Here is a 55,463-nt window from a genome sequence, read left to right as displayed (position 1 = left end):
GTGCCGAGCACGTCGACTCGGTCGTAAGGCCCGCGCTGGAGCGCGGCGCGATCGTCATCTCCGACCGCTACATCGACTCGTCGGTCGCCTACCAGGGCGCGGGCCGCGATCTGTCCCCGACCGAGATCGCCCGTATCAACCGGTGGGCCACGGACGGACTCGTACCGCATCTGACGGTGCTGCTCGACGTCTCCCCGGAGGCGGCGAGGGAGCGCTTCACCGAGGCGCCGGACCGGCTGGAGTCGGAGCCGGCGGAGTTCCACCAGCGGGTGCGGGCCGGATTCCTGACACTCGCGGCGGCGGATCCGGGCCGGTATCTGGTGGTGGACGCCGGGCAGGAGCCCGCGTCGGTCACCACGGTCGTACGGCACCGGCTCGACCAGATGCTGCCCCTGTCCGAGGCCGAGGTGAGGGCGCAGGCGGAGGCGCGCAAGGCGGCCGAGGAAGAAGCCAGGCGCAGGGCCGAGGAGGAGGCCGCGCGCAAGGCGGAGGAAGAGCGGATCGAACGCGAGCGGCAGGAACAGCTCGCGAAACTCCGCGCCGAGGAGGAGGAGCGCAAGCGCCGCGAGCTGGAGGAGGCGCGGCAGCGCGAGGCCGAACGGCAGGCGGAGGAGGCCCGGCAGCGGGCCGAGGAAGCACGGCGGCTCGCCGACGAGGAGCGGGCGCGGCGGCTGGCCGAGGAGAAGGCGCGCCGGGAGGAAGAGGAACGGCTTCGCCGGCAGGCGGAGGAGGAGGCCCGGCTGCGGGCGGAGGCGGAGGAACGGCGTCTCGAGAAGCAGCGCAAGGCGGAGGAGGCGCTGCTCAGGGCCGAGGAGGCGCGGAGGCTGGCCGAGGCGGAGGCAGCAGCGGCTGCGCCCTCGCCGTCGGAGGTGACGGTGCCTACGCCGGTGGTCGCGCCGCCGGACGCCGTGACGCAGGAGGTCCAGACGCCGACGCCGGGGCCGGTGGTCGATGAGACGGCCGTACTCCCGAAGGTCCCGGCGGACGCGGACGAGACTGCGGTGCTTCCTCCGGTACGGGACGCGGACGAGACGGCCGTGCTCCCTCCGGTACGGGACGCGGGCGCGGCCCGGGACGAGCGCACGCGTGAGCTCCCCCAGGTCGACCCCAGCTCGGGCCGCCCGCGCCGCCGCTCGGACTGGGCGGAGGAAACGCCACTGGACGACCTCCCGACACTGGCGGACGAACTGCTGGGCCCGCACGAGGACGACGAGAATGGCGGCCGCCGCGGGAGGCGCTGACGAGTGCCCGGCGCGGTGTCGGTTGCGCTTTGGGGTCCGGGCCTTGGGTTGCCCGGCGCCGCAGGGTGACCGTCTGGGGTCCGCTCCGGGGTCGCGTCGGGACCGTAGATTTACGGCGTGGTCCTGGCCTCCTGGCGCGGGGTGCGGGCGTCCGCGCGGGGTGATGCTTGTGGGCCCCGCGCCAGGAGGCCGACGCCGGGGATGCGGGTGCCAGCTCGCGCCGCGAAGCCGGCGCATCGGGGGTGTGGGGGCGCAGCCCCCTTCCCCCTGAGGGCCTGGGGGCTTGCCCCCAGTTTCGGGAAGGGGCGGGGTGGGGGAGACGCCCCCGGCCCTCACCCCGCTGTCAGACCTTGCCCCCACAATGGAGACCCCCACGCAAGAAAGGCGGGTGACGGCCCATGGCCGTATGGGACGACGTCGTCGGCCAGGAGCGCGTCCACGCGCAGCTCTCCGCCGCCGCCCGGGACGCCGACACCCGCGTCACCGCCGAAGCCCGCCGTGAGCGGCCGCCTGACGCGTCCAAGATGACGCACGCCTGGCTGTTCACCGGTCCGCCCGGTTCCGGGCGGTCCACCGCCGCTCGGGCGTTCGCCGCGGCGCTGCAGTGCACGAGTCCCGACCGTGCCCTCGGCGGGGAACCCGGCTGTGGGTTCTGCGACGGCTGCCACACCACCCTTGTCGGTACGCACGCCGACGTCGAGGTGATTCGTACGGACCTGCTCTCCATCGGCGTCAAGGACACCCGCGAGCTCGTCCGCCGCGCGCAGCTCTCCCCGGCCGGCGGGCGCTGGCAGGTGATCATCCTGGAGGACGCCGACCGGCTCACGGAGGGCGCGGGCAATGTCCTGCTGAAGGCCGTCGAGGAGCCCGCCCCCCGCACCGTGTGGCTGCTCTGTGCGCCGTCGATCGAGGATGTGCTGCCGACGATCCGTTCCCGCTGCCGCCATCTCACGCTTCGTACGCCACCCGTCGAGGCTGTGGCCGACGTACTGATCCGGCGTGACGGGATCGAGCCCGATGTCGCCATGTCCGCCGCCCGCGCCACCCAGGGGCACATCGGCCGGGCCCGCCGCCTGGCGACGGACGAGCGGGCCCGGGCCCGTCGGGCGACCGTGCTGAAGATGCCGTTGCGCGTCGAGGACATCGGCGGCTGCCTCAAGGCCGCCCAGGAGCTGATCGACGCCGCCGCCGAGGACGCCAATCAGGTGGCCGAGGAGGTCGACGTCAAGGAGACCGAGGACATGAAGGCGGCTCTCGGCGCGTCGGCCGGGGGGCGGATGCCCCGGGGGACCGCGGGGGCGATGAAGGAGCTCGAGGACAGGCAGAAGCGCCGCAAGACGCGTTCGCAGCGCGACAGCCTGGATCTCGCGCTGACCGATCTGACTGGCTTCTACCGTGATGTGCTCGCCCTCCAAATGGGCTCCGAGGTCGCGCTCGCCAATCTCGACGTACGGGACTCTCTCGACCGGATCGCCCACGCTTCGACCCCCGAGGGCACCCTGCGCCGGATAGAGGCGGTGGTCGCCTGTCGTCAGGCGCTGGACAGCAATGTCTCGCCCCTGCTGGCTGTCGAGGCGATGGCGGTGGCTCTGCGCGCGGGCTGAGCGACCGCGGCGGTGTTGACCGGCTCACCCGTACGGGCACCGGCGGGCATGGCCCGCACCCTGCGGCTACGCTCCGAGGATGGACACCAGGCGCCTGTTTCGCACTTCCGCCCTCGCGCTGGCCACTGCCGGTCTGCTGATCTCCGGCTGTACGGGCGGGAGTTCGTCGTCGGGCGCCTCCGCCTCCGCCGCACCGGGCCGGGCCGCCCCGGCCGCCGCTCTCAAGCCGTACTACGAGCAGCAGTTGAAGTGGCGGCCGTGCGGTGTCGAGGGCTTCGACTGCGCCACGATGAAGGCTCCGCTGGACTACGCCGCGCCCGACGGCGACTCCATCAAGCTGGCCGTCGCCCGCAAGAAGGCCACCGGCCCCGGCAAGCGCCTCGGCACGCTGCAGGTCAACCCGGGTGGCCCAGGCGGCTCGGCGGTCGACTATCTGCAGGGGTACGCGGGCATCGGCTACCCCGCCCCCGTCCGCGCCAGGTACGACATGGTCGCGATCGACCCGCGCGGTGTCGCCCGCAGCGAGCCCGTCGAATGCCTCTCCGGCAAGGAGATGGACGCGTACACCCAGGTCGACCAGACCCCCGACGACGCCGCCGAGACGGCCCGGCTCTCGACCTCGCTGAAGGATTTCGCGGCGGGCTGCAAGCAGCGTTCGGGCGAGGTCCTGCCCCATGTCTCCACCGTCGAGGCGGCGCGCGACATGGACATCCTGCGCGCTGTGCTGGGAGACAAGAAGCTGTCGTACGTCGGGGCTTCGTACGGCACCTTCCTCGGCGCGACGTACGCCGAGCTGTTCCCCGAGCGCGCCGGCCGTCTCGTCCTGGACGGAGCGATGGACCCCTCACTGCCGTCCCGTGAGATGAACCGGGACCAGACCGCGGGCTTCGAGACCGCGTTCCAGTCCTTCGCCGCGGACTGCGTCAAGCAGAAGGACTGCCCGCTCGGCGACACCTCCGCGGCGGACGCCTCGCTCCGGCTCAAGGCCTTCTTCACCGCGCTCGACGCCAAGCCCGCCGAGACCGGTGAGAGCCGCAAGCTCGGTGAGTCGCTGGCCACGACGGGCGTGATCGCCGCGATGTACGACGAGGCCGCCTGGCCTCAGCTCCGCGAGGCTCTCACGACCGCCATGGCCGGGGACGGAGCCGCGCTGCTCTCGCTGGCCGACAGCTACTACGAGCGCGAGAGCGACGGCACGTACGCGAACCTGATGTACGCCAACGCAGCCGTGAACTGCCTCGATTCGCCGCCCGCCTTCACCACCCCCGGGGCCGTGCAGTCGGCGCTCCCAGAGTTCGAGAAGGCCTCGCCGGTCTTCGGCAGGGGCTTTGCCTGGGCCTCGCTGAACTGCGCGTACTGGCCCACCCCCGCGACCGGCGCGCCGCACCGCATCGAGGCGAAGGGCGCGGCCCCGATCGTGGTCGTCGGCACCACCCGGGACCCGGCCACGCCCTACAAGTGGGCGCAGGGGCTGGCCGCGCAGCTGTCCTCGGGGAGCCTGCTGACGTACGAAGGCGACGGCCACACGGCGTACGGGCGGGGCAGCGACTGCATCGACACGGCGATCAACACCTACCTGCTGGAAGGCACGGTTCCGCCGGAGAACAAGCGCTGCAGCTGAGGCGACCGGACGTGGTTCGAGGGAGGTCCGAGGGTGGTCCGGGGCACCCGAAACAACCCTGTAGACTTGGCGCCGCTGCTGATGCGAACGTGTCTTCGTCAGGACGCGTATATCAGCAGCTTGCCGCCTTAGCTCAGTTGGCCAGAGCAACGCACTCGTAATGCGTAGGTCTCGGGTTCGAATCCCGAAGGCGGCTCCATGGGAACCCCAGGTCAAACCTTTGACCTGGGGTTTCTATCTTTCGTTGACCTTGGGATTCGGGCGAATCGGGGGGCGCGAAGTTCCCCAAGGCCGCCAAGAAGATCGCGATGACGAGGACGAGCTGCTGGCGTTCTACGACTTCCCGGCCGAGCACTGGATCCACCTGCGGACAACGAACCCCATCGAGTCGACCTTCGCGACCGTCCGTCTGCGGACCAAGGTCACCAAGGGGGCTGGCTCCCGAGCCGCCGCCCTGGCGATGGTGTTCAAGCTCGTCGAGTCCGCCCAGGCCCGCTGGCGAGCCGTGAACGCACCCCACCTCGTCGCCCTCGTCAGGGCCGGAGCACGCTTCGAACGCGGCCACCTGGTCGAGCGGCCGAAGGCGACGGCAGCGTGATGCACCAAAGACGCCGACGGGGATGGTCAAGGCCGAGAAGCAACTGCGGCTATGTCTGCTCAAAGTGGACACCGTCGAGGACAACGCCTGGATGTCTCAGCCAGAAGCCGCCCATCAGTTGGGCGTCACGCTAGCCCGCCTCGGGATGCTGATCGCCGACGGACACCCTGACACCGGGGCAGAACCCGGCCGGCAGGCCGGAGTCACAATAGCCAGCGTTCAAGCCGAGGAAACCTGGCGAGCGAACGCGACAATCCGCGCACCGACACCAGCCAGTCGAGGTCCCCGGCCGCATCGGCAAGATGACGATCATCTGCAGGCGCCAGCGTGATCGGTCCACTGGTTCCGGCACCGGCCCCACAGCGGAATAAGCGGCAACACCTCAGCCCGCCGTGCCACCAACCTCTCCGGAACACAGCAACCAGAGCCCGTTCCACGACCTGCTGGCGCCCACCCGCTGGCACGTCACCCACTCACAGCGAATGTGCTGTGCGCAGATAGTCCAGGCCGACGCGATCCGTCACGTTGTACGAGCTACTCAGACGGTGGACCACTGTCCAGCGGCCGTCAGGCACGGCGCCAGCGAACATCGATGCCGTGCGTGTCGCGCCGTTGTGCCAGATCAAGGGCAGCGGCCCCGTACGTTGCCATCCGAGGGAGGGTTCCCCGAGCGAACGGTCGAGTACGAGACCAGTCAGCACGCGTGACAGTGTGCGGGGACTTGCCCACAGCCCTCCCGCGGGCAAGATGGCTCCTGTCATGGTCCACGGTTTCATGCTGTGCCCGAACCTCCCGGTCGGCAGCAATCGGCTGCGCTGCGGTGGGTGGGCCTGCATCGCATCGCGCGGCAGGCCAAGGGGGGACAGTACGTGCTTGGCGACGAGGTCGCCGTATTCCTGCCCGGTTGCCGCAGTCAGTGCCGCCCCGAGCACCGCGTAGCCGAAGTTGGAGTACTCCTCGCGCTCTCCGGCGGGGACGCTGTCATTAATTTGCAGGTTGGGGAACGGGGGCATCGACTGGGTTGTCATTATCTGGTGCGCCCTGTTCGGTGGCCATGATGCGGAGGCTCTCGGGATGCTTCTGCGTCCAGCGTTTGCCGATGGTTCGTCCTATCTGACGTGCGCGGGACAGGGCAGAGGAGAGGAAGATGAGGTCACAGGCGATCATCGTGAGGGCGAACGCGGTGAGTCCCATGAACACGCCGATGGAGACATGGAAGGCTATGGAGGCAGCCGCCGTCCACGGGCGCAGGCTGGGCACCAGGATCCCCATCGGGAAGTACACGAGGAACAGGGCGGTGCCGTAGGTGCCGAGAAAGACAAGTATGTCGCTGTTGTAGACGAAGCTGGAAACACCTGGCAGCTCGAACTCGGGGACGCGCATGATGTAGAAGAGCGCGGTGCCGTCCTGCCAAGCTTCTCCCTGCACCTTGTACAGACCACTCACCACGTACACGAGGCACATCTGTACGGCAATCGCGGCCACGCCAAGATTGTGCAGTGGAACACCGAGAGAGCGCACGCTCTCCGGGAGTCGTCCGATGACACGGCGGGCGGATCCGCTCGAGAAGGAGAAATGCTGGTAGCAGTTTGTCAGGAGCAGCATAGGGATCACGAGTTGGGCAAGGTTGTCTCCCCCGTCTATCACAGCCGTCTGCCGCTCGTAGAGCGACCAGAGGAATATTCCGTGCGCGGCAAGGACTGCCCTGCCCCCCACGCCCAATGTCACAGCCAGAGCGGCGAGGAGACCGAGGTGGAAGACCGCTTCGAACCAGGCCTCGGAGGTGCTCCAGGTGTAGAGACTGAAACTGCCCTTCTCCTGGACTTGTTCGACGAAGAGGCGGTGCGGTAGGACGGAATCCGCTCCCGGGCCGAACAGGTAGTGCCGATCGCTGTAGTGACTCAGGTAGTACATGAAGCCGACGAAGCCCAGCAGTGCACGGGTTCCTGACACTCCCAATGCAGCGACGGGGCGACTGGCAGCTGAGTCAATCGATTCCTTGATGCTCACTGCAGTTCAACCGCCTTTTTCCATGGCAAGTCGTAAAGGTCCAGCGAGCTCTTCGCCTTGGAGTTGTTCCGCTGTGACCACGGAGGCAGCGTCTTGACATACATGCGTGCCTGGACAGCGGTCGGCCCCGTGCCATCTGGGCAGACATTGCCCATTTTGGTCAGTGCGAAGCGGGACAAGGATCGCTCAGCATCCTCATGCTGACGCTCCTCAAAGGGCGTCAGAGGGATATCACGCTTACCCTTTCCGTCTTTTGCCTTGGAGTCTTCCGTATTCTTCGACTCCTGCTTCTGACGGAGACGCAGCAACAGGTCATCTGAATCGTTGAGCTGACGGATTCCGGTGCTTACCAGCCTCGGCACACGGGAAGGGAAGAATCGGTCGTCCTGAGTCTCTTTGATCAAGGGGCCGGTCACATCGTAGTAATCCGTGACGGAACCGTCAGCGCACTTTGCACGCGCTACTATCCCCTCATCATTTTTCACCGGCTCAGGAGCGAACAGACTCCAGTTCTGCGTGAAGTACGGGTCCAGATAGCCGCTGATAACTGCATGCAGTTGAATTTTGGCTGGGCTGAGTGGCGCCTGGGAGAACGCCGCGATGAAGAAATGGGCGCCCAGGAGGGCGGCACCAGCCAACAGTGCCGCCCTCTGGATGCGCCGGTGGCGCGCTATCACCTGTCGAAAGCCGTCGCCGCAGCAGAGGAACCCTCGGCCGACACCACCGCAGGCGCGGCGAAAAGGCTGGTGCTGCCGATGAACTCAGCCGCCGAACTGGCAACCGAGCTCGCAGCGGCACGTGCGTGAACGCCAGCCCGTGCGGCAGCCCGGCCGGCGGCCTGGGCAGCCCGGGCGCCGGCCGCGGCCTTCGGCGCCACCGGGGTCTCCTTGCTGGTGGCCTGAGCACTCAGGCCACCGGTGGCCTGCTGCGGCGTGGAGGCCTGCGCGGAACCCTGCATCGACACCATCAGGAGCGTGCCCGCAACGGCCACACCGAAGACGGCAGCAGCATTCTTCTTCTTCATTTTTTTCCCCTCTTTTATGTGCTACCTGGTCGCCTGAGGTGAGAGCAGCGGCGCGCCAGAAGGTGTTGGTCAGACATCCTCGACCGCTCGTCCTCATGGGAGAACCAGGCTTTCCGACGGGAACGGAAGATTGCTCGCGACGTGCGCCCCGTAATATCGACTTCCCTCTGCAAGTCGATTCCTAATGCTCGCCGCGATTCGTGATCATCTTAAGAAGAATGATGTGGGCATCTCAAGGGGTGGTTGTGTGGTGATCATCACAGCGCCCATTTCGAGGTGAATGCGGCTCGATGAGTGTGAGTGTGACCGGCGGTGACTGGTGGGAGTCAGCCCCTGTGCTGACCGGTTCCGAACTCTGGACCGTTCATCTCTCAATCTTTTATGGAGCGTTATCGGCCACGAGTTTGGCGCAAATATCGCGAAGGGCTGGCTGGTAGCGTTCCGGCAGTTCTCGCCCCGCGTGGCGCCCTTGTCTGTACCGCTTGGCTGCTGTGACATGCCGCAAAGTTCCTGCACAAGGTCTCCGGCGATGGCTTCCGAAGTCTGGCGGCTTCCGCTTGCCAGTGGCGCTGAGTACCTACGGAGGATGTATGGAACCCGATGCGGTAGTGGTAGGAACCGGCCCGAACGGTCTTGCCGCGGCGGTTACTCTCGGTCGGGCGGGCCTCAAAGTTGCGCTGTATGAGGGCCGGAAAACCATCGGGGGTGGGTTGCGGACGGAGCCCCTCTTCGATGCCGATATACCACACGACATCTGTTCCGCTGTTCACCCTATGGCCGTAGTGTCCCCTTTTTTTCGTCAGTTCGACCTGGCGTCCCGGGGGATAAACATGTTGCATCCGTCCGTCAGCTATGCCCACCCCTTGCAAAACGGACTCGCGGGCCTGGCTTACCGCGATCTGGAGACGACCTGCGCCCACCTTGGTCCGGATGGCGATCGCTGGCGTCGCCTCATGCAGCCGTTGCTTAACCACTCTCAAGAACTGGTTGACTTCATCCTGTCGGGGCAACGAAGCCTCCCGCGAAACCTTTCCGCCCCAGCGCTACTGGGTTCCCGCATGCTTGCCCACGGAACTGCGCTGGCACCCCGTCGCTTCCGCACCGAAGTGGCCCGCTCCCTCCTCACCGGGGTGGCCGCGCATGCAGTCGGCAAGCTGCCTTCCCTTGCCTCGAGTGCAGTCGCAATGCTCCTCGGGCACCTCGCGCACGGTACCGGTTGGCCAATCCCCGAAGGTGGAAGCGCTCGCATCGCCGACGCACTTGCCGACGACATCACGGCCTGCGGCGGAACCTTCCACACGGATCATCAAGTGACAAGTCTTGACGAACTGCCACGCGCGAAAGTGGTGCTTCTCGACATAAGCCCAAAGACGTTCACACAGATCGCCGCTGATCGGCTCCCGGCCGGTTACAAACGAGGTCTCGCACGCTTCCGGTACGGGCCCGCAGCAGCGAAAGTTGACTTCCTCGTCTCCGAGCCGATTCCCTGGGCCAACCCTGCCGTGGGGCAAGCCGCCACCGTTCACCTGGGCGGAACCCAGGCAGAGATGTTCAGAGCTGAGACATCGGCAGCTGCTGGCATCCGACCCGAAGAGCCGTTCGTCCTCCTGGTCGACCCCGCATCGGCCGACCCGAGCCGCGCCAAACCGGGGCGACGTCCTGTGTGGGCCTATGCCCACGTCCCCAATGGCGACGCAGTGGACCCGACCGCAATGGTCACGGCATGCATCGAACGCTACGCGCCCGGATTCACCGACACGGTGATCCATCGACGTGGAATCAGCGGCGCCGAGTACCACGCGTACAACCCGAACTATGTAGGCGGAGACATCGGATCAGGCGCAATGACTCTCTGGCAGTCCCTCATGCGTCCCGTCCCCCGTGTTGATCCCTACCGCACTCCGCTGACGGGTGTCTACCTGTGCTCCGCGTCAACGCCGCCCGGGCCAAGCGTTCACGGCATGTCGGGTTACCTTGCCGCGCTGTCCGCCCTCCGCCGCGAGTTCGGCATCCGAACCCCTCCGGACCTCGGACCGCGGTGAGAATCTGCTGGAAGGCCTCATGCCCCTGAGGGCGTGTAACCCGGGCCGCAGCGCCGAGCGCTTCGCGCGCTGTGGATTCATTCGGCGCCGCTCGGCACCGTGCGCTTCGGGCTGCCCGACGACGCCACCGCAGTGACCGCTGCCCAAGCTCCGCGAGGTGGAGGATCATGGCCGCAAGCCACCAGCAGCTTGGCCATCCGGACATGCTGATCGTCACAGACTCCGGCCAGGACATCACCCACCTGGGCCTACGTCCTGGCCGGTTTGGCCGTCGAGGTGGTCGGGTGGCTCAGCTCCGGGTCGTCGGCCCACGCCGCTCCACTGCACGCTGACCAGCCCCTGAGCAGGGCGGCCGCGTCCTTGCCTTCGCTGAGCCGACATTTGGCACACACCGCACCAAGTCGCGACACGCACGTTGAACTGTACTGGTTACCCGGTGACTTGGGTCGGCTCGTCCTTTGGCTTGTCGGGGTAGATCAGCTGCGCGCTACCGCCGATCACCAGGCAGCAACTCAGCAAGAGGGCGAAGCGCACGAACCTCGCTGCACCTTCCCACTCGTCTGGAGGCCCGAGGCCCAACCAGAACGCGAGAGCCATCGCCGCAATCAAAACCACCAGGCCAGCTAGCCGACGCATCCCATGCTCCATTCCTTTACGATCTTCAACCGGCCGTTTACTCTACTCATCGGCAACTCCAGGCGAGGGCAGTGCAGATGGTGGCTGGCTGAAGCGCTACGCGTGGGACTGCGACGGCATCTTCGCGGAAACCGCGGCGACCAGCGGCGCCCTCTCAGCCGGCGAGCAGACACCGCGGATGGGCCCCACCCACGCCCTGCGCCGCAGCGATCACTGGCCGCCATGGTCGTCTGAATGCTCGACTTGTCGCCCGCTGAGCCTTTCCATCCACACCCGCTGAGTCCTCAACCTCCCTGCCGTACAGAGGAAAATGGCCTGATCACTGTCCTCTGTGAAACGCTTGAGGCCTGCCTCCAGCTACCGGCCAGCCCCCTGGAAGTCCGGTTCCACACGGTGAGGTCGTGGCCGTCGGCGGCCAGGGCCGCCGCGAAGGCTTCCCCATCCTGCCCAGACCACACACAGCCACCTTCACCGCGCGGTCTCCGGGGCGAGGGCGAGCGCTTCCACTTCCAGCAGCAGTTCTGGGCGGAACAGGGCGGCCACTTGGACAGCGGTGCTGGCGGGCGAGCGCTTGGTGTCGACGTACTCGTCGCGCACCTCATGGACAGCCGTCACATGGCGGGTGTCGGTCACGTAGTGTCAGGCCCGGTCCTCATGCGAGTACCGGGCCTGAATGGGTGCGCGACTTTCTCGGGAGGACCTGGGGGAGGACTGCAGCATCCGAGGGGCCGGAAGGCGTGAGCCTCTCGGCCCCTTCGCTATTGCCTCTGTCCGGCTGTCAGGCCAGGTCCGGGCGGATGCGCCAAGGGTGCGCAGCCGCCGTCAGGGTGCCGTCCGAGCGGAGCCCGACAACCCGGTAGAACGAGGTCTGACCGAGTGGTTGGGTCTCGTCCAGGTAGGCGTACGACGTGGTGCCAGTCACGGCGGATTCGGTGTGCAGCAGCTCGTAGGCGCCCATGGCTGGGTTCCAGCGGCTGAGCCGGTACTCGGTGATGTCCGCGCAGGCTGTCGCCGAGCATGTCCAATGGACCCTGGACGCGGCCCCGGAGACCGTCCAGCCTCCGCCGCCGTACACCGGCCCGGGGTCGTCGCCGACGGCTTCCACCGGCTCCAGGGCGAGTTCGGTGGCGGTGACGGTGGCGACGGACGGGTCGGTGAGGGAAAGCGTGTTGCCCCAGGTGTCCGTGGCGATCACCGCGTAGACGTGGGTCTCGCCGTTCGGGACGCCGATGCACAGCATGGCCAGCGGATCGTCGGGGGCGTCCGCACAGGTGGCCAACTCCCCGATCCACTTGACCGTGCCGTCGGTCTGGCGGAGGCCGCGCACGGCCCGGTACGAGGAAATGTCGGTGTCCGCGGGGTCGTCCCAGGACAACAGCATGCCGTCGGCGCGCGGGGTGGCGCGCAGCCCGGTCAGCGGTGCGGGCGCCACCGTGTCCGCGGTGCGGACCGTCACTGCTGCGGAGCGGGGGGACTCATTGCCCGCCGGGTCGAGCGCCGTGACCGCGTACGAGTAGACGGTGTCCTCTGTCACGTCGCTGTCCGCCCAGGCCTGCCCGTCGCCCTCGTTCAGGGACTGGGCCGTGCAATGGAGTTGAGCGGCATCGGGCAGCACGGAGGTGCCCGGCGACCGGTAGATGCAGACCTTGCCGCCGTTGTTCCAGTCGATGTCGAAGCTGGCGGGGAGCGTCCAGTACAGGCGTACTCCGTCCGTCCCGACCAGCGTGTTCAGTCCCGTCGGCGCTGGGGGCGCGGTCCGGTCGACTCGATCCCCGCTCACGGTGGCGGAGTAGGCCGAAGCGTTGCCGGCCGCGTCGAAGGCCCTGAGACGGTAGTAGCGCGGTTCGCCAAAGGGAGCGGAGGCGTCTTCGTACCAGAGTTCGGTGGTCTCCCGCAGAACGGTGAAGGGGCCTGCTGCCTGTACGGCCGTGGAGACCTCGTAGCGGGCCGCGTCCCCGACGGGGTTCCAGCGCAGGATGTTCCCGGAATGGTGGTCCATGAAGACGGTGAGTCCGCTCGGAGCCGCCGGGCCCGTACGGTCGACCGTGGCGAGCGGCACATCCGCCGAACCGGGCGACAACCGGCCGGCCTTGTCGACGGCGCGAACCTCGTAGTAGTACGTCTGGCCGGTCGCGGGCGGAATGTTGACCAACGATGTGGTGGTCACCGGGGTGCTCGTCGCGCGGGACCACGTGGTGCTGCCCGTGAGGCGGCGGTAGACGTGGTACCCGGCCAGGTCCATCTCGGCGTTCCTGGCCCAGCGGACCGTCGCCTTAAGGGTGGCGGGGTCGTACGAAGAGGACACGCCGGTCGGGGCGAGGGGCGCCACCGTGTCGACGGTCGCCGAAGTTCGCGGTGCATAGTCGAACTTGACGTTCGCGTAGCCCGTGAAGGCGACGAAGTCGACGCGGATGGTGTGGCGGCCGCTCGGGATGGTGAGATTGACGGTCCTGGTCTGAGTGGTGGAGACGTTCTGCCAGATGTCGATCTTGCGGACACCGTCGAGGTAGACCCGGATTCCGTCGCGTACGGCGGTGGTGAAGGTGAAGGGTCCGCCGGAGCCGAAGTTACGGGTCGTCTGCCAGCGCACGGTGAAGTTGTCGTTGGGGAGGCTGACCGCGGCAGGGTCGCCCGTCCCGTAGCCCTCGTTGATGGCGGCGTCGCACGTGGTGAGCTTGGGTGTCCCGCTAAAGGAAGTATTGGGGTAGTACGTGGCCCTCCAAACGCCGTCGGCGCAGGTGGTGACGGCATGGGCCGTGGAGGGCACGGCAAGTCCGGCGATGGCTGCGCCGACGGCGGCGGCCGTCGCGCAGGCAGCGCGGAGACGCTGATGCATGGGTATTCGGAGTCGCTCTCGGGGGTCCGGTGGGGCATGGGACGGCACCAGGGCGTGGGGGGAGCGCCGGGCGCGATGATCGCACGTCCGCGCGCCCGCTGTCAGCATCGAAGTCGCAGGTCACGGGACGAGATCTGAGTTGTCGTGCCGCGCGGCTGCCCCTGGTCTCAGTCGTGGGTTCCGGGCGAGGCCTGAAGGTGTCCCCTGGCGTTGTGCCCTTTCCACCCGTCGCCCGCAGCGGCGCGTATTCCGATGCCTGCCGTATTGCTGCTGAGATCGACTGCGTGACCAAGGACCGCCCGACGGTCGCCAAGTCGGCTCGCTCGCCTACACCATGACCCAGAGGGAAGGCGAGGACACCCCGGTCGTCAACGGGAAGGCGTACCCTTTCCTGGCCGTCGAGCCGCGACGTTACCGGCTGCGCATTCTCAACGCTTCGAACGAGCGTTTCTGGCGGCTGAGGTTCGACGTTCCCAGGGACGTACTGCCTCAGCCCACACTGCCGTTCTGGCTGATCGGCACCGACGGCGGCTTCCGTGCTCCGTTGCACATGCTGAACTTCCTGATCGGGCCGGCCGAGCGGTACGACCTGATCGTCGACTTCAGCCGGATGCCCATGGGCACGAAAGTCACGTTGACGAACTACCATGCGCCGGTCCACTACCCCGGCGTCCCCGGCCTCGGACCGCAAATCTCAGAAATCATGCAATTCCGGGTCACCAAACGATTGTCCGGAGGCGGGGACAAGACGAAGCCGCCCAAGAGGCTCAACCTGCCGACGGTCGCACCTGTCGAGCCGAAACCGGACACCCGTCGGCGGCAATGGGTCGTGTACCAGCACGAGATCTTCACCACCATGACGTTCAACGCGGTGCCATTCATGGAGCCGTCCCAGGACTTCATCAAGGCGGGCTCGACCGAGATCTGGGAGTACATCAATCCCAACCACGACGCCCACCCGATGCATGTCCACCTCGTCAACTTCCAGGTGTTGAACAGGCAGCCGATCGACGCAGCCGGCTACCAGGCAGATTACGAAAAGTGGATTTACGGTGGCCGCAAACCGGAGGACCTACCGGTGTTGGCGAACTATCTCACCGGCCCACCGATTCCGCCGGACCCGGACGAAGCACAGTCCTACAAGGACACGGTCAAGGCATATCCGGAGACGGTGACCAGAATCATCATTCCGGAAATCTCCCCGCCGACGGGTACGATCGCGTCGATTCCGGGAAGCGGCACCGAGTTCCCGGCGACGTACATCCACCACTGCCACCTTCTCGAACACGAAGACGACGACCTGATGCGCCCGTGGACGATCGTCGCCGACGGCGTCGCCGCCGCCGGCGAACGCGGCGGCGAACGCGGCGGCGGCCACGGCGGCGAACACGGCGGCGGCCACGGCCACTGACGGGATGTCCGCGCCCAAGAACCTGGGCTTCCTTTATCGCTCCGCCCGAGCGTGCGCGGGACCCAGCAGGGACCAGCTTCGGTCGTCGCCCCAGATCGAGGACGCGTCCACATACGGTCGCAGCAGCACCGTGAGCTCCGCGTCGCCGCGGCCGTTGAGTTCGTCCGAGGCTATCTTCCGCGCCACTCCGGCCAGGAAATCCGCGAGCTGAACGCGTGGGTCCGAGCGGGAATCGACGAGCCGCACGCTGGTCAATCGGCCGTGTGGTGAACGGAGATGCTCCTTGAGCCATGCGATGCGCTCTTCTGTCAGCGCGTTCTGCTGGTCGTGGACAAGGGAGACGGACTGTCCGCCCGCACTCCAGTGGGCAACGGTCTGGACGATGGCCGGAATGAGGGGGTCCAATGACGGAATCTTCGTCGGGTTTTCGAGCGTCCGCGCCCAGAAAGAGTCGGCGCGGGGCCGGGCCTGTTGAAGCAATTCCATGATGTCGCCGACTCCGTTTCCCGCGGCTGTCGGGCGCAGGGCGTCGAGCAGCTGGAAGAAGGAGTCGACCGGGGTTCGCGCGTCCCAGCGGTTCTTGGTGCGCATCAGGTTGTTGGACGACTCCAGGAAGGCTTGCCACTGTTGTTGCCCCAAGGCGCGGGGGCCCTCGCGGTAGAGGGTGAGAGCCATGGTGCTCGCGGTCCGGCCGCGGGTTTCGCCCACGAGGAGGTCGACGACTCTGCCGACGACGAAGAATGCCTTGTCGGTGAGATGTACATGGGCGTTTTGGTGGATCGGGCCGGAAGGTCCCAGCAGCCACTCAAGGGTTGAGCGGTGTTTCCCCCGGAGCAGATGATTCGCTTTGTATTCCTCCGCCGGTGAGCGGATTCTGTTGCGTATTTCCTGGATGGAATCCACCGCCGGTTCAAGGGGCAGGTGCACACTGGCGTGGGCGAACACATCGGTGTTTCCGCCGGTGAGATTCTCGCCGTCGGATCCGGACTCGTCGCAGAAGACTTCCACCCTTACCAGTGTTGGCGATCCGGGTCGCATCCACCATGGGTTTTTCCGTACCTCCGCTCGGGGCAGGTTCCGTGTGTCCGGAGGTCACATTCCCGTGACCCGTCGTGTCATGGCAGTGCACGCACGACCTGAGCACCGCGAACCGAGCACCAGGAGCACGTCATGAACGAAGGCATCAAGACGATCATCTACCCCGTCAAGGACATCGAGCAGGCCAAGGCCCGCTTCACCGCGCTTCTGGGGGTGGAGCCGATCATGGACGAGGTCTACTACGTCGGCTATCGCGTCGGCGGCCAGGATGTCGGTCTGGACCCCAACGGCCACAGCCTGGGGATGACGGGCCCTGTCGCGTACTGGCACGTCGATGACATCAAGGCCAGGATCCAGGCGCTCCTCGGCGCCGGTGCGGAGGCCGTGCAGGACGTCAAGGACGTCGGCGGCGGCAAGCTGACCGCCATCCTGAAGGACGCGGACGGCAGTGTCATCGGCCTTATCCAGGAGGCCTGACGGCACGTGGCCGTCAGCCGCGGAAACGGTGGCCCGGTCCGTACGCGCCCGTGCCGACCGGGCCGCCACAGCAAGGCTCCCCCGCAGCCCCGTCCGTCGCCCGTCAGCCGCTCAGGACCTCCAGGTCCAGTCGGCCCAGGCCCCCGGGGTCGGCCACGATGTCGATCGCGACGATCCTGCCGTCGGCGGCGATCGTGAAGCCGAAGACGACGCGCGGCTGTCCGCCCGGGGCCCACACCAGCCCCGCCGCGCCGTTGATCAGCGCCGGCTGCGCGGCCTGCGCGCGGCCCGCGAAGGTGTGGGCCACCGCCTGGGCACCGAATGCCGCGCCCGCACCCGACCGGACGGCCGCGCTGTCCGCGCGCAGGACGACATCCGGGTCGAGCAAGGTCAGCAGCGCTGCGAAATCGCCGCCGCGCGAGGCGGCGAGGAAGGCGCCGACGACTTCGCGCTGGCGCGTGACATCGGTTTCGGGGGCGGTTTCCGCGCCCTGGACCCGGCGGCGGGCGCGGCTGGCGAGCTGGCGGGTGGCGGCCGGGGTGCGCTCCACGATGGGGGCGATCTCGTCGAAAGGCACGGCGAACATGTCGTGCAGGACGAAGGCGAGCCGTTCGGCGGGCGCCAGGGTGTCGAGTACGACGAGGAGCGCCAGGCCGACCGAGTCGGCGAGCAGCGCCTGGTGCTCGGGGTCGGCGCTGTCCTCGCGGTCGGCGGCCGGTTCCGGCCGGTGCGCGTCCCAGGGGTCCTCGCGCCGGGTCTCGCGAGAGCGCAGCATATTGAGGCACACGCGTGCGACGACTGTGGTGAGCCAGCCGCCCAGGTTCTCGATCGCGTCGGCTTCGGAGCGGCTGAGCCGCAGCCAGGCTTCCTGGACGGCGTCGTCCGCCTCGCCGGACGAGCCGAGCATCCGGTAGGCCACCGCGCGCAGCCGGGCGCGGTGCTCCTCGAAGCGTTCCGCCAGAGAATCGTTCTCGTCCATGGGACACATTCCTTCGCCGCCGCGTGTCACAGGAGTGACCCGTGAAACCGGGCCGATGTGACAACTATCAGCCAGGAATCAGGCCACACGTGGGAGGAAGCATGAACGACAGTCCGTACGTCCTGCGGCCGATCGGCCGGGTCGAGTCCCCGCTGACCGACCGCGAGTCTGCTCCCAAGCAGGGGGACGAGGGTGCGCCGGAGGCCTGGCTGGTGTTCGAGCCGGGCGTGAGCCAGGGGCTGCGCGATCTGCGGGCAGGGGAGCAGGTGATGGTGCTGACCTGGCTCGATCGCGCGAGCCGGGAGGTCCTGGCGGTGCATCCGCGTGGTGATGTGACGAGGCCGGTGACGGGGGTGTTCTCGACCCGTTCGCCGGACCGGCCCAACCCGATCGGGCTGCACCGGGTGACCGTCGTGGCGATCGAAGGAACGAAAGACGGGACGAATGACGGCACGAGAGTGCGCGTACAGAATCTGGAGGCGCTGGACGGGACACCCGTACTCGACGTGAAACCCGTACTCGACCCGGGAGCCGAGCGCTGAGCGAACCGCCTGTCCATCACAGCTGGGAGTTGCGGGAGCTGCTGGGGAGCCGGTCCGTGTCCGCGTGAAACATTCTGGTCGTGCCACCGCGTCAAGGGGGTGGAGGGGCGAGAAGCCCCGCTGACCGAACTGCACGACGGGGATGAACGGGGAGGGCATGAGACAGTCCCACGCGGACGAGTTCATGGATTTCGCAGCGGGCCGCACCGGCCATCTCTTTCGCTCCGCATGCCTGCTCACCAGCGGCGACACCCATCTCGCCGAGGATCTGGTGCAGGAGACGCTGAGCCGGCTGTATGTGCAATGGGGCCGGGTCTCCCGAGTCGACAACCCGGCCGGTTATGCCCAGACCGTTCTCGTCCGCACCTTCCTCACGTACCGGCGGCGGCGCTCCGCCGACGAACGGCCGCTCGGCGAGCTGCCCGACATCCCGATCATCGCGGGGAGCGACCCCTTGCTGCGGCTGGCGCTGCTCCAGGCACTGGGCCAGCTGCCGCCGAAGGACAGGGCGGTGGTCGTGCTCCGTTACTGGGAGGACCGCAGCGTCGAGGAGACCGCCGACGCCATGAACGCCAGCTCCGCCGCCGTGCGCACGCGCTCGACGCGAGCGCTGGCGCGGTTGCGTGCGCAGCTCGGCGGCAGCCTCGCCGAGCTCGTCTCGGCCCACTGAGACACCTGAGACTTCTTTCCCTCCGGCCTACCGGCACCGACAGGAGATGGTGATCCGTCATGCCCTTCGAAGACGACACCTCCGACAACGAATTCGAGAACAACCTCGGCGAGGCGATCCGACGCACGGGGGAGACCTTCGCCACCGATCGCCGACGCGCCCTGCTGGAAGCGGGAGTGCGGCGAGGGCGCGTGAAGCTGGCTCGACGGCGGGCGGCCGCCGTGACCGGTGGGCTGCTTGCCGTCGCCATGATCGGGACGGTCGGAGCGTACGAGGGCGGCCTCCTCGACAGACCGGACGGGACGTCGGTGGCCGACAAGGAGCGAGGCGAGAGCCCCCGGCCGAAACCGCGCGTGACGATCAGCGGGAAGCCGGACCCGCGCCATGGCGACCCCAAGTGGTTCATGCGCGCCAGCGCCGACCAGATGATCAAGCTGCTGGAAATCAGCCTGCCCAAGGGGGAGTTCAGCAAGCAGCGGGGGACCAGCAACTTCGGCGGTCCGGACGACGTCGCCAATGCCTCGCTGGTGTACGACGACGGCTATGGCAAGTCGCTCGTCTCGATCTCGGCCAGGCGCGTCGACCCCAACGACAAGGCGCTCAAGAAGTCGATGACCACCTGCCCGGCCAAGAGCTCGTCCGAGACCTGTGTCACCGACATCTACGGACACAAGATCCGGCAGAGCCTCGTGGACGGGAAGAAGCCCGCCAGCGTCAAGAAATGGCAGGCTCTGCGGATTTCGGGCGACGGCTTCCTGCTGGAGGCGACCGAGTACAACGCGCCTGCGGGAAAGGGCGTCGAGGCCACCCGGACCAAGCCGCCGCTGACCGCGATGCAGCTGGGTGAACTGGCGGGTGCCGTGGAAGGCGCGTTCACCAAGTTCGGTGTGATGAACGCCGAGACGTTCTCCAGTCCGCGTCCCATTCAGGGCAGCTGGGAGGTCCGCGAGACGCTTGAGTCCCTGGTGCCCACGGGGCTGTCGCAACGGGGCCTCGGAGGACTCGGTGACGAGGGATACATCGTCGTCTACGACGCCAAGCTCAAGGTCAAGACGTTCCTGCGCGCGACCGTTGCGTCCGGCACCCCGGACGGTGGCAAGGTGCGCACCCAGCAGAGGGCAGGCAAGCAGCCCGGCTCCCTGGAGTGGTCGGCCGAGAGCGTTACGCCGCAGGGGCTGCGGGTCACCGTGACTGCCTTCAACTCGCAGTATCCGAATCAGGCTGCCGTGCGTCCTGAGCCCCCGCTCACCCTGGCGCAGCTGTCCGCCATGGCGACCAGCGACAAGTGGCACAACTTCAAGTAGGCACCGGACACAGTCACTTCGCGTCGGCGTAACACTCCACCACCGCCGTCGTGAACGGAAACCGCACCGGCGTCAGACCGAAGGCGATCCGCCCGGCCAGCTCCCCGGCCTCGCGGATCGCCTTCGCGACCTCGGCCGCCTCATCGGCCGGGCAGTGCACGATCACCTCGTCGTGCTGGAAGAAGACCAGCTCGGCGCGCATGCCCGCGGTGGCCTGCCGCAGTGCCGCCAGCATCAGCAGGGCCCAGTCCGCCGCGCTGCCCTGCACCACGAAGTTACGGGTGAAACGGCCCCGCGCCCGGGCGTTGGAGGAGGCGTAGCCGGGGGTGAACTCCGTGTCCGTGGAGGGGAGTTCCTCGCTCTCCTGGGGGATTCCCGCCTCGTCGTCGTCCCCCGAACCCGCCGCCCGCGGGCTCGTGCGCCCCAGCCAGGTGCGCACCAGCCGCCCCTCCTCGCCCGCCCGCGCCGCCTCGTCGACGTACGACACGGCGAGCGGGAATCTGCGTCTGAGCATGGCCAGGTTCTTCAGACCGTCGCCCGAGGTCTGGCCGTAGATCGCGCCGAGCAGCGCGACCTTCGCGTGGTCGCGGTCGCCGGAGAAGGCGCGGTCGGAGAGCGCGGAGTACAGATCGCCGTCATGGCCCGCGACGTCCATCAGGCCCGGGTCGCGGGAGATCGCGGCCAGCACCCGCGGTTCCATCTGGTCGGCGTCCGCGACCACCAGGCGCCAGCCCTCGTCCGCGACGACCGCGCGCCGGATCACCTTCGGGATCTGGAGTGCCCCGCCGCCATTGGTCGTCCAGCGGCCCGAGACCGTGCCGCCGGGCAGATACTCGGGGCGGAAGCGGCCGTCGCGGACCCAGTCCTGGAGCCAGCTCCAGCCATGGGCGGTCCAGATGCGGTACAGCTTCTTGTACTGGATCAGGGGCCCGACCGCCGGGTGGTCGATCTCCTCCAGCTCCCAGCGCCGGGTCGACTTGACCTTGATCCCGGCCTGCGCGAAGGCCTTGACCACATCCGTGGGCAGATCCGGGCGCACCCGGCGCCCGAAGGCCGCCGACACCTTGTCCGCCAGCTCCGCCAGACGGCGCGGCTCGCCCCCGCCCGCGTACCGCTCGCCCAGCAGCTCGTGCAGCACGTCCCGGTGGACGTCCGCGCGCCACGGCAGCCCGGCGCGGTTCATCTCCGCGGCCACCAGCAGGCCCGCCGACTCGGCGGCCGTGAGCAATCGCATTCTCCCCGGGTGCTCGGCGGCCTCGTGTCTTCGCTGCTGGTCGGCGTAGACCTCGAGGAGCGCTTCCAGCGGTACGGGCACGGGCTGCGGCTCGAAGAGCGAGGACTGCGAGCCCGGTTCGGCCGCGCGCTGCGGGGGGTCGGGCGGCACGGGGGCGTTGTGCAGCCGGGCCCAGGCGGCCGCCGACGACCGGGGCTCGCCGAGCCGTCCCTCGTGGCCGAGCAGCAGGAGCTCCGCGTCCTCGATGTCGTAACACCGCTCGACGCGCAACCCGGCCGCCAGGAGGCGGGGGTAGATCTCGGGGGTGGAGCGCCAGACCCATCTGCCGACGTCCGGGCGGGAGCGGACGGCCTCGGTCAGCTCGGGTTCCTCCTGAACGGGCCCGGCGGGCAGGCCGTCGGGGCCGAGGGGGACGAGCAGTGCCCCGTCGCCCTCCGCCGTCGCCAGAGCCCATCGTTCGCTCATGGGAGCGAGTGTCGCAGCCGGGTCTGACACCGGCCCTGATCCGCGTGCCGCTCCCCTGGGTGTGGACGCGGGCAATGCGCGGGGAAAGCTGGTGATCGCTCCCTGACGACGATCTAGGATCGGTCAGGTTTGTTCGGAACTGACCCAGGGGTGGGGAATCGTGGTGCGAGGTCTTCTGCGCGGTGTGGGTGCGGGGCTGGTCCCGGCGGCGCTCGCGACGGTGGCGCTGACCGGCTGTTCGTCGGAGGGGGAGTCGGACCGGCCTCAGCCCGGGGCGAGCGCGAAGGGCGCTGAGAAGGGGGACGGCAAGGGGGACGCGGCCAAGGCCGCCGCGAAGGGCGGCACGGTCGGGGGTGCCGGTTCGCCGTGCACCCTGCCCGTCTCGTTCGACCTGGCCGCCGATTGGAAGCCGAAGGCCGTCAAGGAGGACAAGCAGTTCGGACTGACCAAGCAGGGCCCGGTCACTCTCGTCTGCGAAATCGACGCCAAGCCCGCCGGGAACATCGGCTTCCTGCGCGTCTGGACCGGGGGCCAGGCAGGCGACGATGCGCGCAAGGCCCTGGAGGCGTTCGTCGCCGAGGAGGCCAAGAGCCGGGACAAGGTCGCGTTTGCCCAGATCAAGGCGGGCGAGTACGCGGCCACCGAGGTGACCTACCTCAATACCAACGAGTTCCTGGACGCGCCCAAGAAGGAGCGGGCGCTCGCCGTCACGACCCCCAAGGGCGTGGTCGTCGTGCATCTCGGTGGACTGGACAACGAGGAGCACGAGGGGATGCTCCCGGCGTACGAGCTGGCGAAGAAGAGCCTCCACGGCGCTTAGGGGCCCTCCGGCGGGCCCGCCGGAGGTGCCCGATCGCGCCACCGCTGTCAGGCTCGTTGTATGCGAATGGCACTGGCACAGACCGACTGTGTACTGGGCGAAGTGGACGCGAATCTCGAAACGGCCCGGGAGCAGATCGAGCAGGCGGCCGCCCAGAACGCGGATCTCGTCGTCTTCCCCGAGCTGAGCCTGCACGGCTATCACCTGGGCGCGCTGCGGCGGGACACCTCGGTGCAGGCACGCGATCCGCGGCTGCTCAAGCTGGGGACGTACGGCCCCGACGTGATGGCCGGGTTCCACGAGCACACCTCTCTGCGGGCGTACAACACCTGCGCGTACTACAGCGGCGGTGAACTCCTGCACACGCACCGGAAGTTGTACCTTCCCAACTATCTGGCGTGGGAGGAGCGCAAGCACGTCAGCCCCGGCCAGTTGGTGCGCGCGTACGACCTGCCGGAGGGTGCCGGTCGCGCGGCCACGCTCATCTGCAACGACGCCTGGCAGCCGGTGCTGCCGTGGCTCGCCGTGCAGGACGGGGCGGAGGTCGTGATCGTGCCGGCGAACAGCGCGGCCAGCCTCGATCCGGAGGCGATGGACACGGGCCTGTACTGGGACAGCCTGCTCACCTATACGGCGCGGATGCTCCAGTGCTGGGTCGTCTTCGTGAACCGGGTGGGGAGCGAGAACGGCGCCTCGTTCTGGGGCGGTTCGCGGGTGGTGGACCCACGCGGGTCGGTCGTGGCCCAGGCGCCCAAGTGGGAGCCCGGGCTCGTGACCGTGGACATCGACCTCCACGAGGCGCGGCGGCAGCGGCGGGCGGTGCCGCTGGTGGCGGAGGCGCGGCTGGGGCTGATCGACCGCGAGGTGCGGCGGCTGATCGACGAGGGCGGGGACAGCTAGGGCCTGTCGTTCGGATCAGGCCGGATCAGTGAGCGGCCCGCCGCGGAGCGGCTGATGTCACTGTGGTGCGTGCGATCGCAGGCCGCAGGATGGGGTCCCCCCGCCGAAGGCAGGGGGAGAGCCGACGCGGAGCGTCGGCGACTGACGCAACGCGGCATGGGGGCACCTCCCGTGCCCGAAGGGCTACGGGGGAGTGCGTGCCAGGGCACGCGAACCCTGCAAGATCCGAACGACAGGCCCTAGGTCTGCCTTGGACCGCCGCCTGGTCGTACGTCCCGCTCCGCCGCGCGGCGGAGCGGGATGCTCCCGTACGCCGATGTCACCGGCGCACCCCCGGCCCGAGCATGAACGCATGCTGAAGATGAGTGCTCTGCCGAATGTGCCGCGCTGGGTCGTGCTCGCGGCCCACGCCGTACCGCTGGTCACCCTGCCGTCCGGGCTGTGGCGTATCGCCCTGGTCGCGGGGGTGCCATTGCTCCCCCGGGCCGTCCCGGACTGGGGAGAGGGGCTGTACATCGTCATGCTCAGCGTGGTCGCGGAGTGCCTCGCGCTGCTGACCCTCGGGCTCGTCCGCCTGTGGGGCGAGGTGGTGCCCCGCTGGATTCCGCTGATCGGCGGGCGGAGGGTACGGCCGGGCGCCGCGGTGGTCCCGGCGCTGCTGGGCGCGGCCGGTCTGACCGTGCTCTGCGCCTGGTCGTTCTACGCCCAGTTCGCCGGTCTTGGCGACGGGCTGGACGGCAGTGCGCTCCAGGACGCGGTGCTGGTGGTCTGCTATGTCCCGCTGCTCGCCTGGGCTCCGCTGCTGGTGGCGGTGACGCTCGCGTACCGCCGGCGCCGCACGACGGCCTGAGGCCGACCCCTGAGGGCAGCCCCGGCGCCCATGGGATCATCGGAGGCGTGAGCACGGTCGGCACGGTCGAGAAGGCGCTTGCCGTGGCGTTGTACGCCGACGGCCACGAAGGGCTCGACACCGGCGCCTCCCTGCTCGCCGCCGATCCGGCCGCCGACGCCGAACTGAGGCTGCGCGGCGAGGAGTTCCTGCGCCGGGCCTGGGAGCGCGGCTGGCAGCCCGCCGATGTCGTACGGCTCGTACGGCGCGACCTCGACGACGAGCACGAGCGGCTGGCCGCCGGGCTGATCACGGTGGAGAGCGGGCGGTACGCGCACCTCGCCCCGCGCTGGCGGGCCCAGCTCGACGAGCTGAAGCAGCCCCCGTACACCGCCGACCGTTTCTCGTACGCGACCGCCGTACTGGAGCTGTACCGCCTGCTGATCCGGCTCCCCGCGATCGAACCGGTCGGCCCGATACCCGGCGCGCCCCTCTCCGCCGAGCCAGCGCCGCACGAGCCGCGCATGCTCGGCCGGATCCGGGCGCTGCTCGCCAAGGCGGAGGCGACCGGCTATCCGCAGGAGGCGGAGGCGCTCACCGCGAAGGCCCAGGAGCTGATGGCGCGGCACAGTCTGGACGAGGCGATGCTCGCCGCGCAGACCCATCGCCCCGATGTGCCGGCGGCCTGCCGCATCGGCGTGGACGCCCCCTACGAAACGGCCAAGGCGATCCTGCTGGACGCGGTCGCATCGGCGAACCGCTGCCGCGCCGTATGGAACAGCGCCTTCGGATTCTCGACCGTCGTCGGCTTCGACGGCGACCTGGAAGCGGTCGAGCTGCTCCACACCTCGCTGCTCGTCCAGGGCGCGACGTCGATGACCCGCGCGGAGGCGACCCAGCGCGCGGGCGGCCGCAAGCGGACGAAGACCTTCCGGCAGTCCTTCCTGATGTCCTACGCCGCCCGCCTCGGCGAACGCCTCACGGCGGCGACGGACGCGGTGACGGCCGACGAGGGAAGCGACCTGCTGCCGGTCCTGGCCGCGCGGGACGTGGCGGTCACGGACCGCACGGAGCGGATGTTCCCCGAGACGACGACCACACGGGTGCGGGGAGCGAATGACGAGGCGGGCTGGGTCCACGGCAGAGCGGCGGCGGACACAGCGCATCTGGCGCGGGAGCGCCACAAGCTCAGCGGTGAACAGTCCCGCTCGGGCGCAGGGGACGCGTAGGTCGACGGCGTGCGACGGCGGATCCCTGCCCCGCCCCAGGGCAGGGCAGGGGGCCGTGCGTCAGCGCTCCTGGACGAACGCCCTGCCTTCGTGGGCATCGGCGGAGCAGGACTGCTTCTCCGCGTCGGTCATCTTGCGGCTCTTGACGACCACCGCGTTGCTCTTGCCGTCCGTGCCGTTCGCGGCAGGACCGGTGACGGTGTCATCCCAGAACCAGTAGTAGTGACCCCACTTGGGGCTGTCGTAGTGGGTCTGCCAGGTGCCGGAGACCTTCTGCATCACCTGGGCGCGGGAGATCCAGCCCACTTCACCGGGCTTGACCGTCATGCCCAGCGAGCTGCTCTCCGAGTGCGTGCTCGTCCAGGTGTGGCTGTAGGTCGCCGTCACACTCAGGTCGATGATGCCCGCGATCTTGCCGCCCGCGGTGACCGAGACGCCGACCGAGTCGGTCGAGCCCACGGTGTCGCTCCAGGTCATGGACTGAGTGGCGTCCGACGTACTGCAGTTGTAGAGCGAGTCGGAGACCTGGCGGAACTGACCCAGGTACGCCTCGCCCAGCTGGGGGGAGTTGAAGGTGCACTTGCCCTCGCCGGAGGCGCAGTCCGCCGTCAGCTCCGGCCGTGTCGGCTGCTCGTCGGCGGATGCGGGCAGGGCGGTCGCCGCCGCGATTCCGCAGGCCGCCACGGTCAGGGCCAGTAGTCGGCCGCCGTGCCGTATGGCGCGGTTCATCGTCATGTTGGTGCCTTTCGGTCGTGCATGGGGGGCCGGTGAACCGGGCGTCTCCGCACGGGAGTTGAGGCTCCAGTACGTGTCCGAACTCACCGCCTGTGCATGCGAGGCTGTCCCAACAGCCCCCGCAGCCACACCAAGAAAAGGCAAAGTTGTAGTTGACGGTGCAATCGCCGCCGGGCCGGGCCCCGCTGACACGACGACGGGCCGCGAACCCGTGAAGGTCCGCGGCCCGCGGCTGACCTCGTACGTCAGGACGTCGGAGGCGTCAGAGCGTGAGAGGCGTCAGGGAGCCGGGATGCCGGTCGGCAGCTCCGTCGGCAGTCCCTTGGGCAGCTTGCCCGGCTCGGTCTTGGTGAGCGTGTCCTTCGCGCCCGCGTCCCACGAGACCACCAGCTTCGTGCCGTCGTTGGACTCGATCGAGCCCATCGTGCGGTCGGTGTTCCCGTCCGCGCACTTCAGCGACAGCATTGGCTTGCCGTGGTCCGTCACCTCGCCCGTGCAGACATGACCGTCGGCGACGACCGCCGCGGTCTTGCCCGAGACGGACAGCGCGATCGGCTTGCCGTCGGTCACACCGGACCAGGCGCCGTCGATGCTCCCACTCGCCGATCCTCCGTCGCCGCCCGCTTCCGTGGGCGTGGCAGAGGTCTTGCCCTTGCCCGCGTCGTCACTGGCGCTGCTGCCACAGCCGGTCAGCGCGAGCGCGGCGACAAGACCCGCCGCGGCGACTGACATCCGTACGCGCTTGTGCACTTATCGGTCCCCCTAGTCGGTTTCAAGACCGCGCCAAGCTACCAGGAGGACTTGCGCACTCCCGGGAGGAACCCGGCGTGTGCCTGCTCACGCACCCGGACGCGCGACAGGCCGAACTTCCGCAGATGGCCGCGCGGCCGGCCGTCCACGCTGTCCCGGTTGCGCACGCGCGTGGCGCTCGCGTCGCGCGGCTGACGCCGCAACTCCTCCTGCGCGGCGAGCCGTTCGGCCTCACTGCTGCCCGGACGGCGGATGATCTCCTTCAACTCCGCCCGGCGCGCCGCGAATTGCTCCACGACCGCCTTGCGCCGCTCATTGCGGGCGATCTTGCTCTTCTTCGCCATCAGACCTTCACCCCGCGGGCACGGATACGGGCCACCGCGGCCTCGATGCCGATCGTGTCGACGGTCTTGATCGCGCGGGCGCTGAGCGTGAGCCGGACATGGCGGCCCTCGCTCCGGAGCCAGTAGCGCTTGCGCTGGATGTTGGGGTCGAAGCGGCGGGACGTGCGCCGGTGCGAGTGGGAGATGTTGTTGCCGAAGCCCGGCTGGGCGCCGGTCAGCTGGCAGTGCGCGGACACGGGTGATTCACCTCTCGTTGACTGGTTTCCATTTGGTAATGGAAACCATTTCCATTTATCTTAACCCCATGGCCCGCAACGAACTCCGCCCGATCATCAAGCTCCGCTCCACGGCAGGCACCGGCTTCACCTACGTGACCCGCAAGAACCGCCGCAACGACCCCGACCGCATGACGCTGCGCAAGTACGACCCGATCGCCCGCCGCCACGTCGACTTCCGCGAAGAGCGCTGACCCGCCGAGGAGCAAGCCCATGAAGCCCGGAATCCACCCGGCGTACGGCCCCGTCGTCTTCCGCGACAAGGCGGCCGGCTTCGCCTTCCTCACCCGATCGACCGCCACCGGCGAGAAGACGGTCGAGTGGGAGGACGGCAACACCTACCCCGTCATCGACGTCGAGATCTCCTCGGCGAGCCACCCCTTCTACACGGGCACCGCGCGCGTGCTCGACACGGCCGGCCGCGTGGAGCGCTTCGAGAAGCGTTACGGGGGCCGGAAGTGAGACTCCCCGTCGCACTCGTCTGCGGCCTGCACTCCGAGGCCCGCAAGGCCGTCGTGGAGCGGCTGCTGGCCACCGTGCCGGGCAGCGTCGTGCTGCACCACGATCTGTCGACCGCCGTGCAGGGCACGGTCGTTCGCACCGTCCGTGACGCGCTCGGCGTGCAGAGCACCGGCGAGACGCCGCTGGTCAACGACTGCGCGTGCTGTGCGCTGCGCGAGGACCTGGTGCCCGAGCTGGAACGGCTCGCGGACGGTGGCACGACCCGGCTCGCGATCGTCGAGCTCTGGGACTCGGTCGAGCCCAAGGCCATGGCCGAGGTCGTCGCCGCGCACGGCGGCGGGCGCCTCGCCGTCACGGCGGTGATGACCGCCGTCGACCCGGCGCTGCTGCTGCCCTGCCTCGGCAACGGCGACGACCTGCTCGACGCGGGCCTCGCGGCCGCCGCAGGTGACCAGCGCACGATCGCCGACACCTGGGCGCGCCAGCTGGAGTACGCGCCCGTCCTCGCCGTCGTCGACAGCGAGGAGGCCGACGACGAGGACCGGGCGCTGCTCGCCCAGCTGCATCCGACCGCCCGCCAAGTGACTCTGTCCGGCCTGGAGTTGGCGCGAGCGGCGCTGGCGGGCTTCGACGTCGAGGCGGCCGCCGCCGCCCAGCACCCCGCCTGTGCGCTGCTGCCGCAGGACGCGGACGACTGCGGTGTGGCCACGTACGTCTGGCACCGCCGCCGCCCCTTCCACCCCGAGCGCCTCTACCAGGCGCTGGAGGACCTGACCTGCGCGGCCGCCCGCAGCCGAGGCCGCTTCTGGCTCGCCGACCGGCCCGACACCCTGCTGGCCTGGGACGCCGCGGGCGGTGCGCTGTGTGTGGAGAGCGCGGGCCCCTGGCTCGCCTCGCTTCCGGACGCCGCCTGGGAGATGGTCCCGCCGGTGCGCCGGGCCGCTGCCGCGCTGGACTGGCACCCCGAACACGGGGACTGCTGCCAGCACCTGGTCTTCACCTCGCCCGGCCTGGACCGTGACGGCCTGGAACAGCTACTCGAGTCCTGCCTGTTGACCGATGCCGAATACGCCGCCGGCCGCGAGGCCTGGAAGCGGCTGCCGCCCGCCTTCGACTCCCTCCTGGAGGTCTGATGCCCCGCCGTTCCGAGCCGCGCAAGCCGCTGAAGTCCCGTCCCAATCCGCTGGACCAGGCGAAGATCACGTACATCGACTACAAGGACACCGACCTGTTGCGGAAGTTCATCTCGGACCGCGGCAAGATCCGCAGCCGCCGGGTGACGCGGGTGAGCGCCCAGCAGCAGCGGCAGCTCGCCCTGGCGATCAAGAACGCGCGGGAGATGGCGCTGCTGCCGTACGCCTCCGGCAAGTAGGCGCCACTGTCCGCAGCCGTTCCAGCCGATTGCCGACCACTTCGACGTGCGCCGCCCCGAGCCTCCCGGAACACCTCACGGTGCTCGGGGAGGCCGGTCTGGTTTTGCCCCGCCGGAGCTGTAACCGGAGGGCCACCCGGCGTGCACGTGCATCTGCTCATGCTGCCGCCCATGCATCGGCATATGAACACGGCTATGATCCGGGATAGTTGACACCTGCATCTTGCACCCCGGGAGCGACTTGTGCCCAACGTGTACAACGGCATGGCGGCGACGGAGCTGCACGGTGTCGTCTGGCAGAAGAGCAGGCACAGCAACTCCCAGGGCTCGTGCGTGGAGTTCGCCAAGCTGCCCGGCGGGGACGTGGCGATGCGCAACTCACGGCACCCGGACGGCCCCGCACTCGTATACACGCCAGCGGAGATAGAAGCGTTGCTTCTGGGCGTCAAGGACGGGGAGTTCGACCACCTCGTCTAGGTCCTGCCCGGTCGATCAGGCGAGCCGGAACAGCGCCCAGACCACCTTGCCGTGCAGGGATCCGGCGAGCGGGTGCCAGCCCCAGCTGTCGCTGAAGGAGTCCACAAGAAAAAGGCCCCGACCGGATTCGGCCGCGCCACTGGGATCCGGGAAGGGAGCGTCGTCGCTCTCCCCGGCCGTCCCGGGGCTGTCATGGCTGGGGTCGCGCACGGCGCACACCAGCCGGTTCGTCCAGCGCATCAAGTGCAGGCGTACGGGAGGTTCCTGGGTCTCCCGAAGCGCTTCCGTGGGCAGCGCGTGCCGCAGTGCGTTGGTGACGAGTTCGGAGACGACCAGTGCGACATCGTCGAAACGGTCGCTCAGTTCCCACTGGCGAAGAGTCGTCCGGGTGAACTGCCGTGCTCCGCGCACCGCTTCGAAGCGGGCGGGCAGGGCGCACGAGGCCGAGCTGGAGACCGCGGCGGGATCAATAGGAGGAAGCCCCTGCCGTAACGGCGCGAGCATGGTCGATCCATTCATCCCCATGCGAGGCACTCCCGGGAATCGCGGCTGTGACGCTACAACACGAACGAGCACGCAGGTGCGCGAGCTCCATGGTTCCGAATGCGTAGGGCAGATGCAAGGGCAGATGCACGTGCACGCGCCGGACCTGTCCGACCCCGTGCCGGTTCTTGCTCATTTCTTCCACCAATCTCTTTCCAGCCCTTCCCAAGGCCGTCTCATTTCCGTAATCGAATGAGTACGGGCTGAAGCGTTTTGGTGGCAGAATCCCGGGTCTCGGGGTTCGGGGGTGCTCCGGCAAGTCGGACAAGCGAGTTGAGTCGAGGCGGACCATGAGTCGATGGGGAGGGTTGGGGTCGTGACCGCAGGCGAGTCGAGCGGTTCGGTGGTACGGCGCATCCTGTTGGGCTCGCAGCTGAGGCGGCTGCGCGAATCACGCGGCATCACCCGGGAGGCTGCCGGGTACTCGATCCGGGCATCCGAATCCAAGATCAGCCGCATGGAGTTGGGACGGGTGAGCTTCAAGGCCAGGGACGTAGAGGATCTGCTGACGCTCTACGGAGTCTCCGACGACGCGGAGCGCGAGTCCCTCCTCGGTCTCGCCAAGGAGGCCAATGTCGCCGGCTGGTGGCACAGCTTCGGCGATGTGCTGCCGGGCTGGTTCCAGACGTACGTCGGTCTGGAGGGCGCCGCCTCGCTCATCCGTATCTATGAAGTGCAGTTCGTGCACGGTCTGCTGCAGACCGAGTCGTACGCCCATGCCGTCGTATCCCGCGGCATCCCCCACGCCCCCACGGCCGAGATCGACCGCCGCGTCGCGCTCCGCCTCGAACGCCAGAAGGTTCTGGTCTCCGAGCGCGCCCCCCGCTTCCATGCCGTCCTCGACGAGGCCGCGCTGCGCCGCCCCTACGGCGACCGCTCTGTGATGCAGGGCCAGTTGAGGCATCTCATCGAGATCTCCGAGCAGTCGAACATCACGCTCCAGGTGATGCCCTTCAGCTTCGGCGGGCACGCGGGCGAGAGCGGCTCGTTCACGATGCTGCGCTTCCCCGAGTCCGACCTCTCCGACATCGTCTATCTGGAGCAGCTGACCAGCGCCCTGTATCTCGACAAGCGCGAGGAAGTGGCCCAGTACGAACGGGTGATGAGGCGTCTGCACGAGGACAGTCCGGATCCGTCCGAGACCCGGGATCTTCTTCGGGGTCTCCTTCAACTCATCTGAAACACAAGTACGATGACGCCACATCAGGCATCTGCTTCTGCAGTCTTCTGCGGTAAGGAATCGGATCACATGTCCTTCTTCACCGAGCTGGCCCAGCAGTACATCGATGGCGAGTGGAGGCCGGGAAGCGGCTCCTGGGACATCATCGACTTCAACCCGTACGACGGGGAGAAGCTGGCCTCGATCCCCGTTGCCACCGCCGCCGAGGTGGACCAGGCATACCGCGCCGCCGAGCGTGCGCAGGAGGCCTGGGCCGCGACCAATCCGTACGCCCGCCGCCTCGTCTTCGAGCGCGCCCTGCGCATCATCGAGGACCGCGAGCAGGAGATCACCGAGTCGATCATCGCGGAGCTCGGCGGCACGCATCTGAAGGCGGCCTTCGAACTCCACCTCGCCAAGGAGTTCCTGCGCGAGGCGGTGCAGCTCTCGCTGCGGCCCGAGGGCCGGATCCTGCCCTCGCCGGTCGACGGCAAGGAGAACCGCGTCTACCGGCTGCCGGTGGGCGTCGTGGGTGTCATCAGCCCCTTCAACTTCCCCTTCCTGCTGTCCATCAAGTCGGTGGCCCCGGCGCTGGCGCTGGGCAACGCCGTCGTCCTCAAGCCGCACCAGAACACCCCGATCTGCGGCGGATCCCTGGTCGCCAAGGTCTTCGAGGACGCGGGCCTGCCCGCCGGTCTGCTCAATGTCGTCATCACCGACATAGCGGAGATTGGTGACGCGCTGCTGGAGCACCCGGTGCCGAAGGCGATCTCCTTCACCGGCTCCGACAAGGTGGGGCGGCATGTCGCCACGGTCTGCGCGGCCAACTTCAAGCGCGCGATCCTCGAACTGGGCGGCAACAGCGCTCTGATCGTGCTGGAGGACGCGGACATCGACTACGCGGTGGACGCGGCGGTCTTCAGCCGTTACGTGCACCAGGGCCAGGTCTGCATGGCCGCCAACCGTGTCCTGGTGGACCGGAAGGTGGAGAAGGAGTTCACCGAGAAGTTCGTCGCCAAGGTCAAGAGCCTCAAGGTCGGCGACCCCAGGGACCCGGGCACCCACATCGGCCCGCTCATCAACTCCACGCAGGCGGACGCGGTCACGGCGCTCGTCGACCAGACCGTGGAGGCCGGCGCGACCGCGCTGCTGCACGGCAGCTCCGAGGGCAATCTGGTGCGCCCGTCGGTGCTGACCGGGCTCGAAGCCGACTCGCCGGTCCTGCAGCAGGAGATCTTCGGCCCGGTGGCCCTGATCGTGCCCTTCGACGGGGAGGACGAGGCGGTCAGGATCGCCAACGACACTCCGTACGGCCTGAGCGGCGCGGTGCACACCGCCGACATCGAGCACGGGGTACGGATCGCCCAGCGCATCAACACCGGGATGATCCACATCAACGACAGCACGGTCCACGACGAGCCGATCGTGCCCTTCGGCGGCGAGAAGCACTCGGGCAGCGGGCGGCTGAACGGCGAGTCGATGATCGAGGCGTTCACCACCCAGAAGTGGATCTCGGTGCAGCACGGGCGCTCGCAGTTCCCCTTCTGACTGTCCCGGACGCCGCGACCCTTGCGGACGGAAGCTGACCGCAAGGGTCACTAGTTTGGTCGGTGTCAGAACGGCGCAACCAGGCTCGGAAGGGCGGACATCATGGTCACTCACGTTCCCGCGGAGGCTCACGGCGACGAGCGCGGCGCGCTGCTCGCTTTCATCGAGGCGCAGCGCGGCGCGATCCGCCGCTCGGTACTCGGGCTGACCGAGGAACAGGCCGCGAGCCGGCCCAGCGCCAGCGAGCTCTCGCTCTCCGGGCTGCTCAAGCATGTCGCCGAGACGGAGCTCGGCTGGCTGCGGCGGGCGCAGCAGCGAACGAACGAGAAGGCGCGTACGGAGGAGACCTGGCCGGACAGCTTCCGGCTGGTGGGCGACGAGACCGTCCCGGGGATGCTGGCCTTCTGGGACGAGGTGGTCAAGGAGACGGAGGCCTTCATCCACTCCGTACCGAGCCTGAACGACACCTTCCCGCTGCCTCCCGCGCCCTGGTTCCCCAAGGACGGCGCTGTGTCCATGCGCTGGATGCTGCTGCACCTGGTCGAGGAGGTCGCCCGGCACGCCGGGCACGCCGACATCATCCGCGAGTCGCTGGACGGCAAGGGCGCGTTCGACCTGGTGGCGCTGGAGAGCGGCCAGAGCTGGGGCTGAGCCCGGCCGTACCCTATTCAAAGTTGAATAGAAAGGTACGCGGATGTCAGCGATCCGGCTGCTGGTCCTCGGGGCCGTACGCCAGCACGGGCGGGCGCACGGCTACCAGGTCCGCAACGATCTGGAGTACTGGGGCGCGCACGAGTGGTCCAACGCCAAGCCGGGCTCGATCTACCACGCGCTGAAGCAGATGGCGAAGCAGGGACTGCTGCGCGCCCACGAGACCGCGCCGTCCACGGCCGGCGGGCCGCCGCGTACCGAGTACGAGATCACTGAGAAGGGCACCGAGGAGTTCTTCAAGCTGCTGCGGGAGTCCCTGACGGCCTACGACGAGAAGATGGACGTGCTCTCGGCGGGGATCGGCTTCATCGTCGATCTCGCGCGGGAGGATGCCGTGGCCCTGCTGAAGGAGCGCGTGCGCGGCCTGGAGGAGTGGCGGACCTCGGTGACGGAGTACTACACACCGGAGGCGGGGCCCGAGTCGATCGGGCACATCGGCGAAATCATGAACATGTGGGTGGGCTCGGCGGACTTCGGCGCGGAGTGGACGCGGGGGCTGATCCGGCGGATCGAGGACGGGGCGTACGTGTTCGCGGGGGAGGGGGAGCCCTTCTCGGGGGTGCTCGCGGAGGGCGAGGAGAACCCGTACGCGACGGGCGAGCGGCACCCGCAGGACGAGCGCTGATCAGTGGTGGAACGCCGAAGCCCGCTCCGTGTCCGTGCTCAACGGGTGCTGCTGGCGGCGCAGTTCCGGCAGCAGTTGGTTCAGATCGTCCAGCAGCAGCTCGCCGAGGTCGGCCGAGAAGCCGTTGCGGATCACCAGTCGCAGTACCGAGAGGTCCTCGCGGTTGGGCGGGAAGGAGTAGGCGGGGACCAGCCAGCCGCGTTCGCGCAGCCGCCGCGAGACGTCGAAGACGTCGAAGTTCTTCACGTCCGGCGCGGTGGTGACCGCGAAGACCGGCAACTGGTCGCCTCTCGTGAGGAGTTGGAACTCCTCCAGCGCCCCGATCCGGTCCGCGAGCCCGCAGGCGATCTCCCGGGAGGTCTGTTGAACGGCCTGGTAGCCCTCCCTGCCCAGCCGCAGGAACGTGTAGTACTGCGCGACGACCTGAGCGCCCGGACGCGAGAAGTTGAGGGCGAACGTCGGCATGTTGCCGCCCAGATAGTTGACCCGGAAGACCAGATCCTCCGGCAGATCCTCCGGTGAACGCCACAGCGCCCAGCCGACCCCCGGGTAGACCAGGCCGTACTTGTGCCCGGAGGTGTTGATCGACTTGATCCGCGGCAGCCGGAAGTCCCAGACCAGATCCTCGTCGATGAACGGCGCCACCATCCCGCCGGACGCCCCGTCGACATGGACCGGGATGTCCAGGCCCGTACGCTCCTGGAGGGCGTCCAGCGCGGCACAGACCTCGGCGACGGGCTCGTACGACCCGTCGAAGGTGGAGCCCAGCACGCTCACCACGCCGATCGTGTTCTCGTCGCAGAGATCGGCCGCCGCCTGCGGATCGAGATGGAAGCGGTCGCCCTCCATCGGCACGAGACGCGGCTCGACCTCCCAGAAATTGCAGAACTTCTCCCAGCAGACCTGGGCATTGGCGCCCGTCACAAGATTCGGCCGGGCGGCGCCGGGATAGCGGTCCGCGTGGCGCTGCGCCCAACGGCGTTTGAGCGCCATCCCGGCGAGCATGCAGGCCTCGCTGGAGCCGGTGGTCGAGCAGCCGACCGCGGAGGCCGGGTCCGGGGCGTTCCACAGGTCGGCGAGCATGGCCACACAACGCCGCTCCAGCTCGGCGGTGCGCGGGTACTCGTCCTTGTCGATCATGTTCTTGTCCCGGCACTCCGCCATCAGCACCCCGGCCTGCGGCTCCATCCAGGTCGTGACGAAGGTGGCGAGGTTGAGCCGTGCGTTGCCGTCCAGCATCAGCTCGTCGTGCACCAGCTGGTACGCCGTCATGGGCGGAAGCGGCCCGTCCGGAAGTCGGTGGGTGGGCGGGGCCGCGGTCATTCCGCTGGTCGGGTCGGTCGCACCGAAGAAGGGATTGACCGCGAGCCTGCGCATTTCCGGCGTGTGCTCGGCGGAGCCGTCCTGGTGGGGAGGGGCGGCCGCGCCCTTGTGGAGTGGCACGTCGGTATCGCCTTCCTGGCGCATGGATGTGCGGTCAGTTCTCAGGCTCGTACGGCCTTGCACCTCACGCAACGTGAGGAGTGAGGCTGGGAGGCGTAACGAGAGACGAAGGAGCGGAAAGCGATGAGCTACTCCGTGGGACAGGTGTCCGCATTCGCCGGAGTGACCGTGCGCACGCTGCACCACTACGACGAGATCGGACTGCTCCGTCCGGGTGGCCGCAGCCACGCGGGCCACCGGCGCTACGAGGACGCCGACCTCGACCGGCTGCAGCAGATCCTTTTCTACCGGGAGCTCGGCTTCCCGCTCGACGAGGTCGCGGCGCTGCTCGACGACCCGGACGCGGACCCGCGCGAACACCTGCGCAGGCAGCACGAGCTGCTGACCGGCCGGATCGCCAGGCTGCAGGAGATGGCCGCCGCCGTCGAACAAGCCATGGAGGCGAAGAAGATGGGCATCAACCTCACCCCCGAGGAAAAGTTCGAGGTCTTCGGGGACAAGGACCCCGAGCAGTACGCCGAGGAGGCCGAGCGGCGCTGGGGCGGCAGCGCGGCCTATGCCGAGTCGCAGCGCCGCTCCGCCCGCTACACCAAGGACGACTGGCTGCGCTTCAAGGAGGAGAGCGCCGACTGGAACCGCCGCGTCGTCGCGCTCATGGAGGCAGGAGCACCCGCGGACGGAGAGGCCGCGATGGACCTCGCCGAGGAGCACCGGCAGCAGATCGTCCGCTGGTTCTACGACTGCGGCTACGAGATCCACACCGGACTGGCCGAACTGTACGTAACGGACGACCGCTTCACGCAGACGTACGAGCAGATCCGCCCGGACCTGGCCCGGTACCTGCACGACGCGATCCTCGCGAACGCGGTGCGCAACAGCTGAGCGGCGCCGGGCCCGAGCGTCCTGGCCCGGGGCTCCTCAGCTCTTGGCCAGGACCACCGCCGTCCCGTACGCGCAGACCTCCGTGCCCACGTCCGCCGCTTCCGACACATCGAAGCGGAACATCAGCACACCGTTGGCGCCGCGTGAGCGGGCCTGGTCCACCAGGCGCTCCATCGCCTGGTTACGGGTCTCGACCAGGGTCTTGGTCAGCCCCTTCAGCTCGCCGCCGATCATCGACTTGAGACCGGCGCCGATCTGGCTGCCCAGATGCCGCGAGCGCACGGTGAGTCCGAACACCTCGCCGATGACCTGCTGTACCTGGAATCCCGGTACATCGTTCGTCGTGACGACCAGTACCTCGGGCTGCGGACCCTGTCCGCCGCCGTAATCCTCGATGCCCATCTGCGTCCACCTTCCGTACGGGCTTGTAACGCACAGCTTTGTCCCAGACAGGGCACAGTGCATCCTGGGCGGGCGGACGGAACGTGGAGCAGCGGCGATGCGTTGATAGCTTTGGGTGGCCGACCACGCCGAATCGACGGCCGAATCGACGGCCGAATCGACGATCGACCGACTATCGACTCAGGAGCCCGGACCTCGTGACTACCCTTGCGCTCGGACCGAGCTGGCTGGACCCGGACTATCTGATCGCGACCTTCGGTCTGATCGGGGTCCTGGTCATCGTCTTCGCCGAATCCGGCCTGCTCATCGGCTTCTTTCTGCCGGGCGACTCGCTGCTGTTCACCACCGGCCTGCTGGTGACGACCGGCAAGCTCGACGAGCTCCCGCTGTGGGCGGTGTGCGCGCTGATCGTGTTCGCGGCCGTCGTCGGCGACCAGGTCGGCTATCTCTTCGGCCGCAAGGTCGGCCCCTCGCTGTTCAAGCGCCCCGACTCCCGGCTCTTCAAGCAGGAGAACGTCGAGAAGGCGCACGAATTCTTCGAGAAGTACGGTCCCAAGTCGCTGGTCCTGGCCCGCTTCGTGCCCATCGTGCGCACGTTCACGCCGATCATCGCCGGTGTGAGCCGGATGAACTACCGCTCGTTCATCACGTTCAACATCATCGGCGGCGCGCTCTGGGGCGCGGGTGTGACGCTGCTCGGCGCGGGGCTCGGCAAGGTCGAGTTCGTGAACAAGAACATCGAGGCGATGCTGGTCCTGATCGTGCTGCTCTCGGTGATCCCGATCGCGATCGAGTTCCTGCGGGCCCGCTCCAAGAACAAGAAGGCGGCAGCCGCCGCCGGACCGGCCGACGACGACGTGCCCCCGGCGCAGCGCGGCCGCCACGCCAAGCGCTGAGCCCGGCTCCCAGGCCGCTCAGAATCCGCGCGTCCGCTTGGCCGCGCGGCGCAGCGGGCCCTGAACGCCGGGCATCCTGAGGAACAGCCGGGACAGCTCGCCCCCCAGGTTCACCCCGATCGCGATGGCGAGCGCCAGGGCGGCGGCCTTGGTGAGCTGGGTGAGGCCCGAGTTCAGATCGTTCCTGGCGATCTCGAGCAGCCCGAAGTACGTCGCGCTACCGGGCAGCAACGGCCCGATCGCGGCGGTCACGTACGGCAGCGCGGACGCGAACCGGTAGCGCGAGAGCACCTGCCCGAACAGGCCCACCAGACCGGCCGCGGCGGCCGTCGCGGCGACCGGCGAGACACCCGCGTTATTCGCGAGCGCGCCGTACACCACCCAGGCGATGCCGCCGTTGAAGGTCGCCCACAGCACCGTGTTCCGCTCCTGCTGGAGCAGCACGGCGAAGCACAGGGACAGCGCCATCGCCGCCAGCGTCTGCACGAGGGGCCGGTCGACGCTGTGGATGGCTGTCTCGGGGTTCAGGCCCGCGCCCAGCGCGAGGCCCAGATAGAGCACGCTCAGTACGCCGACGACGATGCCGACCACCAGATAGCCGACCTCCAGCAGGCGGGCCGCAGCGGTGATGTAGAAGCCGGTCAGGCCGTCCTGTACGCCGGCGACCAGGGCCCGCCCCGGGATCAGCGCGAACAGACCACCGGTGATCACCGCGGAGGCGCGTACGTCCAGCGGCGACAGCGTCAGCGCGACGCCCATTGCGGCGGAGGGCATGGCCGCGGCGACGAACTGGTAGAACTCCGGCAGTCCGCGCCCGGCGCACAGCCAGGCCAGCCGGTCGCCGAGCATGGCGCTGATCGCCGCCGCCAGGAACACCAGCGCATCGCCGCCGACCAGCACGGACGCCGCGCCCGCCAGCAGTCCGCCGGCCAGGGTGAGCGCCCAGCCGGGGTAGGGGTGCCGGTTACGGCGGATCTCGGCGAGGCGGCGGTAGGCCTCCTCCAGCGAGACCTCCGACTCCTCGGTGCTGATGTCGTGGACCAGCCGGTAGACCGCGGCCAGCCGGGTGTAGTCGGTGCCCCGGCGGCGTACGGTCCGGTTCGCCGTCACCGGGTCGTCGACGAGCGAGGGCTGGTGGGTGATCGACAGCAGGGTGAAGGTGACGGTCGGCTCGCAGCGGTCGAGTCCGTACGAACGCGAGATGGCGAACATGGCCGCCTCGACGTCCTCGGCGCCCTCGCCGCCCGCGAGCAGCAGCTCCCCGATACGCAGCGTCAGGTCCAGCACGCGGGGGACGGCCGGGCCGCCCTCCTCGTGCCGCTGGACGGCCTCCGGCACGGGCCGCTCGCCCACCGGCATCCGCAGCATCGCCCGCATCCGGTCCTGCCAGGGGGCGTGGCTCGTCAGCCGGACCATGGGGATACCGTGCGCGGGCGTGAACGCGGGCGGCGAGCTCTTGGCGCTGTAGGTGCTCGGCAGGGCGAAGGCGGAACCTTCCGGCCCGGCCGGGCCCTCGGTGCCGACCCCGGCCGGAACGGCGAACTCCGAGGAGGGATGGTCCTCTTCGGGAACATCCGGCTGTCCCACCCCGGGCGGCGGGGTGAAGGCGCTGTGCGCCTCGTCGGACTGAGGCTTCCGGTCTTCCGGACCCTCCGGCTCCGCCACCACGTGCTGTCCTCGCTCCCTCTTGTGTCGCGTGTCAGCTCAGTATGGGTGTGGACCGGCGGCCACACGCACGACGGGCGGCGCCACCTTTCTTGACGCGCCGCTCGCACTGCTCGGCGCCGGGGCGCCTCCCAGGCTTCGCGCCGCTGCGCCAGCCGCCGAGCCGTCGCACACGCACGACGGGCGGAGCACCCGTCGGTGCCCCGCCCGTCGTCAGCTCGATGCCGAAGAGCTACGTGCTCAGTGCGCGCCGCCCTGCGCCTCCAGGCGCTTGTAGGAGGCCTCGATCTCCGCCTCCGCCTCGGTGCGGCCGACCCAGTTCGCACCCTCGACGGACTTGCCGGGCTCCAGGTCCTTGTAGACCTCGAAGAAGTGCTGGATCTCCAGGCGGTCGAACTCGGACACGTGGTGGATGTCGCGCAGGTGCTCGACGCGCGGGTCGGAGGCAGGCACGCACAGCAGCTTGTCGTCGCCGCCCGCCTCGTCCGTCATCCGGAACATGCCGATCGCGCGGCACTTGATGAGGCAGCCGGGGAAGGTCGGCTCGTCAAGGATGACCAGCGCGTCCAGCGGGTCGCCGTCCTCGCCGAGGGTGTTCTCGACGAAGCCGTAGTCGGCCGGGTAGCTGGTCGAGGTGAAGAGTCGACGGTCAAGGCGGATCCGACCGGTCTCGTGGTCCACCTCGTACTTGTTCCGCGAACCCTTCGGGATCTCGATGGTGACGTCGAACTCCACGGGTGGCTCCTCCATGATCAACACATACGTCTGGTGGTTAAGTGTCCCTCACGCAGGTGTGTGATCGCGAAAGGGGATGGTGCGAGGTGCCAGAGGTCAGTACGTGGCAGCTCGCCGCGGGCGCCGCCGTGGCCGGCCTCGCCCTCGCCGCCGGGGCGGTGGCAGCCGCTGGTCCCTGGGACTCGGGCCAGCGTAAGGCCGAGAAGGAGTGGGCGGCTGCCCGGAATCCGGTGGGTGGCGCACATCACGGGACACCGAAGCGGAAGGACCCGGCTCCCGCGCCCAGCGCACCCGGTGTGCTCGCCGCTCTCGGCGCCCCCTCGAACGCCACTGCCAAGAGCGCGAAGGCCGCCCCCGCCGAACTCGCACAGGTGCTCGCACCGCTGCTCGGCGTCCCCGGGCTCGGGACGGTCCGTACGGCCCGCGTCATCGATCTCGCGACGGGCAAGCAGCTGTACGGACAAGGGGTCTTCGACCCGATGACCCCCGCCTCCACCATCAAGATCGCCACCTCGGTCGCCGCCTTGTCCGCCCTCGGCCCCGACCACCGCATCCCCACCACGGTCCTCGCCTCCAAGGACGCCGGACAGCTCACACTGGTCGGCGGCGGAGACCCGAGCCTCGACTCGGCAGCACTGCGGACGCTCGCCGACCGTACGGCCCGTGCCCTGCGCGATCGCGGAGTCGTCTCCGTCCGGCTCGCGTACGACACCTCGTTCTACAAGGGGCCCCTCCGGCACCCCATCGGCCGCAACCAGAACCTCGCCCCCGTCAGCGCACTGATGGTGGGCGAGGGGCGGTCCGACGAGAAGAGCACGGGGCCCGTGGACCGCAGCCCCGACCCGGCGGGAGACGCGGCCCGTGCCTTCGAGCGGCTGCTGAAGGAGCGCGGCATCGACACGTCCGCCGCCCCCGCCCCCGGCCGTCCCGCCGCCGGGTCCGCCCCGCTGGCCAAGGTGCTCTCCGTACCCCTGTCGGCCCTGGTCGAACGGGCACTGACCAACAGCGACAACGACATCGCCGAAGCACTGGCCCGCCAGACCGCCGTAGCCACCGGCGAGGAGCCGAGCTTCGAGGGCGGCGGACGGGCCGTCACCGGGCAACTGGCCAAGCTGAAGCTCCCGTTGACCGGCGCCCGCTTCGTCGACGGAAGCGGTCTCAACCGGGACGACCGCCTCAGCGCCGGGCTGCTCACCGCGCTGCTGGCCCGCGCCGCCGACCCGGCCCACCCCGAACTGCGCCCGGTCCTGACGGGTCTGCCGGTCGCGGGCTTCAACGGCACCATGGAGAGCCGCTACAACCGGGACTCGCCCGGCACCGGCCTGGTGCGCGCCAAGACCGGGACCCTGACCGGCGTCAACACCCTGGCGGGCACCGTCGTAGCCCCGGACGGACGCCTCCTCGCCTTCGCCTTCATGGCCGCCAACACCCCGTCCAAGGAGCTCGCCCAGCCCGCTCTGGACCGGCTGGCGGCCGCGCTGGCCTCGTGACTCAATGGGCGAACCGGCCGTTGCCGACACCTGACCGCTCCCGGAGCCGACAACGTACGGTTGACGCATGACGAGCATCGGTGGTGCCGAGATGGTCGACTGGAACCTCGCCGTGGCGACCGCGACCCGCTTTGTGCGGCCCGGACCCGACGTGAGCCGGGAGGAGGCGCGTGCCGTCGTCGCCGAGCTGCGGCGGCATGCCAAGGCGGCCGAAGTACATGTGCGGGGCTTCACCCGGATGATCCCGGACGGCCATGAACCGAAGGACACCCCCGTCCTCGTCGTGGACCGGGCCGGGTGGATCCAGGCGAATGTCGCGGGCTTCCGCGAACTGCTGAAGCCGCTGCTGGACAAGATGCAGGAGCGCCGCTCGGGCAGCGCCGGCAGCGCGATGCTCGGAGCGGTCGGCGGCAAGGTCACCGGCGTGGAGCTGGGCATGCTCCTGTCGTTCCTGGCCTCGCGGGTCCTCGGTCAGTACGAGACCTTCGCGCCCGCCACCCGTGAACTGCCCGCGGGCGACCCCTCCGCCCCGGGCGCCGGCGGCCGCCTGCTCCTGGTCGCCCCGAACATCGTCCATGTCGAGCGTGAACTCGAAGTGGACCCGCACGACTTCAGGCTCTGGGTCTGCCTCCACGAGGAGACCCACCGCACCCAGTTCACCGGCGTGCCCTGGCTGCGCGACCATCTCGAGGGCGAGATCCAGTCATTTCTGGGCGAGACCGAGGTGGACCCGATGACGGTTCTCGAGCGCTTCCGGGAGGCCGCCCAGTCGCTCTCCGGCGCCCGCCCCGAGGGCGAGGAGGACGAGAGCGGCCGCTCCATCGTCGAGCTGGTCCAGACGCCCGCGCAGCGCGAGATCCTCAGTCGGCTGACCGCCGTGATGTCCCTGCTGGAAGGGCATGCCGACTTTGTGATGGACGGCGTCGGACCCGATGTCGTGCCCTCCGTCGCCGAGATCCGCGAGAAGTTCCAGCAGCGCAGGGCCCGCGGCGCGAGCCGTCTGGACCAGGCACTGCGCAAGCTGCTCGGCCTCGACGCCAAGCTGCGCCAATACCGCGACGGCGAGCGGTTTGTCCGGTCCGTCGTCGAGGAGGTCGGAATGGATGGATTCAACCGCGTCTGGACGTCTCCGAACACGCTGCCCACCAAGGCGGAGATCGCCAAACCCGCGGACTGGGTCGCGAGGGTGCACCGTAAAGCAGACTCGTGAGCGGGCGGCGTCCGACGGCAGAAGGACGCCCCCCTAATCACCCATCCGAGGGACCGTAGGCAATGGGTAGGCGTGCAATGCTCGGGTATCGGCTCGGTTCTGTCACCATCGACGCACTCTGAGTGACTGATCCTCCAGTCCCGACAACCGACCGAGGCACCCCCCAACTTTTCACGAAGGGCACCGGACATGGGTCCCCATCCTGCGGTCGCGGCGATACGCCTGGCGGTCCGCCGCGTACTCCACGACGTACTCACCGAACACTCCGACCGGCTCGCGCGCTCCGTCGGCCACGCGGCTCCCGCGCGCTCGGCCTCCTCCTTCCATCACGCGCCCGCAGACGAGCAGCCGCTCGTCCTGGTGGCATGCTCCGGCGGCGCCGACTCCATGGCCCTCGCCTCCGCCCTCGCCTTCGAGGCCCGCAAACTCTCCGTCCGGGCCGGCGGCATCACCGTCGATCACGGCCTCCAGGACGGCTCCGACCTCCGCGCCGCCGAGGTCGCCGTCCGGCTCACCGCGATGCAACTCGACCCCGTCGAAGCCATCACCGTACGAGTCGGCCGCGACGGCGGCCCCGAGGCCGCGGCCCGCGACGCCCGCTACGCCGCCCTCGACGACGCCGCCGAGCGCCACGGCGCCGCCGCCGTCCTGCTCGGCCACACCCGCGACGACCAGGCCGAAACCGTCCTGCTGGGTCTCGCGCGCGGCTCCGGCACCCGCTCACTCTCCGGGATGGCGGCCGTCTCGGGGGCGGCCGGCCGCTACCGCCGCCCCTTCCTCCAGCTCGACCGGCAGACCGCCCGCAAGGCATGCATGGCCCAGTCGCTGCCCGTCTGGGACGACCCCCACAACGCCGACCCGGCCTACACCCGCTCCCGGCTGCGCCACGAGGGCCTGCCTGCCCTGGAGAAGGCGCTCGGCAAGGGCGTCGTCGAGGCGCTCGCCCGTACCGCACAGCTCTCCCGCGACGACGCCGACGCCCTGGACACCTGGGCCGCCGACGCGGACGCCGCCGTACGGGACGACGCGGGCCGCCTGGAGTGCGCGAAGCTGTACACGCTGCCGCCCGCCGTGCGCCGCAGGATCCTGCGCCGGGCCGTCATCGAGGCGGGAGCGCCCGCCGGTTCGCTCTTCGCCCGGCACGTCGAGGAAGTCGACCGGCTGATCACGGGCTGGCGCGGCCAGGGAGCCATCAATCTGCCCGGCCGCGTCGAGGCACGACGGCAGGGTGGCAGACTGGTCATTCGGCAAGGCTGACGCAGCAAACGAAAGTGACCCGGGTGAACGAGAAGGACATGGGCGCCGACCTCCAGTCGGTGCTCATCACCAAGGAAGAGATCGACGCGAAGCTGGGCGAGCTGGCCGCGAAGATCGACGCAGAGTACGCGGGCAAGGACCTGCTCCTCGTCGGTGTCCTCAAGGGCGCCGTGATGGTGATGGCGGACCTGGCGCGTGCCCTGTCCACCCCCGTCACGATGGACTGGATGGCGGTGTCCTCGTACGGCGCGGGCACCCAGTCCTCGGGCGTGGTCCGGATCCTCAAGGACCTGGACACCGACATCAAGGGCAAGCACGTTCTGATCGTCGAGGACATCATCGACTCCGGCCTCACGCTTTCGTGGCTGCTGTCGAACCTCGGCTCGCGGGAGCCGGCCTCCCTTGAGGTCTGCACACTGCTGCGTAAGCCGGATGCCGCGAAGGTCGCCATCGATGTGAAGTGGATCGGCTTCGACATTCCCAATGAGTTTGTCGTCGGGTACGGACTGGATTACGCCGAGAAGTACCGCAATCTGCCGTTTGTCGGCACGCTCGCACCGCACGTGTACGGCGGCTGAAGGCCCCCGAAAGCACGGGAACCCTGGCCCCTCTCCCGCCGTTGGAGCAAGGGAAGGCGGCCACGGGTGACAATGCTGGGGTACCGTCCGAAGAACAGTCTTTTCTCACAGCAGCATTTACCTACGGGCAGGAGGGACGGGGCGATTTCCGCTCCGTATGGATGGACGTGAAGCGATACTTCCGTGGGCCGGTCATGTGGATCGTGCTGGCCGTCCTCGCCGTGGTCGTGTTGATGCAGGTCGTCGGCTCGTCCGGCGGCTACAAGACGGTGGACACCGGCGAGGTCGTCCAGGCGATCGACAAGAACCAGGTCGACCAGGTCAAGCTGACCACCGGCGACGAACAGATCATCAAGGTTGATCTGAAGGACGGCCAGAAGGTCAAGGGCAGCGACAAGATCCAGGCGAGCTACATCGGCACCCAGGGTGCCGATCTGGCCGAGAAGCTCCAGACGAAGTACGAGGCCGGTGACATCGAGAAGGGTTACACCGTCTCGCCGTCGAAGCAGAGCCCGTTCGTCTCGGTGCTGCTCTCGCTGCTGCCCTTCGTCCTGATTGTCGTGGTCTTCCTCTTCCTGATGAACCAGATGCAGGGCGGCGGCTCCCGAGTCATGAACTTCGGGAAGTCCAAGGCCAAGCTGATCACCAAGGACACCCCGAAGACGACCTTCGCCGATGTGGCGGGGGCCGACGAGGCGGTCGAGGAGCTCTACGAGATCAAGGAGTTCCTGCAGGAGCCGGCCAAGTTCCAGGCGGTCGGCGCCAAGATCCCGAAGGGTGTGCTGCTGTACGGCCCGCCCGGTACGGGCAAGACGCTGCTCGCGCGCGCCGTCGCGGGCGAGGCCGGTGTCCCCTTCTACTCGATCTCAGGCTCCGACTTCGTCGAGATGTTCGTCGGTGTCGGTGCGTCCCGAGTGCGCGATCTCTTCGAGCAGGCCAAGGCGAACGCCCCGGCGATCGTCTTCGTCGACGAGATCGACGCCGTAGGCCGGCACCGCGGTGCGGGTCTGGGCGGCGGACACGACGAGCGCGAGCAGACCCTCAACCAGTTGCTCGTCGAGATGGACGGCTTCGACGTGAAGGGCGGCGTCATCCTGATCGCCGCCACGAACCGGCCCGACATTCTCGACCCGGCGCTGCTGCGCCCGGGCCGTTTCGACCGGCAGATCGCCGTCGACCGCCCGGACATGCAGGGCCGTCTGGAGATCCTCAAGGTCCACCAGAAGGGCAAGCCGGTCGCCCCGGACGTCGACCTGGGCGCGGTTGCCCGGCGTACGCCCGGCTTCACCGGTGCGGACCTGTCGAACGTGCTGAACGAAGCGGCGCTCCTGACGGCGCGCAGCGACAAGAAGCTGGTCGACAACCACTCCCTGGATGAGGCGATCGACCGCGTCGTGGCGGGACCGCAGAAGCGGACCCGGATCATGTCGGAGAAGGAAAAGAAGATCACCGCGTACCACGAGGGCGGTCACGCCCTGGTCGCGGCGGCTTCGCCGAACTCCGACCCGGTTCACAAGATCACGATCCTGTCCCGTGGACGGGCGCTCGGATACACCATGGTCCTGCCGGACGAGGACAGGTACTCCACGACCCGCAACGAAATGCTCGACCAGCTGGCATACATGCTGGGCGGGCGCGCGGCCGAGGAGCTCGTCTTCCACGACCCGACCACGGGTGCGGCCAACGACATCGAGAAGGCCACGACCACGGCCCGGGCGATGGTCACGCAGTACGGCATGACCGAGCGTCTTGGCGCCATCAAGTTCGGTGGCGACAACACCGAGCCGTTCCTCGGACGTGAGATGGCTCACCAGCGCGACTACTCGGAAGAGGTCGCCGCGCTGGTCGACGAAGAGGTCAAGAAGCTCATCGAGACCGCGCACAACGAGGCGTGGGAGATCCTGGTCGAGAACCGCGACGTACTCGACAACCTGGTTCTCCAGCTCCTCGAGAAGGAGACCCTCGGCAAGGAGCAGATCGCCGAGATCTTCGCGCCGATCGTGAAGCGCCCGGCCCGCCCGGCCTGGACCGGCTCCTCGCGACGCACTCCGTCGACGCGGCCGCCGGTGCTCTCGCCGAAGGAGCTGGCGCTCACCAACGGAGCTGTCGGCTCCAACGGCTCGGCCCCGACGGACACCGTCCCGGCCATAGAGGCGGTCCCCGAGGAGCGTCCGGAGGGCTGATCCCTTCCGGCGCTGTGGTCGCACGGCGCCGCACAGGGCCCGGAATGAATGCCGCGTCCCCCAGGTTTTAGCCTGGGGGACGCGGCATTTTCGTATGCCCGCCCGCAAGAGCACGAGGAACGAGGCACAGATGACCGACCCGGTGACGCTGGACGGCGAGGGCACGATCGGCGAGTTCGACGAGAAGCGGGCCGAGAACGCCGTGCGAGAACTCCTCATCTCGGTCGGGGAGGACCCGGACCGGGAGGGCCTGCGGGAGACGCCGGGGCGGGTGGCGCGGGCGTACCGGGAGATATTCGCGGGCCTGTGGCAGAAGCCGGAAGAGGTCCTGACGACGACGTTCGACCTCGGGCACGACGAGATGGTTCTGGTGAAGGACATCGAAGTCTTTTCCACCTGTGAACATCACCTGGTCCCGTTCAGGGGTGTGGCGCATGTCGGCTACATCCCGTCGACCGACGGCAAGATCACCGGACTGTCGAAGCTGGCCCGTCTCGTCGACGTCTTCGCCCGGCGCCCACAGGTGCAGGAGCGGCTCACCACCCAGATCGCCGACTCGTTGATGGAGATACTGGAGCCGCGCGGAGTGATCGTCGTCATCGAGTGCGAGCACATGTGCATGTCGATGCGCGGCATCCGCAAGCCGGGTGCCAAGACGATCACTTCCGCCGTGCGGGGCCAGCTGCGCGACCTCGCGACGCGCAATGAGGCGATGAGCCTGATCATGGCTCGCTAGGCCCTGTCCGGTCGTGTCCGGGGCGTCGGCGAGCCCGCTTGCGCTCGGCTGAGGTCTACGACGCGCTGAGCCGGCTGCTCAGCCACTCCAGGGCGGGCGGGATCTCGCGCCGCCAGGTGTTGAAGTTGTGCCCGCCGCTGTCGAGCATGATCGACGAGACGCGCGCCGGTGCCTTCACCTTGTCGATGAACTGCAGGGTGTGCTTGAGGTTGCCCTCGCCCGCCTTCGAACTGGTCACCAGGAACGACGACTTGCCCTGCGGCAGATGGTCCAGGCTCCACAGCAGATTGGCGCGGCTCTTGGCCTTCTTGTCGCCGTGGAAGAGATCGCCGGTCGTCGGATCGTCGGCCGCCTTGTAGTACGCCGAGAGGCCCGCGGACGCTCCGAACTGCTCCGGGTGGTGCAGCGCGATCTTCAGGGCGCAGTAGCCGCCGGTCGAGTTCCCGATGAAACCCCAGTTCCGGGGCTTGGTGCCCACGCGGTACGTCTGAGAGATCGCCTTCGGCAGATCCTTGGCGAAGAAGGTCTCGGTCTGCGGCCCGCCCGGTACGTCCACGCACTCGGTGTCCCGCGGCGGCGCGACGGTCGGCCGCAGCATCACCAGGATCATCGGCTGCATCCGGCCTTCCTTGGCCTGCATGAAGGCCGTCCGCGGGTACTTCAGCCCCTTGAGCAGGTTCTCGGCCGTCCCGGGATAGCCGGTCAGCACAAGGGCTGCCGGGAAGGTGCTCTTCTGGTATTTCGGCTGAAAGTACTCCGGGGGCAGATAGACGTACGCAGGGCTGTCGATACGGGATTTCTCGCCCGCCACGACGATCTTCTGTATCTGACCACCCGTCGCGGGCCGCGAGCTGCCCGGAACATCCAGCTTCTTCTTCTCGACGACCTTGATCCGCTTGCCGCCGGCCGAGTGGTCGACGACCACGCCCATGTCCTGTTCCTGACCGAAGAGGTCGGACCAGGTGCCGTAGAAGAGGAACGAGTTGTTCGCGGCGAGTCCGACCGCGGCGAACAGTGCCAGCTGGGTCGCGAGCAGCAGGCCGATCCTGCCGGTCACGGCTCGCCAGCTGCGCCGCGCGAGCCGCGGCCAGAGCCAGATCGTGACGCCGAACAGCACCACGGCCACGAGGATGGCCAAGGCCAGAACTTTGTTACTGGTCAGACCCATGAGTCGCGTGAGCTTTCTTCCTTGAGAATTTCCTGTGAGTGAGTGAACCCGCCTCCCGAAAGTCCCGTCCTAGAGAACACAAATCGTCCGGAGCCCGCTGAACTACGGCGCACGGACACAGGATCTCTCGCGGAGTCACGGGAAGCGATGTCTGCAACGGTAGATGGGGACAAATCAGGATCGGTTCCGGATCGGGTACGTCGCGTTCTGCGCGGCCCCCGACCGGAAGTGGTTCCTTCGCTGGTCGGCACGGCCTGCACACTCGTCGGCCTGATCGACATTGCCGCCGGGGTCTTCCCCCGGTTCCGGCACAGCCGTATGCACTCGCTCGCCGAGGTGCTGCCGGGGGCCACCGGGCCCTTCGCCGCGGCACTTTCGCTGAGCGTCGGCGTGCTGCTCCTGCTGCTCGCCCACGGGCTCAAGCGGCACAAGCGCCGTGCCTGGCGGGCCGCGGTGATCCTGTTGCCCGTCGGTGCGGTGGGGCAGTTCGTCTACCGCCACTCGGTGATCGGCGCGCTGGTCTCGCTGCTGCTGCTGACGCTGCTGCTGCGCCACCGCAGTGAGTTCGCCGCGCTGCCCGATCCGCGCAGCCGCTGGAAGGCGCTCGCCAACTTCATCCTCATGGGCGCCGGTTCCCTGGGCCTCGGCCTGGTCATCGTCAGCGCACATCCGCACAACGAGGTCGGCAGCCCCAGCCTGACGGACCGCCTGGAACATGTCCTGTACGGGCTGTTCGGCTTCGAGGGTCCCGTCGACTATGCCGACGGGGTGTCCTGGACGGTCGGTTACTCCCTCGGTGCGCTCGGCCTGCTGACCGCCGTCACCACGATCTATCTCGCCTTCCGCCCCGAGCACCCGGCGGCGCGCCTCACCGAGGACGACGAGCGCCGGCTGCGCGATCTGCTGACCCGGCACGGCGGGCGGGACTCGCTCGGGCACTTCGCGCTGCGCCGCGACAAAGCGGTCGTCTTCTCGCCGAGCGGCAAGGCCGCGGTCACCTACCGCGTGGTCTCCGGCGTGATGCTCGCCAGCGGCGACCCGATCGGCGACGTCGAGGCGTGGCCGGGCGCGATCGAACGATTCATGGACGAGGCGAAGGCGCACTCCTGGACCCCGGCGGTGATGGGCTGCTCGGAGACCGGTGGTGAGGTCTGGACCCGGGAAACCGGACTGGACGCGCTGGAGCTCGGCGACGAGGCGGTGGTGGACGTCGCGGATTTCTCGCTCACCGGGCGCGCGATGCGCAACGTACGCCAGATGGTGAAGCGCATCGAACGCAATGGGTACACCACGCGCGTACGGCGCGCCCGTGATCTGTCCGACGAGGAGCTGGAGGCCATCCGACTGGCCGCGGCGGACTGGCGGGGCACCGACACGGAGCGGGGCTTCTCCATGGCCCTGGGCCGGATAGGCGACCCGGCCGACGGCGACGCGGTGATCGCGACGGCGCACAAGGACGACCCCGATTCTCCCTACGGCGACCTGAAGGCGATCATCCACTTCGTCCCGTGGGGGCCGGACGGCATGTCCCTGGAACTCATGCGCCGCGACCGCTCGGCCGACCCGGGCATGAACGAACTCCTGATCGTGGCCGCCCTGCAGGCCTCGCCCGAGCTGAAGATCGAGCGGGTCTCGCTGAACTTCGCGATGTTCCGCTCGGCGCTGGCACGAGGCGAGAAGATCGGCGCGGGCCCGGTGCTGCGGATGTGGCGCGGACTTCTGGTGTTCCTCTCCCGCTGGTTCCAGATCGAGTCGCTGTACAAGTTCAACGCGAAGTTCCAGCCGCGCTGGGAGCCGCGCTTTGTGGTCTTCCGCAACACCCGCGACCTGCCGCGGATAGGTTTCGCGGCGATGCAGGCGGAGGGCTTCGTCAATGTCGCACTCCCGCGCCTCTTCCCGCGCCGCCGCCCGCCGCGCCAGCCCCGCCCGTGCGCGCACATGACGGTCCACCAGCCGGAACGCGAGGTTCAGGCGGCGTAATGCCGTGAAGGCCGGCCCTGCCGCCCCGCCCGCCGCCCGGGACGGCGGGGTTCGTGTGGGGGCGCCTGAGCCCAGCCCTGTGACCGGGGGCCGGGCCCAGGCGCCCGCTTTCGCCGCGTAGCCGCCGCTTCGCGCGGGGCCCGGCTTCGGGTGCGCGCGGGTGCCCGGCAGCCCCGTATTCATAGGGCGCGCGGGTGGGGGAAAAACGTCGTGCGCCACCGGCGTGACGTTCGGCCCGCCCCACGGGCCTAGGCTGGGCGTATGAGTACGTTGCGCGGACGGGGCACGGCCAGCGGCCTGCCGGAGTGGGATCGCTGTGCGGTCATGGGGGTCGTCAATGTGACGCCCGACTCCTTCTCCGACGGCGGTCGCTGGTTCGACACCACCGCCGCGGTCAAGCGCGGCCTGGACCTCGTCGCCGAGGGCGCCGACCTCGTCGACGTCGGTGGCGAGTCCACCAGGCCCGGTGCCAGTCGCGTCGACGAGGACGAGGAGCTGCGCCGCGTCATTCCCGTCGTACGCGGCCTTGCCGCCGAGGGTGTCACGGTCTCCGTCGACACCATGCGCGCCTCCGTCGCCGAACGGGCCGTCGCCGCCGGCGCCGTACTCGTCAACGACGTCAGCGGCGGCCTCGCCGACCCCCGCATGGTCCCCGCCGTCGCCGCCTCCGGCGTCCCCTTCGTGGTCATGCACTGGCGCGGCTTCAGCCAGGACATGAACGCCCGCGCCGTCTACACCGACGTCGTCGCCGAAGTCGTCACCGAACTGCGCGCCCGCATGGACGCCGTCGTCGAGGGCGGCATCGCGCCCGAGCGCATCGTCATCGACCCCGGCCTCGGCTTCGCCAAGCAGGCAGAGCACGACCTCGCCCTCGTCGCCCACCTCGACGAGCTCCGCGCGCTCGGCCGCCCCCTCCTCGTCGCCGCCTCCCGCAAGCGTTTCCTCGGCCACGTACTGACGAAGGAGGGCGCCCCGCCACCGGCCCGCGAGCGGGACGCCGCGACCGCCGCCGTGTCCGCCATCGCGGCCCACGAGGGCGCGTGGGCCGTACGCGTGCACGAGGTGCGCGCCACGGCGGACGCCGTCCGCGTCGCCCGCGCCGTCGAGGGTGCCCGGTGAGCCGTACTGACGTGGAGCTGGTGGAAGAGGCCAACACCACGTTCTACGAGACGATGGAGCGCGGTGACTTCGAGGAGCTCTCCAGCCTCTGGCTGGACGAGGGCATCTCGTGCATCCACCCCGGCTGGCCGGTCCTCACCGGCCGCGGCGAGGTGCTCCGTTCGTACGCCCTGATCATGGCGAACACCGAGTACATCCAGTTCTTCCTCACGGACGTGAAGGTCAGCCTCGCCGGCGACACCGCCCTGGTGACCTGTACGGAGAACATCCTCAGCGGCGGTCCCGCCGAGGAGAGCGGCGAACTCGGCCCCCTCGTCGGCCAGCTCGTCGTCGCCACCAATGTGTTTCGCCGCACATCGGACGGTTGGAAGATCTGGTCACATCACGGATCACCCGTTCTGGCGGAAAGCGACGACGAAGAGGACGACGAAACCCCCTCATAAGTGGGTAGGCGGGCCTTCGGGGATTGGAAATCCGGCCCTCCGGGTAGGGGCGGCTACCAGCCTCGCGGGGTGCCCGTCCACAGCCCCCGTTGGCGGGCACTGTCGGTGCCCGCAGGTAGATTCGATTGTGGATACCGTGCCGCCCGCACGCGGCAGTGTGCCCGCAAGACCAACAACAGCAGGAGTGATTCGCGTGGATCGTGTCGCGCTGCGCGGCCTCAAGGCCCGCGGGCACCATGGCGTCTTCCCCCGGGAGCGCCAGGAGGGCCAGACCTTCATCGTGGACCTGGTGCTCGGCATCGACACCCGCCCCGCGGCGGCCAGCGACGACCTGGCCAAGACCGTGCACTACGGCATCGTCGCGGAGGAGGTCGTCGCGGTCGTCAAGGGCGAGCCCGTCGACCTGATCGAGACGCTGGCGGAGCGGATCGCGCAGCAGTGCCTAAAGCACGACGGCGTCGAAGAGGTCGAGGTGGTCGTGCACAAGCCGGACGCGCCGATCACGGTGCCCTTCGACGACGTGACCATCACGATCACCCGGAGCCGAGTATGAATGCGACCCAGAGCGACCCGACCGTGCAGCCGGTGCCCGCCTCCGTGGTGGAACAGGTCGACGCGGCGGATGTCACCCTGTCCAACCCGAAACGGGCGGTGATCTCACTCGGCTCCAACCTGGGCAACCGCCTGGAGACCCTGCAGGGCGCGATCGACGCGCTCGAGGACACCCCGGGCCTGCGGGTCAAGGCCGTCTCTCCCGTGTACGAGACGGAGCCGTGGGGCGTCGAGCCCGGCAGCCAGCCCTCGTACTTCAACGCGGTGGTCGTGATCAAGACCACGCTTCCCCCCTCCTCCCTGCTGGAGCGCGGCCAGGCCATCGAGGAGGCCTTCGACCGGGTCCGGGAGGAGCGCTGGGGTCCGCGCACCATCGACGTCGACATCGTGGCGTACGCCGATGTGGTCTCCGACGACCCGGCGCTCACGCTGCCCCACCCGCGCGCCCACGAGCGGGCGTTCGTGCTGGCGCCGTGGCACGACGTGGAGCCGGAGGCACAGCTGCCCGGCCGCGGAGCGGTCGCCCAGCTGCTGGCCGGCGTCGCACAGGACGGTGTGGCTGCCCGGGCCGACCTGGAACTCCGTCTCCCCGAGTAGTCGTTAGGCTCTTCGGATACGCAGGACAGGTGAAGGGCGGCGCTCTCGGTGAAGCAACTACGGCTCGGTGTACTGGCCGGTCTCTTCGCCGCGGCGGGCGTGCTGTCGTGGGGCGGCGCCCGCCTGTGGGAGGCCTTCGGCACCCTGCCTAAGGTGCCGCTGGCCGCGCCGATCGTGCTGGCGGTGATCGCGGTCGTCCTCACGGCGACGGCACTCTCCCTCCGTGCCCGCCTCCGGGCCCAGCGGGAACGCCGCCCCGGGGCGAAGGGCGTGGAGCCGCTGATGGCGGCCCGAGCGGTGGTCTTCGGCCAGGCGAGCGCGCTGGTGGCGGCGCTGGTCTCGGGGATGTACGCCGGTACCGGCGTCTACCTGCTCGGCTCCCTGGACATTCCGGCCCGCCGGGACCAGGCGATCTACGCGGGCTTCTCGGTGGTGGCGGGCATCGGCGTGATCGCGGCGGCGTTCTTCCTGGAGCGGGTCTGCAAACTCCCCGAGGACGAGGACAACGGGACCGGCGCGGCCCCGACGGCTCTCTGAGGCAGCCTCGCTCCCTGGGCCGGCTTCGCTCTCTGAGGCCACTTCGCACCTTGGGGGAGCTTCGCTCCCTGGGCCAGCCTCGCTCCCCGCGGACCTTCCTCAGAGCTTCGTCACGGCCGAGACCGTCTCGATCGTCTCCAGCGTGACTTCCGTACGTGGGATGTCCTGTGCGTCCGCGTCGATCGAGCGGCGCAGCGCCTCGTGCAGCCGGGCCGGGGTGAGCACCCCGAGGAAACGTCCGGTCTCCTCCTTGTCGATGACCGCGATCCAGCCCGCGTCGTGCTGGAGCATCGTGGCGAAGGCCTGCTTGAGCGATGCGCCGACGGGCAGCCAGGCCTCCATCCGGCGGGCGTGTTCGCGTACGGAGCCCTTCTGCTGCGCCTGCTCGGCGGAGATCCAGCCGTGCAGGTCGCCCGATCCGTCCAGTACGACGGCCCAGCGGGAGCCGATCTCGCGCGGCAGCGGGTCATCGAGCCGCACGACGGGCGGCTGGTCCAGATCGCTCTCCTCGATGGGGGTGACCGACAGCCGCTTGAGACCGCGGTCCGCGCCGACGAAGTCCGCGACGTAGTCGGTGGCCGGGGTGCCGAGGACCGCGGCCGGTGCGTCGAACTGCTCGATGCGCCCCTGTCCGTAGACGGCGATACGGTCGCCGAGGCGTACGGCTTCCTCGATGTCGTGGGTGACGAAGAGCACGGTCTTGCGAACCTGGGACTGGAGCCTGAGGAACTCGTTCTGCAGATGCTCGCGCACCACCGGGTCGACCGCGCCGAACGGCTCGTCCATCAGCAGCACGGGCGGGTCGGCGGCCAGTGCCCGGGCCACGCCCACGCGCTGGCGCTGCCCGCCGGAGAGCTGCTCGGGGTAGCGGTCGCCGTACACCGACGAGTCCAGGCCCACCAGATCAAGGAGTTCGGCGGCGCGCTCGCGGCCCTTGCCGCGCTTCCAGCCGAGGAGATGCGGGACTGTCGCGACATTCTCCAGGACCGTTTTGTGGGGGAACAGACCGACCTGCTGGATCACATAGCCGATTCGGCGGCGCAGTTGGACCGGGTCGATGGCGGATATGTCGTCCCCGT

56 protein-coding genes, 1 tRNA gene and 2 pseudogenes (2 of these 59 cut by a window edge) are annotated in these 55,463 nt (G+C 68.9%); 39 read left to right on the top strand and 20 right to left on the bottom strand.

The window, feature by feature from the left end:
- The 6 genes and pseudogenes from tmk to OOK40_RS12055 all read left to right on the top strand — a co-directional run.
- Window positions 1-1,241: the 3' end of a dTMP kinase gene (gene tmk, locus OOK40_RS12080; protein ID WP_266479813.1), read on the top strand. The gene continues 1,774 nt to the left of window position 1, outside the view; only the last 1,241 of its 3,015 coding nucleotides appear in the window; its start codon lies beyond the left edge, outside the window; its stop codon occupies window positions 1,239-1,241.
- A gap of 398 nt (window positions 1,242-1,639) precedes the next feature.
- A complete protein-coding gene (locus OOK40_RS12075) occupies window positions 1,640-2,845 on the top strand; it encodes a DNA polymerase III subunit delta' (protein WP_266479811.1) in 1,206 nt (401 codons plus the stop codon).
- A gap of 79 nt (window positions 2,846-2,924) precedes the next feature.
- Window positions 2,925-4,466: an alpha/beta hydrolase gene (locus tag OOK40_RS12070; protein ID WP_266479809.1), complete on the top strand. Its 1,542-nt coding sequence runs from the start codon at window positions 2,925-2,927 to the stop codon at window positions 4,464-4,466.
- Between the two features lie 122 nt (window positions 4,467-4,588).
- Window positions 4,589-4,665 (top strand) — tRNA-Thr (locus OOK40_RS12065).
- Between the two features lie 108 nt (window positions 4,666-4,773).
- A pseudogene (locus tag OOK40_RS12060) lies at window positions 4,774-5,064 on the top strand (transposase); the annotation flags it as partial.
- Window positions 5,065-5,086: 22 nt separating this feature from the next.
- Window positions 5,087-5,395: a hypothetical protein gene (locus tag OOK40_RS12055; protein ID WP_266479807.1), complete on the top strand. Its 309-nt coding sequence runs from the start codon at window positions 5,087-5,089 to the stop codon at window positions 5,393-5,395.
- 142 nt (window positions 5,396-5,537) lie between these two features.
- Here the strand turns inward: OOK40_RS12055 and OOK40_RS12050 are convergent, their stop codons facing one another.
- From OOK40_RS12050 to OOK40_RS12035, 4 genes are read right to left on the bottom strand one after another with little or no spacing between them, the layout of a single operon-like run.
- Window positions 5,538-6,077 carry a serine hydrolase domain-containing protein gene (locus OOK40_RS12050; RefSeq protein ID WP_266479804.1) on the bottom strand — a complete coding sequence of 180 codons (540 nt, stop codon included), beginning with the start codon at window positions 6,075-6,077 and terminating at the stop codon, window positions 5,538-5,540.
- Window positions 6,049-7,074, bottom strand: coding sequence for an HTTM domain-containing protein (locus tag OOK40_RS12045; protein ID WP_266479801.1), 1,026 nt, complete (start codon window positions 7,072-7,074; stop codon window positions 6,049-6,051). The genes OOK40_RS12050 and OOK40_RS12045 overlap by 29 nt, the downstream gene beginning before the upstream one ends.
- Window positions 7,071-7,712, bottom strand: coding sequence for a DUF5819 family protein (locus OOK40_RS12040; RefSeq protein WP_266479798.1), 642 nt, complete (start codon window positions 7,710-7,712; stop codon window positions 7,071-7,073). The genes OOK40_RS12045 and OOK40_RS12040 overlap by 4 nt, the downstream gene beginning before the upstream one ends.
- A gap of 35 nt (window positions 7,713-7,747) precedes the next feature.
- Window positions 7,748-8,098: a hypothetical protein gene (locus OOK40_RS12035; RefSeq protein WP_266479796.1), complete on the bottom strand. Its 351-nt coding sequence runs from the start codon at window positions 8,096-8,098 to the stop codon at window positions 7,748-7,750.
- Between the two features lie 590 nt (window positions 8,099-8,688).
- Here OOK40_RS12035 and OOK40_RS12030 point away from each other — a divergent pair.
- Complete coding sequence (locus OOK40_RS12030; RefSeq protein ID WP_266479794.1) at window positions 8,689-10,140, top strand: NAD(P)/FAD-dependent oxidoreductase; 1,452 nt, start codon at window positions 8,689-8,691, stop codon at window positions 10,138-10,140.
- Window positions 10,141-11,244: 1,104 nt separating this feature from the next.
- On the opposite strand, the pseudogene OOK40_RS12025 reads toward OOK40_RS12030, so the two are convergent.
- Together OOK40_RS12025 and OOK40_RS12020 are read right to left on the bottom strand one after the other, a co-directional pair.
- A pseudogene (locus tag OOK40_RS12025) lies at window positions 11,245-11,415 on the bottom strand (RidA family protein); the annotation flags it as partial.
- 139 nt (window positions 11,416-11,554) lie between these two features.
- Window positions 11,555-13,612, bottom strand: a complete 2,058-nt coding sequence (locus tag OOK40_RS12020) for a PA14 domain-containing protein (RefSeq protein WP_266479791.1) — start codon at window positions 13,610-13,612, stop codon at window positions 11,555-11,557.
- 550 nt (window positions 13,613-14,162) lie between these two features.
- On the opposite strand from OOK40_RS12020, the gene OOK40_RS12015 reads away from it, so the two are divergent.
- Window positions 14,163-15,023, top strand: coding sequence for a multicopper oxidase domain-containing protein (locus OOK40_RS12015; RefSeq protein WP_266481612.1), 861 nt, complete (start codon window positions 14,163-14,165; stop codon window positions 15,021-15,023).
- A gap of 33 nt (window positions 15,024-15,056) precedes the next feature.
- On the opposite strand, the gene OOK40_RS12010 is transcribed toward OOK40_RS12015, so the two are convergent.
- On the bottom strand, window positions 15,057-16,061 hold the full coding sequence (locus tag OOK40_RS12010; RefSeq protein WP_266479788.1) for a DUF3800 domain-containing protein: 1,005 nt from the start codon (window positions 16,059-16,061) through the stop codon (window positions 15,057-15,059).
- Window positions 16,062-16,193: 132 nt separating this feature from the next.
- On the opposite strand from OOK40_RS12010, the gene OOK40_RS12005 reads away from it, so the two are divergent.
- Window positions 16,194-16,538, top strand: coding sequence for a VOC family protein (locus OOK40_RS12005; RefSeq protein ID WP_266479786.1), 345 nt, complete (start codon window positions 16,194-16,196; stop codon window positions 16,536-16,538).
- 103 nt (window positions 16,539-16,641) lie between these two features.
- Here the strand turns inward: OOK40_RS12005 and OOK40_RS12000 are convergent, their stop codons facing one another.
- Window positions 16,642-17,517 (bottom strand): sigma-70 family RNA polymerase sigma factor, encoded by an 876-nt coding sequence (locus tag OOK40_RS12000; protein WP_266479784.1) that lies wholly within the window; start codon window positions 17,515-17,517, stop codon window positions 16,642-16,644.
- A 101-nt stretch (window positions 17,518-17,618) separates the two neighbouring features.
- On the opposite strand from OOK40_RS12000, the gene tsaA reads away from it, so the two are divergent.
- From tsaA to OOK40_RS11985, 3 genes are all read left to right on the top strand, one after another.
- The gene (tsaA, locus tag OOK40_RS11995) at window positions 17,619-18,059 is read left to right on the top strand and encodes a tRNA (N6-threonylcarbamoyladenosine(37)-N6)-methyltransferase TrmO (RefSeq protein WP_266479783.1); all 441 of its coding nucleotides are present in this window, start codon (window positions 17,619-17,621) and stop codon (window positions 18,057-18,059) included.
- A 157-nt stretch (window positions 18,060-18,216) separates the two neighbouring features.
- Window positions 18,217-18,729 (top strand): SigE family RNA polymerase sigma factor, encoded by a 513-nt coding sequence (locus OOK40_RS11990; RefSeq protein WP_266479781.1) that lies wholly within the window; start codon window positions 18,217-18,219, stop codon window positions 18,727-18,729.
- 59 nt (window positions 18,730-18,788) lie between these two features.
- Entirely contained in the window at window positions 18,789-20,033 is a 1,245-nt protein-coding gene (locus OOK40_RS11985; RefSeq protein WP_266479779.1) for a hypothetical protein, read from the top strand.
- A gap of 13 nt (window positions 20,034-20,046) precedes the next feature.
- On the opposite strand, the gene OOK40_RS11980 is transcribed toward OOK40_RS11985, so the two are convergent.
- A complete protein-coding gene (locus tag OOK40_RS11980; RefSeq protein WP_266479777.1) occupies window positions 20,047-21,732 on the bottom strand; it encodes a bifunctional 3'-5' exonuclease/DNA polymerase in 1,686 nt (561 codons plus the stop codon).
- Between the two features lie 160 nt (window positions 21,733-21,892).
- Between OOK40_RS11980 and OOK40_RS11975 the strand changes: the two genes are divergently transcribed.
- From OOK40_RS11975 to OOK40_RS11960, 4 genes are all read left to right on the top strand, one after another.
- A complete protein-coding gene (locus tag OOK40_RS11975; RefSeq protein ID WP_266479775.1) occupies window positions 21,893-22,552 on the top strand; it encodes a lipoprotein in 660 nt (219 codons plus the stop codon).
- Window positions 22,553-22,612: 60 nt separating this feature from the next.
- Complete coding sequence (locus OOK40_RS11970; RefSeq protein WP_266479773.1) at window positions 22,613-23,452, top strand: nitrilase-related carbon-nitrogen hydrolase; 840 nt, start codon at window positions 22,613-22,615, stop codon at window positions 23,450-23,452.
- 352 nt (window positions 23,453-23,804) lie between these two features.
- Window positions 23,805-24,302, top strand: a complete 498-nt coding sequence (locus tag OOK40_RS11965) for a hypothetical protein (protein ID WP_323136051.1) — start codon at window positions 23,805-23,807, stop codon at window positions 24,300-24,302.
- A 47-nt stretch (window positions 24,303-24,349) separates the two neighbouring features.
- Window positions 24,350-25,510 carry a DUF2786 domain-containing protein gene (locus tag OOK40_RS11960; protein ID WP_266479771.1) on the top strand — a complete coding sequence of 387 codons (1,161 nt, stop codon included), beginning with the start codon at window positions 24,350-24,352 and terminating at the stop codon, window positions 25,508-25,510.
- 60 nt (window positions 25,511-25,570) lie between these two features.
- Here OOK40_RS11960 and OOK40_RS11955 read toward each other — a convergent pair whose 3' ends face one another.
- The 4 genes from OOK40_RS11955 to rpmB form a co-directional block, all read right to left on the bottom strand.
- A complete protein-coding gene (locus OOK40_RS11955; RefSeq protein ID WP_266479769.1) occupies window positions 25,571-26,245 on the bottom strand; it encodes a hypothetical protein in 675 nt (224 codons plus the stop codon).
- Between the two features lie 279 nt (window positions 26,246-26,524).
- The gene (locus tag OOK40_RS11950) at window positions 26,525-26,995 is read right to left on the bottom strand and encodes a hypothetical protein (RefSeq protein WP_266479767.1); all 471 of its coding nucleotides are present in this window, start codon (window positions 26,993-26,995) and stop codon (window positions 26,525-26,527) included.
- Between the two features lie 38 nt (window positions 26,996-27,033).
- Entirely contained in the window at window positions 27,034-27,339 is a 306-nt protein-coding gene (gene rpsN, locus OOK40_RS11945) for a 30S ribosomal protein S14 (protein WP_266479765.1), read from the bottom strand.
- Window positions 27,339-27,575, bottom strand: coding sequence for a 50S ribosomal protein L28 (gene rpmB, locus OOK40_RS11940; RefSeq protein ID WP_266479763.1), 237 nt, complete (start codon window positions 27,573-27,575; stop codon window positions 27,339-27,341). The genes rpsN and rpmB overlap by 1 nt, the downstream gene beginning before the upstream one ends.
- A 68-nt stretch (window positions 27,576-27,643) precedes the next feature.
- On the opposite strand from rpmB, the gene rpmG reads away from it, so the two are divergent.
- The 5 genes from rpmG (at window position 27,644) to OOK40_RS11915 (ending at window position 29,925) form a co-directional block, all read left to right on the top strand.
- Window positions 27,644-27,808, top strand: a complete 165-nt coding sequence (rpmG, locus tag OOK40_RS11935) for a 50S ribosomal protein L33 (protein ID WP_266479761.1) — start codon at window positions 27,644-27,646, stop codon at window positions 27,806-27,808.
- A 19-nt stretch (window positions 27,809-27,827) separates the two neighbouring features.
- A complete protein-coding gene (locus OOK40_RS11930) occupies window positions 27,828-28,076 on the top strand; it encodes a type B 50S ribosomal protein L31 (protein ID WP_266479759.1) in 249 nt (82 codons plus the stop codon).
- Window positions 28,073-29,209 (top strand): GTP-binding protein, encoded by a 1,137-nt coding sequence (locus tag OOK40_RS11925; protein WP_266479757.1) that lies wholly within the window; start codon window positions 28,073-28,075, stop codon window positions 29,207-29,209. The genes OOK40_RS11930 and OOK40_RS11925 overlap by 4 nt, the downstream gene beginning before the upstream one ends.
- Window positions 29,209-29,448: a 30S ribosomal protein S18 gene (gene rpsR, locus OOK40_RS11920; protein WP_266479755.1), complete on the top strand. Its 240-nt coding sequence runs from the start codon at window positions 29,209-29,211 to the stop codon at window positions 29,446-29,448. The genes OOK40_RS11925 and rpsR overlap by 1 nt, the downstream gene beginning before the upstream one ends.
- Window positions 29,449-29,691: 243 nt before the next feature.
- A complete protein-coding gene (locus OOK40_RS11915; protein WP_142214438.1) occupies window positions 29,692-29,925 on the top strand; it encodes a DUF397 domain-containing protein in 234 nt (77 codons plus the stop codon).
- Between the two features lie 15 nt (window positions 29,926-29,940).
- Here the strand turns inward: OOK40_RS11915 and OOK40_RS11910 are convergent, their stop codons facing one another.
- Window positions 29,941-30,450: an ATP-binding protein gene (locus OOK40_RS11910; RefSeq protein ID WP_266479753.1), complete on the bottom strand. Its 510-nt coding sequence runs from the start codon at window positions 30,448-30,450 to the stop codon at window positions 29,941-29,943.
- Window positions 30,451-30,784: 334 nt separating this feature from the next.
- Here OOK40_RS11910 and OOK40_RS11905 point away from each other — a divergent pair, with 334 nt between their 5' ends.
- The 4 genes from OOK40_RS11905 to OOK40_RS11890 all read left to right on the top strand — a co-directional run bounded on the left by OOK40_RS11905 (window position 30,785) and on the right by OOK40_RS11890 (window position 34,511).
- Entirely contained in the window at window positions 30,785-31,648 is an 864-nt protein-coding gene (locus OOK40_RS11905; RefSeq protein WP_266479751.1) for a helix-turn-helix transcriptional regulator, read from the top strand.
- Between the two features lie 69 nt (window positions 31,649-31,717).
- The gene (locus tag OOK40_RS11900) at window positions 31,718-33,175 is read left to right on the top strand and encodes an aldehyde dehydrogenase family protein (RefSeq protein ID WP_266479749.1); all 1,458 of its coding nucleotides are present in this window, start codon (window positions 31,718-31,720) and stop codon (window positions 33,173-33,175) included.
- 102 nt (window positions 33,176-33,277) lie between these two features.
- Complete coding sequence (locus tag OOK40_RS11895) at window positions 33,278-33,826, top strand: DinB family protein (RefSeq protein WP_266479747.1); 549 nt, start codon at window positions 33,278-33,280, stop codon at window positions 33,824-33,826.
- 43 nt (window positions 33,827-33,869) lie between these two features.
- Complete coding sequence (locus tag OOK40_RS11890; RefSeq protein WP_266479745.1) at window positions 33,870-34,511, top strand: PadR family transcriptional regulator; 642 nt, start codon at window positions 33,870-33,872, stop codon at window positions 34,509-34,511.
- Here OOK40_RS11890 and OOK40_RS11885 read toward each other — a convergent pair whose 3' ends face one another.
- Window positions 34,512-35,954, bottom strand: coding sequence for a glutamate decarboxylase (locus OOK40_RS11885; RefSeq protein ID WP_266479743.1), 1,443 nt, complete (start codon window positions 35,952-35,954; stop codon window positions 34,512-34,514). It lies immediately after the preceding gene.
- A 123-nt stretch (window positions 35,955-36,077) separates the two neighbouring features.
- On the opposite strand from OOK40_RS11885, the gene OOK40_RS11880 reads away from it, so the two are divergent.
- Window positions 36,078-36,836, top strand: coding sequence for a MerR family transcriptional regulator (locus OOK40_RS11880; protein ID WP_266479741.1), 759 nt, complete (start codon window positions 36,078-36,080; stop codon window positions 36,834-36,836).
- Between the two features lie 36 nt (window positions 36,837-36,872).
- Here the strand turns inward: OOK40_RS11880 and OOK40_RS11875 are convergent, their stop codons facing one another.
- Window positions 36,873-37,238 carry a YbjQ family protein gene (locus OOK40_RS11875; RefSeq protein WP_266479739.1) on the bottom strand — a complete coding sequence of 122 codons (366 nt, stop codon included), beginning with the start codon at window positions 37,236-37,238 and terminating at the stop codon, window positions 36,873-36,875.
- A gap of 197 nt (window positions 37,239-37,435) precedes the next feature.
- On the opposite strand from OOK40_RS11875, the gene OOK40_RS11870 reads away from it, so the two are divergent.
- A complete protein-coding gene (locus OOK40_RS11870) occupies window positions 37,436-38,134 on the top strand; it encodes a DedA family protein (protein WP_266479737.1) in 699 nt (232 codons plus the stop codon).
- A gap of 18 nt (window positions 38,135-38,152) precedes the next feature.
- Here OOK40_RS11870 and OOK40_RS11865 read toward each other — a convergent pair whose 3' ends face one another.
- Window positions 38,153-39,802 carry a threonine/serine exporter ThrE family protein gene (locus OOK40_RS11865; protein WP_266479735.1) on the bottom strand — a complete coding sequence of 550 codons (1,650 nt, stop codon included), beginning with the start codon at window positions 39,800-39,802 and terminating at the stop codon, window positions 38,153-38,155.
- A 237-nt stretch (window positions 39,803-40,039) separates the two neighbouring features.
- Entirely contained in the window at window positions 40,040-40,534 is a 495-nt protein-coding gene (locus OOK40_RS11860) for an inorganic diphosphatase (RefSeq protein ID WP_108151010.1), read from the bottom strand.
- Between the two features lie 86 nt (window positions 40,535-40,620).
- On the opposite strand from OOK40_RS11860, the gene dacB reads away from it, so the two are divergent.
- The 6 genes from dacB to folE all read left to right on the top strand — a co-directional run bounded on the left by dacB (window position 40,621) and on the right by folE (window position 47,988).
- Entirely contained in the window at window positions 40,621-42,024 is a 1,404-nt protein-coding gene (dacB, locus tag OOK40_RS11855) for a D-alanyl-D-alanine carboxypeptidase/D-alanyl-D-alanine-endopeptidase (RefSeq protein ID WP_266479733.1), read from the top strand.
- 67 nt (window positions 42,025-42,091) lie between these two features.
- Window positions 42,092-43,234, top strand: a complete 1,143-nt coding sequence (locus tag OOK40_RS11850; protein WP_266479731.1) for a zinc-dependent metalloprotease — start codon at window positions 42,092-42,094, stop codon at window positions 43,232-43,234.
- Between the two features lie 189 nt (window positions 43,235-43,423).
- A complete protein-coding gene (gene tilS / locus OOK40_RS11845; RefSeq protein WP_266479729.1) occupies window positions 43,424-44,491 on the top strand; it encodes a tRNA lysidine(34) synthetase TilS in 1,068 nt (355 codons plus the stop codon).
- Window positions 44,492-44,529: 38 nt separating this feature from the next.
- The gene (gene hpt, locus OOK40_RS11840) at window positions 44,530-45,069 is read left to right on the top strand and encodes a hypoxanthine phosphoribosyltransferase (RefSeq protein ID WP_142215096.1); all 540 of its coding nucleotides are present in this window, start codon (window positions 44,530-44,532) and stop codon (window positions 45,067-45,069) included.
- Between the two features lie 161 nt (window positions 45,070-45,230).
- On the top strand, window positions 45,231-47,252 hold the full coding sequence (gene ftsH / locus OOK40_RS11835; protein ID WP_266479727.1) for an ATP-dependent zinc metalloprotease FtsH: 2,022 nt from the start codon (window positions 45,231-45,233) through the stop codon (window positions 47,250-47,252).
- Window positions 47,253-47,382: 130 nt separating this feature from the next.
- Window positions 47,383-47,988: a GTP cyclohydrolase I FolE gene (gene folE / locus OOK40_RS11830; protein ID WP_266479725.1), complete on the top strand. Its 606-nt coding sequence runs from the start codon at window positions 47,383-47,385 to the stop codon at window positions 47,986-47,988.
- A 55-nt stretch (window positions 47,989-48,043) separates the two neighbouring features.
- On the opposite strand, the gene OOK40_RS11825 is transcribed toward folE, so the two are convergent.
- Window positions 48,044-49,156, bottom strand: a complete 1,113-nt coding sequence (locus tag OOK40_RS11825) for an esterase family protein (RefSeq protein ID WP_266479723.1) — start codon at window positions 49,154-49,156, stop codon at window positions 48,044-48,046.
- Window positions 49,157-49,303: 147 nt separating this feature from the next.
- Here OOK40_RS11825 and OOK40_RS11820 point away from each other — a divergent pair, with 147 nt between their 5' ends.
- From OOK40_RS11820 to OOK40_RS11795, 6 genes are all read left to right on the top strand, one after another.
- The gene (locus OOK40_RS11820) at window positions 49,304-51,136 is read left to right on the top strand and encodes a phosphatidylglycerol lysyltransferase domain-containing protein (RefSeq protein WP_266479721.1); all 1,833 of its coding nucleotides are present in this window, start codon (window positions 49,304-49,306) and stop codon (window positions 51,134-51,136) included.
- A gap of 261 nt (window positions 51,137-51,397) precedes the next feature.
- Window positions 51,398-52,255 (top strand): dihydropteroate synthase, encoded by an 858-nt coding sequence (folP, locus tag OOK40_RS11815; RefSeq protein ID WP_266479719.1) that lies wholly within the window; start codon window positions 51,398-51,400, stop codon window positions 52,253-52,255.
- Window positions 52,252-52,698, top strand: coding sequence for a nuclear transport factor 2 family protein (locus tag OOK40_RS11810; protein WP_266479717.1), 447 nt, complete (start codon window positions 52,252-52,254; stop codon window positions 52,696-52,698). The genes folP and OOK40_RS11810 overlap by 4 nt, the downstream gene beginning before the upstream one ends.
- 193 nt (window positions 52,699-52,891) lie before the next feature.
- Window positions 52,892-53,251, top strand: coding sequence for a dihydroneopterin aldolase (gene folB, locus OOK40_RS11805; protein WP_266479715.1), 360 nt, complete (start codon window positions 52,892-52,894; stop codon window positions 53,249-53,251).
- Window positions 53,248-53,847, top strand: coding sequence for a 2-amino-4-hydroxy-6-hydroxymethyldihydropteridine diphosphokinase (folK, locus tag OOK40_RS11800; protein ID WP_266479713.1), 600 nt, complete (start codon window positions 53,248-53,250; stop codon window positions 53,845-53,847). The genes folB and folK overlap by 4 nt, the downstream gene beginning before the upstream one ends.
- A gap of 48 nt (window positions 53,848-53,895) precedes the next feature.
- Window positions 53,896-54,384 (top strand): DUF3180 domain-containing protein, encoded by a 489-nt coding sequence (locus OOK40_RS11795; RefSeq protein WP_266479711.1) that lies wholly within the window; start codon window positions 53,896-53,898, stop codon window positions 54,382-54,384.
- Between the two features lie 99 nt (window positions 54,385-54,483).
- Here OOK40_RS11795 and OOK40_RS11790 read toward each other — a convergent pair whose 3' ends face one another.
- Window positions 54,484-55,463 carry the 3' portion of an ABC transporter ATP-binding protein gene (locus OOK40_RS11790; RefSeq protein ID WP_266479709.1) on the bottom strand. It continues 184 nt past the right edge of the window, so only the last 980 of its 1,164 coding nucleotides appear in the window; the start codon falls outside the window, past its right edge; it ends in the stop codon at window positions 54,484-54,486.

Origin of the sequence: Streptomyces sp. NBC_01481 (assembly GCF_026339995.1) — a bacterium.
Classification (GTDB): Bacteria; Actinomycetota; Actinomycetes; order Streptomycetales; family Streptomycetaceae; genus Streptomyces.
Note: the sequence above shows the minus strand (reverse complement) of the source record. Positions and strands in the feature narration are given on the sequence as shown.

Coding starts and splice junctions, on each gene's coding strand:
- OOK40_RS12075 (WP_266479811.1), top strand. CDS start 1,640: ATGGCCGTATGGGACGACGTCGTCGGCCAGGAGCGCGTCCACGCGCAG.
- OOK40_RS12070 (WP_266479809.1), top strand. CDS start 2,925: ATGGACACCAGGCGCCTGTTTCGCACTTCCGCCCTCGCGCTGGCCACT.
- OOK40_RS12055 (WP_266479807.1), top strand. CDS start 5,087: ATGGTCAAGGCCGAGAAGCAACTGCGGCTATGTCTGCTCAAAGTGGAC.
- OOK40_RS12050 (WP_266479804.1), bottom strand. CDS start 6,077: ATGCCCCCGTTCCCCAACCTGCAAATTAATGACAGCGTCCCCGCCGGA.
- OOK40_RS12035 (WP_266479796.1), bottom strand. CDS start 8,098: ATGAAGAAGAAGAATGCTGCTGCCGTCTTCGGTGTGGCCGTTGCGGGC.
- OOK40_RS12030 (WP_266479794.1), top strand. CDS start 8,689: ATGGAACCCGATGCGGTAGTGGTAGGAACCGGCCCGAACGGTCTTGCC.
- OOK40_RS12020 (WP_266479791.1), bottom strand. CDS start 13,612: ATGCATCAGCGTCTCCGCGCTGCCTGCGCGACGGCCGCCGCCGTCGGC.
- OOK40_RS12015 (WP_266481612.1), top strand. CDS start 14,163: ATGCTGAACTTCCTGATCGGGCCGGCCGAGCGGTACGACCTGATCGTC.
- OOK40_RS12010 (WP_266479788.1), bottom strand. CDS start 16,061: ATGCGACCCGGATCGCCAACACTGGTAAGGGTGGAAGTCTTCTGCGAC.
- OOK40_RS12005 (WP_266479786.1), top strand. CDS start 16,194: ATGAACGAAGGCATCAAGACGATCATCTACCCCGTCAAGGACATCGAG.
- OOK40_RS12000 (WP_266479784.1), bottom strand. CDS start 17,517: ATGGACGAGAACGATTCTCTGGCGGAACGCTTCGAGGAGCACCGCGCC.
- tsaA (WP_266479783.1), top strand. CDS start 17,619: ATGAACGACAGTCCGTACGTCCTGCGGCCGATCGGCCGGGTCGAGTCC.
- OOK40_RS11990 (WP_266479781.1), top strand. CDS start 18,217: ATGAGACAGTCCCACGCGGACGAGTTCATGGATTTCGCAGCGGGCCGC.
- OOK40_RS11985 (WP_266479779.1), top strand. CDS start 18,789: ATGCCCTTCGAAGACGACACCTCCGACAACGAATTCGAGAACAACCTC.
- OOK40_RS11980 (WP_266479777.1), bottom strand. CDS start 21,732: ATGAGCGAACGATGGGCTCTGGCGACGGCGGAGGGCGACGGGGCACTG.
- OOK40_RS11970 (WP_266479773.1), top strand. CDS start 22,613: ATGCGAATGGCACTGGCACAGACCGACTGTGTACTGGGCGAAGTGGAC.
- OOK40_RS11965 (WP_323136051.1), top strand. CDS start 23,805: ATGCTGAAGATGAGTGCTCTGCCGAATGTGCCGCGCTGGGTCGTGCTC.
- OOK40_RS11955 (WP_266479769.1), bottom strand. CDS start 26,245: ATGACGATGAACCGCGCCATACGGCACGGCGGCCGACTACTGGCCCTG.
- rpsN (WP_266479765.1), bottom strand. CDS start 27,339: ATGGCGAAGAAGAGCAAGATCGCCCGCAATGAGCGGCGCAAGGCGGTC.
- rpmG (WP_266479761.1), top strand. CDS start 27,644: ATGGCCCGCAACGAACTCCGCCCGATCATCAAGCTCCGCTCCACGGCA.
- OOK40_RS11930 (WP_266479759.1), top strand. CDS start 27,828: ATGAAGCCCGGAATCCACCCGGCGTACGGCCCCGTCGTCTTCCGCGAC.
- rpsR (WP_266479755.1), top strand. CDS start 29,209: ATGCCCCGCCGTTCCGAGCCGCGCAAGCCGCTGAAGTCCCGTCCCAAT.
- OOK40_RS11910 (WP_266479753.1), bottom strand. CDS start 30,450: ATGGGGATGAATGGATCGACCATGCTCGCGCCGTTACGGCAGGGGCTT.
- OOK40_RS11900 (WP_266479749.1), top strand. CDS start 31,718: ATGTCCTTCTTCACCGAGCTGGCCCAGCAGTACATCGATGGCGAGTGG.
- OOK40_RS11895 (WP_266479747.1), top strand. CDS start 33,278: ATGGTCACTCACGTTCCCGCGGAGGCTCACGGCGACGAGCGCGGCGCG.
- OOK40_RS11890 (WP_266479745.1), top strand. CDS start 33,870: ATGTCAGCGATCCGGCTGCTGGTCCTCGGGGCCGTACGCCAGCACGGG.
- OOK40_RS11880 (WP_266479741.1), top strand. CDS start 36,078: ATGAGCTACTCCGTGGGACAGGTGTCCGCATTCGCCGGAGTGACCGTG.
- OOK40_RS11875 (WP_266479739.1), bottom strand. CDS start 37,238: ATGGGCATCGAGGATTACGGCGGCGGACAGGGTCCGCAGCCCGAGGTA.
- OOK40_RS11850 (WP_266479731.1), top strand. CDS start 42,092: ATGACGAGCATCGGTGGTGCCGAGATGGTCGACTGGAACCTCGCCGTG.
- tilS (WP_266479729.1), top strand. CDS start 43,424: ATGGGTCCCCATCCTGCGGTCGCGGCGATACGCCTGGCGGTCCGCCGC.
- hpt (WP_142215096.1), top strand. CDS start 44,530: ATGGGCGCCGACCTCCAGTCGGTGCTCATCACCAAGGAAGAGATCGAC.
- ftsH (WP_266479727.1), top strand. CDS start 45,231: ATGGACGTGAAGCGATACTTCCGTGGGCCGGTCATGTGGATCGTGCTG.
- folE (WP_266479725.1), top strand. CDS start 47,383: ATGACCGACCCGGTGACGCTGGACGGCGAGGGCACGATCGGCGAGTTC.
- OOK40_RS11825 (WP_266479723.1), bottom strand. CDS start 49,156: ATGGGTCTGACCAGTAACAAAGTTCTGGCCTTGGCCATCCTCGTGGCC.
- OOK40_RS11820 (WP_266479721.1), top strand. CDS start 49,304: ATGTCTGCAACGGTAGATGGGGACAAATCAGGATCGGTTCCGGATCGG.
- folP (WP_266479719.1), top strand. CDS start 51,398: ATGAGTACGTTGCGCGGACGGGGCACGGCCAGCGGCCTGCCGGAGTGG.
- folK (WP_266479713.1), top strand. CDS start 53,248: ATGAATGCGACCCAGAGCGACCCGACCGTGCAGCCGGTGCCCGCCTCC.